This is a genomic window from Amycolatopsis saalfeldensis (assembly GCF_900110575.1).
GTDB lineage: Bacteria > Actinomycetota > Actinomycetes > Mycobacteriales > Pseudonocardiaceae > Amycolatopsis > Amycolatopsis saalfeldensis.
Genome location: NZ_FOEF01000017.1, coordinates 57,413 through 114,331 on the forward strand (window position 1 = coordinate 57,413; position 56,919 = coordinate 114,331).

At 71.8% G+C, this 56,919-nt stretch carries 52 protein-coding genes (2 of these 52 only partly in view); 31 read left to right on the forward strand and 21 right to left on the reverse strand.

Annotated features, from left to right (window positions below; translation table 11 throughout):
• Positions 1–792, forward strand: partial view of a glutamine-hydrolyzing GMP synthase gene (gene guaA / locus BMY97_RS31475; RefSeq protein ID WP_091623906.1) — the 3' portion only. 765 nt of this gene lie to the left of the window's left edge; the window shows 792 of its 1,557 coding nt (coding positions 766–1,557); the start codon falls outside the window, past its left edge; its stop codon occupies positions 790–792.
• Between the two features lie 3 nt (positions 793–795).
• On the forward strand, positions 796–1,581 hold the full coding sequence (locus BMY97_RS31480; RefSeq protein WP_091623909.1) for an E3 ubiquitin ligase family protein: 786 nt from the start codon (positions 796–798) through the stop codon (positions 1,579–1,581).
• Between the two features lie 15 nt (positions 1,582–1,596).
• Here the strand turns inward: BMY97_RS31480 and BMY97_RS31485 are convergent, their stop codons facing one another.
• The 4 genes from BMY97_RS31485 to BMY97_RS31500 all read right to left on the reverse strand — a co-directional run bounded on the left by BMY97_RS31485 (position 1,597) and on the right by BMY97_RS31500 (position 4,152).
• Positions 1,597–1,833, reverse strand: coding sequence for a hypothetical protein (locus BMY97_RS31485; RefSeq protein ID WP_091623912.1), 237 nt, complete (start codon positions 1,831–1,833; stop codon positions 1,597–1,599).
• Positions 1,826–3,130 (reverse strand): PspC domain-containing protein, encoded by a 1,305-nt coding sequence (locus BMY97_RS31490; protein WP_091624301.1) that lies wholly within the window; start codon positions 3,128–3,130, stop codon positions 1,826–1,828. Before BMY97_RS31490 ends, BMY97_RS31485 begins: the two co-directional genes overlap by 8 nt.
• Before the next feature lie 66 nt (positions 3,131–3,196).
• A complete protein-coding gene (locus tag BMY97_RS31495; protein ID WP_091623914.1) occupies positions 3,197–3,745 on the reverse strand; it encodes a DUF3558 family protein in 549 nt (182 codons plus the stop codon).
• Entirely contained in the window at positions 3,742–4,152 is a 411-nt protein-coding gene (locus tag BMY97_RS31500) for a hypothetical protein (protein WP_177231629.1), read from the reverse strand. Before BMY97_RS31500 ends, BMY97_RS31495 begins: the two co-directional genes overlap by 4 nt.
• A gap of 188 nt (positions 4,153–4,340) precedes the next feature.
• Between BMY97_RS31500 and BMY97_RS46305 the strand changes: the two genes are divergently transcribed.
• The 4 genes from BMY97_RS46305 to BMY97_RS31520 all read left to right on the forward strand — a co-directional run bounded on the left by BMY97_RS46305 (position 4,341) and on the right by BMY97_RS31520 (position 8,335).
• Positions 4,341–5,306 (forward strand): glycoside hydrolase family 25 protein, encoded by a 966-nt coding sequence (locus BMY97_RS46305; RefSeq protein ID WP_143086348.1) that lies wholly within the window; start codon positions 4,341–4,343, stop codon positions 5,304–5,306.
• A gap of 80 nt (positions 5,307–5,386) precedes the next feature.
• Positions 5,387–6,157: a M15 family metallopeptidase gene (locus BMY97_RS31510; RefSeq protein ID WP_218156924.1), complete on the forward strand. Its 771-nt coding sequence runs from the start codon at positions 5,387–5,389 to the stop codon at positions 6,155–6,157.
• Positions 6,158–6,219: 62 nt separating this feature from the next.
• The gene (locus BMY97_RS31515) at positions 6,220–7,620 is read left to right on the forward strand and encodes an ATP-binding protein (RefSeq protein ID WP_091624304.1); all 1,401 of its coding nucleotides are present in this window, start codon (positions 6,220–6,222) and stop codon (positions 7,618–7,620) included.
• Positions 7,621–7,627: 7 nt separating this feature from the next.
• A complete protein-coding gene (locus BMY97_RS31520) occupies positions 7,628–8,335 on the forward strand; it encodes a response regulator (protein WP_091623922.1) in 708 nt (235 codons plus the stop codon).
• Here the strand turns inward: BMY97_RS31520 and BMY97_RS31525 are convergent.
• A complete protein-coding gene (locus BMY97_RS31525) occupies positions 8,332–9,255 on the reverse strand; it encodes a DMT family transporter (RefSeq protein WP_091623925.1) in 924 nt (307 codons plus the stop codon). The two genes, BMY97_RS31520 and BMY97_RS31525, sit on opposite strands and share 4 nt — an antisense overlap.
• A 102-nt stretch (positions 9,256–9,357) precedes the next feature.
• Between BMY97_RS31525 and BMY97_RS31530 the strand changes: the two genes are divergently transcribed.
• Positions 9,358–10,260 carry a LysR family transcriptional regulator gene (locus BMY97_RS31530; protein ID WP_091623928.1) on the forward strand — a complete coding sequence of 301 codons (903 nt, stop codon included), beginning with the start codon at positions 9,358–9,360 and terminating at the stop codon, positions 10,258–10,260.
• A 6-nt stretch (positions 10,261–10,266) separates the two neighbouring features.
• Here BMY97_RS31530 and BMY97_RS31535 read toward each other — a convergent pair whose 3' ends face one another.
• The 7 genes from BMY97_RS31535 to BMY97_RS31565 all read right to left on the reverse strand — a co-directional run bounded on the left by BMY97_RS31535 (position 10,267) and on the right by BMY97_RS31565 (position 17,875).
• A complete protein-coding gene (locus tag BMY97_RS31535) occupies positions 10,267–11,460 on the reverse strand; it encodes a serine/threonine-protein kinase (protein WP_091623930.1) in 1,194 nt (397 codons plus the stop codon).
• Positions 11,461–11,473: 13 nt separating this feature from the next.
• Complete coding sequence (locus tag BMY97_RS31540; protein WP_091623933.1) at positions 11,474–13,105, reverse strand: serine/threonine-protein kinase; 1,632 nt, start codon at positions 13,103–13,105, stop codon at positions 11,474–11,476.
• Between the two features lie 209 nt (positions 13,106–13,314).
• The gene (locus BMY97_RS31545; protein WP_245787601.1) at positions 13,315–14,145 is read right to left on the reverse strand and encodes a hypothetical protein; all 831 of its coding nucleotides are present in this window, start codon (positions 14,143–14,145) and stop codon (positions 13,315–13,317) included.
• A 345-nt stretch (positions 14,146–14,490) separates the two neighbouring features.
• Positions 14,491–16,278: a hypothetical protein gene (locus BMY97_RS31550; RefSeq protein WP_245787602.1), complete on the reverse strand. Its 1,788-nt coding sequence runs from the start codon at positions 16,276–16,278 to the stop codon at positions 14,491–14,493.
• 336 nt (positions 16,279–16,614) lie between these two features.
• Positions 16,615–16,920, reverse strand: a complete 306-nt coding sequence (locus BMY97_RS31555) for a hypothetical protein (protein ID WP_177231630.1) — start codon at positions 16,918–16,920, stop codon at positions 16,615–16,617.
• A 64-nt stretch (positions 16,921–16,984) separates the two neighbouring features.
• Positions 16,985–17,281: a chorismate mutase gene (locus BMY97_RS31560; protein ID WP_091623941.1), complete on the reverse strand. Its 297-nt coding sequence runs from the start codon at positions 17,279–17,281 to the stop codon at positions 16,985–16,987.
• A 165-nt stretch (positions 17,282–17,446) separates the two neighbouring features.
• Positions 17,447–17,875, reverse strand: a complete 429-nt coding sequence (locus BMY97_RS31565; protein ID WP_091623944.1) for a DUF1707 SHOCT-like domain-containing protein — start codon at positions 17,873–17,875, stop codon at positions 17,447–17,449.
• Positions 17,876–18,009: 134 nt separating this feature from the next.
• On the opposite strand from BMY97_RS31565, the gene pcrA reads away from it, so the two are divergent.
• Positions 18,010–20,424 carry a DNA helicase PcrA gene (gene pcrA, locus BMY97_RS31570; protein WP_091623946.1) on the forward strand — a complete coding sequence of 805 codons (2,415 nt, stop codon included), beginning with the start codon at positions 18,010–18,012 and terminating at the stop codon, positions 20,422–20,424.
• Positions 20,425–21,285: 861 nt separating this feature from the next.
• On the opposite strand, the gene BMY97_RS31575 is transcribed toward pcrA, so the two are convergent.
• On the reverse strand, positions 21,286–21,969 hold the full coding sequence (locus BMY97_RS31575; protein ID WP_091624309.1) for a M23 family metallopeptidase: 684 nt from the start codon (positions 21,967–21,969) through the stop codon (positions 21,286–21,288).
• Between the two features lie 2,103 nt (positions 21,970–24,072).
• Here BMY97_RS31575 and BMY97_RS31580 point away from each other — a divergent pair.
• From BMY97_RS31580 to purH, 8 genes are all read left to right on the forward strand, one after another.
• Positions 24,073–25,749: a hypothetical protein gene (locus BMY97_RS31580; protein WP_245787603.1), complete on the forward strand. Its 1,677-nt coding sequence runs from the start codon at positions 24,073–24,075 to the stop codon at positions 25,747–25,749.
• Positions 25,746–26,057: a hypothetical protein gene (locus BMY97_RS31585; protein ID WP_091623949.1), complete on the forward strand. Its 312-nt coding sequence runs from the start codon at positions 25,746–25,748 to the stop codon at positions 26,055–26,057. Before BMY97_RS31580 ends, BMY97_RS31585 begins: the two co-directional genes overlap by 4 nt.
• Before the next feature lie 130 nt (positions 26,058–26,187).
• Complete coding sequence (gene sucC / locus BMY97_RS31590) at positions 26,188–27,357, forward strand: ADP-forming succinate--CoA ligase subunit beta (protein ID WP_091623952.1); 1,170 nt, start codon at positions 26,188–26,190, stop codon at positions 27,355–27,357.
• A 1-nt stretch (position 27,358) separates the two neighbouring features.
• On the forward strand, positions 27,359–28,249 hold the full coding sequence (sucD, locus tag BMY97_RS31595) for a succinate--CoA ligase subunit alpha (protein ID WP_091623954.1): 891 nt from the start codon (positions 27,359–27,361) through the stop codon (positions 28,247–28,249).
• Positions 28,250–28,484: 235 nt separating this feature from the next.
• Positions 28,485–29,246, forward strand: a complete 762-nt coding sequence (locus tag BMY97_RS31600; RefSeq protein WP_091623957.1) for a DUF5336 domain-containing protein — start codon at positions 28,485–28,487, stop codon at positions 29,244–29,246.
• 154 nt (positions 29,247–29,400) lie between these two features.
• Positions 29,401–30,927, forward strand: a complete 1,527-nt coding sequence (locus BMY97_RS31605) for a cell division protein PerM (protein ID WP_091623959.1) — start codon at positions 29,401–29,403, stop codon at positions 30,925–30,927.
• A 74-nt stretch (positions 30,928–31,001) separates the two neighbouring features.
• Positions 31,002–31,619, forward strand: coding sequence for a phosphoribosylglycinamide formyltransferase (purN, locus tag BMY97_RS31610; protein WP_091623962.1), 618 nt, complete (start codon positions 31,002–31,004; stop codon positions 31,617–31,619).
• On the forward strand, positions 31,616–33,178 hold the full coding sequence (gene purH / locus BMY97_RS31615) for a bifunctional phosphoribosylaminoimidazolecarboxamide formyltransferase/IMP cyclohydrolase (protein WP_091623965.1): 1,563 nt from the start codon (positions 31,616–31,618) through the stop codon (positions 33,176–33,178). The genes purN and purH overlap by 4 nt, the downstream gene beginning before the upstream one ends.
• A 49-nt stretch (positions 33,179–33,227) precedes the next feature.
• On the opposite strand, the gene BMY97_RS47305 is transcribed toward purH, so the two are convergent.
• Together BMY97_RS47305 and BMY97_RS31625 are read right to left on the reverse strand one after the other, a co-directional pair.
• Complete coding sequence (locus BMY97_RS47305) at positions 33,228–33,737, reverse strand: GNAT family N-acetyltransferase (RefSeq protein WP_177231631.1); 510 nt, start codon at positions 33,735–33,737, stop codon at positions 33,228–33,230.
• Positions 33,734–34,336, reverse strand: coding sequence for a TetR/AcrR family transcriptional regulator (locus BMY97_RS31625; protein WP_091623968.1), 603 nt, complete (start codon positions 34,334–34,336; stop codon positions 33,734–33,736). Before BMY97_RS31625 ends, BMY97_RS47305 begins: the two co-directional genes overlap by 4 nt.
• A gap of 98 nt (positions 34,337–34,434) precedes the next feature.
• Here BMY97_RS31625 and BMY97_RS31630 point away from each other — a divergent pair, with 98 nt between their 5' ends.
• Positions 34,435–35,127 (forward strand): carboxymuconolactone decarboxylase family protein, encoded by a 693-nt coding sequence (locus BMY97_RS31630; RefSeq protein WP_091623970.1) that lies wholly within the window; start codon positions 34,435–34,437, stop codon positions 35,125–35,127.
• Here BMY97_RS31630 and BMY97_RS31635 read toward each other — a convergent pair.
• Positions 35,057–36,337: an FAD-dependent oxidoreductase gene (locus BMY97_RS31635; RefSeq protein ID WP_091624318.1), complete on the reverse strand. Its 1,281-nt coding sequence runs from the start codon at positions 36,335–36,337 to the stop codon at positions 35,057–35,059. The two genes, BMY97_RS31630 and BMY97_RS31635, sit on opposite strands and share 71 nt — an antisense overlap.
• A 91-nt stretch (positions 36,338–36,428) precedes the next feature.
• On the opposite strand from BMY97_RS31635, the gene BMY97_RS31640 reads away from it, so the two are divergent.
• The 5 genes from BMY97_RS31640 (at position 36,429) to BMY97_RS31660 (ending at position 43,639) form a co-directional block, all read left to right on the forward strand.
• The gene (locus BMY97_RS31640; protein ID WP_091624321.1) at positions 36,429–37,010 is read left to right on the forward strand and encodes a TetR/AcrR family transcriptional regulator C-terminal domain-containing protein; all 582 of its coding nucleotides are present in this window, start codon (positions 36,429–36,431) and stop codon (positions 37,008–37,010) included.
• 310 nt (positions 37,011–37,320) lie between these two features.
• The gene (locus tag BMY97_RS31645; RefSeq protein ID WP_245787604.1) at positions 37,321–38,109 is read left to right on the forward strand and encodes a hypothetical protein; all 789 of its coding nucleotides are present in this window, start codon (positions 37,321–37,323) and stop codon (positions 38,107–38,109) included.
• Positions 38,110–38,314: 205 nt separating this feature from the next.
• A complete protein-coding gene (locus BMY97_RS31650) occupies positions 38,315–40,009 on the forward strand; it encodes a DNA polymerase Y family protein (RefSeq protein WP_091623973.1) in 1,695 nt (564 codons plus the stop codon).
• Positions 40,010–40,297 carry a hypothetical protein gene (locus BMY97_RS31655; protein ID WP_091623976.1) on the forward strand — a complete coding sequence of 96 codons (288 nt, stop codon included), beginning with the start codon at positions 40,010–40,012 and terminating at the stop codon, positions 40,295–40,297. It begins immediately after the preceding gene.
• Complete coding sequence (locus BMY97_RS31660) at positions 40,298–43,639, forward strand: error-prone DNA polymerase (protein ID WP_091623978.1); 3,342 nt, start codon at positions 40,298–40,300, stop codon at positions 43,637–43,639.
• A gap of 15 nt (positions 43,640–43,654) precedes the next feature.
• On the opposite strand, the gene BMY97_RS31665 is transcribed toward BMY97_RS31660, so the two are convergent.
• On the reverse strand, positions 43,655–44,239 hold the full coding sequence (locus BMY97_RS31665; protein ID WP_091624324.1) for a TetR/AcrR family transcriptional regulator: 585 nt from the start codon (positions 44,237–44,239) through the stop codon (positions 43,655–43,657).
• A gap of 99 nt (positions 44,240–44,338) precedes the next feature.
• Here BMY97_RS31665 and BMY97_RS31670 point away from each other — a divergent pair, with 99 nt between their 5' ends.
• Positions 44,339–45,388, forward strand: coding sequence for an aldo/keto reductase (locus tag BMY97_RS31670; RefSeq protein ID WP_091623981.1), 1,050 nt, complete (start codon positions 44,339–44,341; stop codon positions 45,386–45,388).
• Between the two features lie 43 nt (positions 45,389–45,431).
• Complete coding sequence (locus BMY97_RS31675; RefSeq protein WP_091623984.1) at positions 45,432–46,019, forward strand: pentapeptide repeat-containing protein; 588 nt, start codon at positions 45,432–45,434, stop codon at positions 46,017–46,019.
• Between the two features lie 55 nt (positions 46,020–46,074).
• On the opposite strand, the gene BMY97_RS49655 is transcribed toward BMY97_RS31675, so the two are convergent.
• Positions 46,075–49,542 carry a TNT domain-containing protein gene (locus BMY97_RS49655; RefSeq protein ID WP_425425350.1) on the reverse strand — a complete coding sequence of 1,156 codons (3,468 nt, stop codon included), beginning with the start codon at positions 49,540–49,542 and terminating at the stop codon, positions 46,075–46,077.
• A gap of 283 nt (positions 49,543–49,825) precedes the next feature.
• Here BMY97_RS49655 and BMY97_RS31690 point away from each other — a divergent pair, with 283 nt between their 5' ends.
• Positions 49,826–50,680, forward strand: coding sequence for a bifunctional methylenetetrahydrofolate dehydrogenase/methenyltetrahydrofolate cyclohydrolase (locus tag BMY97_RS31690; RefSeq protein ID WP_091624329.1), 855 nt, complete (start codon positions 49,826–49,828; stop codon positions 50,678–50,680).
• A complete protein-coding gene (locus tag BMY97_RS31695; protein WP_091623987.1) occupies positions 50,680–50,985 on the forward strand; it encodes a DUF3017 domain-containing protein in 306 nt (101 codons plus the stop codon). The genes BMY97_RS31690 and BMY97_RS31695 overlap by 1 nt, the downstream gene beginning before the upstream one ends.
• 43 nt (positions 50,986–51,028) lie before the next feature.
• On the opposite strand, the gene BMY97_RS31700 is transcribed toward BMY97_RS31695, so the two are convergent.
• On the reverse strand, positions 51,029–52,213 hold the full coding sequence (locus BMY97_RS31700) for an MFS transporter (protein WP_091623989.1): 1,185 nt from the start codon (positions 52,211–52,213) through the stop codon (positions 51,029–51,031).
• Between the two features lie 191 nt (positions 52,214–52,404).
• A complete protein-coding gene (locus BMY97_RS31705; protein ID WP_091623992.1) occupies positions 52,405–52,728 on the reverse strand; it encodes an ArsR/SmtB family transcription factor in 324 nt (107 codons plus the stop codon).
• Positions 52,729–52,839: 111 nt separating this feature from the next.
• On the opposite strand from BMY97_RS31705, the gene BMY97_RS31710 reads away from it, so the two are divergent.
• Genes BMY97_RS31710 through BMY97_RS31725 form a run of 4 tightly spaced genes read left to right on the forward strand, consistent with a single transcriptional unit; the run spans position 52,840 to position 55,854 of the window.
• The gene (locus tag BMY97_RS31710; protein WP_091623995.1) at positions 52,840–54,033 is read left to right on the forward strand and encodes an MFS transporter; all 1,194 of its coding nucleotides are present in this window, start codon (positions 52,840–52,842) and stop codon (positions 54,031–54,033) included.
• Positions 54,034–54,057: 24 nt separating this feature from the next.
• Positions 54,058–54,711: a spermine/spermidine synthase domain-containing protein gene (locus BMY97_RS31715; RefSeq protein WP_091623999.1), complete on the forward strand. Its 654-nt coding sequence runs from the start codon at positions 54,058–54,060 to the stop codon at positions 54,709–54,711.
• Positions 54,693–55,268 carry a hypothetical protein gene (locus tag BMY97_RS31720; RefSeq protein ID WP_091624002.1) on the forward strand — a complete coding sequence of 192 codons (576 nt, stop codon included), beginning with the start codon at positions 54,693–54,695 and terminating at the stop codon, positions 55,266–55,268. The genes BMY97_RS31715 and BMY97_RS31720 overlap by 19 nt, the downstream gene beginning before the upstream one ends.
• Positions 55,269–55,272: 4 nt before the next feature.
• On the forward strand, positions 55,273–55,854 hold the full coding sequence (locus BMY97_RS31725; RefSeq protein ID WP_091624004.1) for an HhH-GPD-type base excision DNA repair protein: 582 nt from the start codon (positions 55,273–55,275) through the stop codon (positions 55,852–55,854).
• Here BMY97_RS31725 and BMY97_RS31730 read toward each other — a convergent pair.
• Positions 55,851–56,618 carry an AraC family transcriptional regulator gene (locus BMY97_RS31730; protein WP_091624007.1) on the reverse strand — a complete coding sequence of 256 codons (768 nt, stop codon included), beginning with the start codon at positions 56,616–56,618 and terminating at the stop codon, positions 55,851–55,853. The two genes, BMY97_RS31725 and BMY97_RS31730, sit on opposite strands and share 4 nt — an antisense overlap.
• Before the next feature lie 50 nt (positions 56,619–56,668).
• Between BMY97_RS31730 and BMY97_RS31735 the strand changes: the two genes are divergently transcribed.
• Positions 56,669–56,919: the 5' portion of a DUF2000 domain-containing protein gene (locus BMY97_RS31735; protein WP_091624010.1), read on the forward strand. 163 nt of this gene lie beyond the right edge of the window; only the first 251 of its 414 coding nucleotides appear in the window; its start codon is at positions 56,669–56,671; the stop codon falls past the right edge of the window.

Genomic DNA, 56,919 nt, shown 5'->3' on the forward strand with positions numbered 1-56,919 from the left:
CTGCGCGCCGGTGAGCGGACGCAGGTGGAGCGCGACTTCGTCAACGCCACGGGCGTCAAGCTCGTCACCGTGGACGCGCGCGACCGGTTCCTCGACGCGCTCGCCGGGGTCACCGACCCCGAGCAGAAGCGCAAGATCATCGGGCGCGAGTTCATCCGCGTGTTCGAGCAGGCGGAGCGCGACCTCAAGGCCCAGGGCGACTTCAAGTTCCTCGTGCAGGGCACGCTGTACCCGGACGTCGTCGAGTCCGGCGGCGGCGAGGGCACGGCGAACATCAAGAGCCACCACAACGTCGGCGGCCTGCCCGACGACCTCCAGTTCGAGCTGGTCGAGCCGCTGCGCCTGCTGTTCAAGGACGAGGTGCGGCGCGTGGGCCTGGAGCTGGGCCTGCCGGAGACGATCGTGCAGCGCCAGCCGTTCCCCGGCCCCGGCCTCGGCATCCGGATCATCGGCGCGGTCGACGCTTCGCGGCTGGAGACGCTGCGGGCGGCCGACGCCATCGCGCGCGAGGAGCTGACTGCCGCGGGCCTCGACCAGGAGATCTGGCAGTGCCCCGTGGTGCTGCTGGCGGACGTGCGCAGCGTCGGCGTGCAGGGCGACGGCCGGACGTACGGGCACCCCATCGTGCTGCGCCCGGTGTCCTCTGAGGACGCGATGACCGCCGACTGGACCCGCCTGCCGTACGAGGTGCTGGAGCGGATCTCGACTCGCATCACCAACGAGGTGGCCGAGGTGAACCGGGTGGTGCTCGACGTGACGAGCAAGCCGCCGGGCACCATCGAGTGGGAGTGACGGATGTGGATTCTGGGGGCGCTGCTGATCATCGCGTCAGTGGCGGGTTTCGTCTGGATGCGGGCGACCAAGAGCGAGCTGTACGCGATGATCGGTACGGAGACGTTGAGCTTCCCGGAGCTGGAGGACCTGCGCCGGGTCTCCGATGAGCTGGGCGGGCGCGGCGGGTTCCGCAAGGTCACCGAGGTGGTCGGCGCCGCCCAACCGCGTCCCGAAGGCCCGCTGACCGCGGAGGTCAGCAAAACGCCGTGCGTCTGGTACCGCTACCAGATCGAGCGCGAGTACGAGCACGTCGTGTACCGCGACGGTCGGCGCCGCCGGTCTAGGCGCACCGAGAAGGTCGCGGACCACACCTCGAACGAGGGTTACGCGCTGATCGACGAGCAGGGCCGCACCATCGGGGTCGCGCCGGACGGGACCCGGCCCGAGGCCGTCGAGCAGACGGTGAACCGGTTCGAGCCCTACCACGGCGGCGACCAGTCGTTCGAGCTGTTCGGCCTCCGGCTGCCCGCGATGTTCGGCGGCAACCAGGACTCGACCATCGGCTATCGCTACCGCGAATGGCTCATCCGGCCGGGCACCCGCCTGTATGTCCTCGGCGAGGCCCACGACGCCGCCGGCCCGCTGGTGATCGGCAAACCCCAGTCAGGCGGGCACTTCCTCATCGCGGCCAAAACCGAGGAGGAGCTGCGGGCCGACCGGACCCGTCGCCACAAGCTCCTCGCGGCCGGGGTGCTGATCGCGTTCGTCGTGGGAATCGCGCTGATCGTGGTCGGGATCATCAAGTAGGGACGTTGTTCGCCGTTACGGCCGTCGTTTGCGGAACGACGCGCCCAGCAGCAGCACCCCGACGAACACCGCGCCGCCCGCGAGGATCCAGCGGAAGTCGAAGGTCGGCAACCAGCTGGCGCCGTCGGAGAGCACGTACGCGGACACGAGCAGGATCGCGATGCCGGCGATCAGGGTGAACACGTCCACCCCGCGTCGCGCCGGGCGGCGCTGCTGGTCGGAATCCGAGTAGGCGTAAGGGTTTTCAGCCACGTCGCACCTCCACGTCGCCCACGCCGTTCGAGACGTGGAGGGTGATCTTCTGGCCACCGGAGCCGTCTTCGCCGAGTTCGGTGCCGGTGATGGGGGCCTGGCCGACGCCGTCGCCGGAGTGGCCGAGGCAGTTCACGCTGCCCGCGGTGTTCTTGCAGTCGAACGTGACGTCGGCGTTCGCGGGGACCGTCACGACGGTGTCGCCGGCGCCGTTGGACACCGTGGTGGTGATCGGGCCGGTGAGCGGCAGCTGGGTCAGGTCGAGCCGGAGGTTGCCCGCCGCGTGCTGGTAGACCGGCTGCAGTTCCGCGGCCGAGCGCGGGGTGGCGGTCAGGTCGCCGACACCGCCCCGCAGGTCGAGGCCGGTGAACGGGCTCGTGGTCAGGATCATCCCGACGATCGCCAGCGGCACCGCCAGCCCGATCAGGCCGCGTGAGCCGCGGACGAACGCGCCCGCCACCATGCCGACGCCCAGCACGCCGAGCACGAGGCCGATGATGTGCTGTACGGAGAACCAGTCGACGCCGTTGAGGTTGAGCACCACGCCGACGCCGGCCACGATCACGGCCGTCCCCAAGGCCATCGAGCCGATCTTCGACTTCGGCCGTCGCGACTGCGGCGGGAGCGGTTCCTCGTAGGAGGGCGGCGGGGGCGACGGTGCCGCCGGGTCGGGCAGGTCCCAGCTCCCGGGCGAGGCCGCGAGCGGGTCCCAGTCCGGTGCGGCCGTGCCGGTCGCGGTGGTGGTGTCGGTCATCGTGAACGCTCCGGTTCCGGTCGCGGTCTGCGCCGTCGCATAGGGAACGGCGGGGGCCGGGCGGTTGTACTGGCCGCGGCTGCGGTGCAGGAAGTAGAGGCCGATGGACAGCAGCGCGAGGCCGATCAGCCCGCCGCCGTCGAACCAGCCGCCGGTGCCGAACCAGCCGCCGCCGAACGTCCAGCCGACGACCGGGATCAGGGCCACGCAGAGCACCACCGTGAACCCCGTGGTCATCGACGAGCGCCCCCGGCCGACCATCGACTCGAAGCCGGACACGTCGTCGCCCTCGCCCGGGAAGAGCAGCCAGCCCAGCAGGTAGAACACCAGCCCGAACCCGCCGAACACGGTCGCCGCCACCAACGCGACCCGGATCACCACGGGATCGATCCCGTACCGATGCCCCAGCCCCGCCGCGACCCCGGCCACCTTCCGCCCCGCCTGCGGCCGCCGGGGCCTGCTGACCCAGAAATCCTTGACGGTCTCCTCGAACCCGTTGAGCGGATTCGTCTTCGGAGCCCGCGCCTCGTTCGCACCACTCATACCGAAAAGCATGCTCGACGAGCGCGCCGCCCACATCGGGGATGGTCCCTGATGTTCGGCTCAGGGTCAGGCGGGTGGGAGGAGGGGCTCGAGTTTCGTGGCCAGGTCCTCGGCGGTTTGACAGGCACCGGTGGTATCAGATCCAGACTCGACGTCGAGTATCGCGCGCGACTGCGGGGCGACGGCCATGGTGATCGAACACTGGCCCGACGTGCCCAGCGGTTCAGGTTGTTCGATGGACGGGCGGTTGTTGACCTTGCCGCCGCGTGCGGTACCGGGGTTGCTGACGTTCTCGTCGTAGGCCCGTCCTTCTTGGAGGAACAGGCCGACATTCATGCCCCGCACGGTTCCGACGCTCGGCTTCTGGGATGTGCACGATCGTTGCGGCTGTGCGACCGAAGGGGTGGCTTTGGGGAAGCCCTTTCCGGCGAGGGTCTTGTCGAGCAGAGTGCATTGGTCTCTGGACGCGAACGGATTCGCAGAGGTGGGGCTGCTGGCCGGCGATGACGGTGTGTTGGGGCTGGCGGTTCCCCCGACTGAACCGTCGCATCCGGCGAGCAGGATCGCTGCGGCTGCGGCTGTCAGCAGGGTCTTCCTGGCTCCCGGAGTGCTCACTGCTCGTTCAGTTCCTTGTTGAGTTCGGCGAAGGAGACGCTGTGTGCGTCCTCGGTCTCGCGGTAGTTCTTCCGGGCAATGGTCAGAGCTTCCAGCGCTTGTTGAACGCCTTTATGCATGAGGTCGAGGTTCGGCAGCAGTGACTGTGGATCCCCGTTTGCGACTTTTACGTTGAAGTCCGCAACTGCCTGGGCGTAGGTGGACGATCCCATCTGTGCGGCACTGGCAAGTGTGTGCAGATCGTGGGTCATCTTGTCATAACCATCAAGGAAGAAGTTGCAGGCCTTGAGATATGCCTGGAACCCGGCCTCGTTCACTGCAAATGAGCCCTTTTCCGCCAGGCTCTTCAGTTCTGCACCGCCAGTGTTCACCTTCTGCGCCGCCGCCGTGTTAGTCGGGCCGGCCAACAGACCCTACTTCGCGCTCGTCGCCGAATTCCTCCGGTCAGGCTACCGAGTGTCTCCGACCGATGACAGCAAGTCGGACCATCCAACGGTGACGAAAAGTAGCCGAACAACTACCCGCACGCCGGATTCCCCCCAGCGTGGTAAGTGGCATGATCGGCGGCCCTCCATGCCTGGGAAGGTGGTCCCCGATGGCTCTCGGCATCGACATCTACCGGTCGTTTCAGACGGTGACGAGCTGGTCCGCCGTGAGGGGGGCCGGGGTCGAGTTCGTTTACGTGAAGTTGTCCGATGGTGGGGGCACGCCGGTCGGCGGCACGGGGGACAACGAGGTGAACGGCGCCAGGTCCGTCGGCATCCCGGTCGGCGGGTATCACTTCGTGCAGGCGAGCCCGGCGCCGGAGACGCAGGCGGACATCCTGCTCGGCGAGGTCGCGCGGCTCGGCGCCACGGGCTGCGTCCCGATGCTGGACCTCGAGGACAACCCGGCGTCCTCCAGTCTGCCGAACATCCCGGACGACCAGAAGGCCGCGTTCGGCACGGCGTTCTGCAATCGCGTCGCGGCGCGGGGGTACCGGCCTGGTGTGTACCTGAACAACGCGCTGGCGAAGCTCATCCGCCCCGACACCTGGGCGGTGCCGGACCTGGTCATCTGGATCGCCCGGTACGGCGCGCGCCCGGACCCGGCGGCCGGGCGCTACGACATCCACCAGTACAGCTCCAGCGGCTCCATCTCCGGCATCAGCGCACAGGGGGTCGACCTCGACTGGAGTTACACCGACGCCTACCTCACCAGCCACCTCACGGAGGAAGACATGCCCGACCGCGAACTGCTGCCCACGGACGGCGCGCGCACCCGTTCCGTCACGCTGATCGTGCCGAAGACCGCGGCCGAGCTGGTGATCACCGTCGGCTGGGTCCGGATGTACGTGTCGAAGGTGGCGCTCTTCGGCCCGACGCCCGACACCGGCACAAACACGCTCCAGGCCCTCGACTTCAGCGCGGACCCGTTCCCCGTCGACGCCGGCCGCCCCTGGCAGATCCCCTTGCAGGACGCCCGCGGCCAAGGCGATCTGGTGTCCGCGGAGATCACGTACTCGATGGCCCCGGCGCCGGACGACAAGCCGGAAGTGGTGGCGACCGCCGGCTTCCGCTGATCCCGCGCGGAAATCGCTCCGCACGAACACGTATCACCGCCACCCTCCGCGGACTCCGTCCGATGAAAGGTGGTGCGGTCATGAGGACTTCCCAGAACGGCTACAGCGCTCCGATCGACCCCGTGAGCCGCCGGCTGCCCGGTGGCACCGTCCCGCTGCGGGCGGGGGTGACCGGTGATCTGCTGGCGTGGGTCGGCGAGCAGTTCCACCACCGCGTCGAGGCCCTGGAGTGGCCGGGGTGCTGGGGCTACGCGTTCCGGGACGTGGTCGGCGGCCAGGACCTGTCCAACCACGCCAGCGGCACCGCGATCGACCTGAACGCGCCCCGGCACCCGCTCGGCACCGCGCCGTCGGCGAACTACAGCGCGGCGCAGATCGCCGAGATCCACGCCTTGCTCGCCGAGGCCGCGGGCTGCGTGCGCTGGGGCGGCGACTACGCCGGCCGCAAGGACGGCATGCACTTCGAGATCGTCGCGACCGAGGCCCGGTGCGCCGCCGCGCTCGGCAGCCTCGGGGCGCGGTTCACCCCACCCGAACAGGAGGACGACATGCCTGGACCACAGGACCACGAGTACCCGCCGAGCGCGGACCGGCAGTTCCACCACCGCACCATCGAGACGCGCAAGACGTCGCAGATCGTCGGCGACGTCTGGTTCGCCCTCAGCTCCGGCTACCAGGACCTGGCCGACCTGCACCTGTACTTCAACCACGAGCAGGCGCCGATCGCGCTGGCGAGCGTCCCCAAGGACACCCGCAAGTGGTGGCCGGTGCCGGACGGCTGCGAGTCGATCAGCTGGGACTACGTCTGCGCCGGCCCGTCGTCGTCGAGCCTGGTCTACGGGCCGCGCTGACCGGCTCGCCGGTAGTGCATCGGGGGCTTCCCCGATGCCACCGGACGGTCCGCCGTGTGACCATGGACGACGTGCAGGACTCCCTCGACAACGACACCGCCGAGCAGGTGACTCAGCCGGACGGGAATGGGCCCGGCGGGAATGGGCCGGACGCGACCGCGCCGTCCGCTTCCGTCACGGCTGTGCCCCCTTCGGGCGTGCCCGAGCCCGCGACGCAGCCGAAGATGTACCGGCGCCGGTCCGGTCGGGCGGTCGCCGGTGTCGCCGGCGGGCTCGCCGATCACCTCGGCGTGCCGGTGGTGTGGGTCCGCACCGTGTTCGCCCTGCTGGCGGCGCTCAACGGCGCCGGGATGCTCGCGTACGGCCTGCTGTGGGTCTTCGTGCGGCAGCGCGCCGAAGAGAGCGAAACGCCGAAGGCCAACGCGAAGGACCGTCAGCAGGCGTACGGCCTGATCGCCCTCGGCATCGGCCTCGCCATCGCGTTCAGCACGCTCACCGGCGCCATCCGCGGCTGGGTCGCCGTGCCGTTGGCCGTGGCCATGCTCGGCGCGGCGGTGGTCTGGCGCGAGGCCGACGAGTCGCAGCGCCGCCGCTGGCGGATCGGCGCGAAGGACGGCGTCACCGGCGCCCTGATGGGCGGGGGCGGCCGGCGCTCGGCGATCATCCGGATCCTGGCGGGCGTCGCGCTGGTGGCCACCGGCATCGGCGTGGTCGTGTTCCAGAGCGGCAGCTTCGACCAGGTCCAGTTCGCGTTGCTCGCGGTGCTGGCGACGCTGTTCGGCGTCGCGGTGTTGACGGTCCCGTTCTGGCTGCGCCTGGTCCGCGACCTCGGCGACGAGCGCCGCGCGCGCATCCGCACCGACGAGCGCGCCGAGATCGCCGCCCACCTGCACGACTCCGTGCTGCAGACGCTCGCGTTGATCCAGAAGCATTCCGACCAGCCGCGTGAGGTCGCGCGGCTGGCGCGCGGCCAGGAACGCGAGCTGCGCGGCTGGCTGTACGGGCCCAACGGCTACGGCAAGCCCAGCGAGAAGAAGCCCGAGGAGCAGGACGAGGGCGGCCGTCAGCTGTCCGAGGCGCTCGCCGCCGCCTGCGGGGAGGTCGAGGACCAGTTCGCGATCTCCGTCGGCCAGGTCGTGGTCGGCGAGGCGGAGCTGAACGAGCCGCTCACGGCGCTGGTCCAGGCCGCGCGCGAGGCGATCGTCAACGCGGCCAAGCACGCCGGCGTCGACGAGGTCAGCGTGTACGCCGAGGTGGAGCCGACGTCGGTCACCGTGTTCGTCCGCGACCGCGGCAAGGGCTTCGACCCGGACGTCGTCCCGGCCGACCGCCACGGGCTCGCCGACTCGATCCGCGGGCGCATGGAGCGCCACGGCGGCACGTGCAAACTGCGCACCGCGCCGGGTGAGGGCACCGAGGTCCAGCTGGCCATGCCGGTCAAAACCGGCAAGGTGCCGGCATGAGCTCGCTATGCTCGCCGCAGTGCAGTCGGAGCGAGGGAGTGGTGTCGTGACGGAGAGTCAGCGGGAGCCGGTCAAGGTCTTCCTCGTGGACGACCACGCGCTCTTCCGCGCCGGGGTCCGCACCGAGCTCGATTCCATCACCGACGAGGTGCGGGTGGTCGGCGAGGCGGGCTCCGTGGCGGACGCCGTCGCCGGCATCGTGCGCACCAAGCCGCAGGTGGTGCTGCTCGACGTCCACATGCCCGACGGCGGCGGCGCCGAAGTGCTGCGCCGCGTGCGTCCGGAGCTGCCGGACGTGGTGTTCCTCGCGCTTTCGGTGTCCGACGCGGCCGAGGACGTGATCGCCGTGATCCGCTCCGGCGCGCGCGGCTACGTCACCAAGACCATCTCCTCGAAGGAGCTGGTGCGCGCGGTGGTCCGGGTGGCGGACGGCGACGCGGTGTTTTCCCCGCGCCTGGCCGGTTTCGTGCTCGACGCGTTCGCCGACCGCCCCGGCTCCGCGCCGATCAACGACCCCGAGCTGGACCTGCTCACCCCGCGTGAGCGAGACGTCCTCCGCCTGCTCGCGCGCGGCTACGCGTACAAGGAGATCGCGTCGGAGCTGTTCATCTCGGTGAAGACGGTGGAGACGCACGTGTCGAGCGTCCTGCGCAAGACGCAGCTGTCGAACCGCTACGAACTGTCCCGCTGGGCCTCGGACCGCCGCCTCGTCTAAACCCGTTCCGGCGCCGCCGTTTCGGTGGTGGTTTCGAGTGTGGGCAGGGCTTTGCGCTTCAACCGCGTCAACGCGACGCCCGCGAGCACCACCACCATGCCCGCGATCACCCGCGGGCCCAGCTGTTCGTGCAGGAACACCGCGCCCAGCAGCACCGAGACGATCGGCAGCAGGTAGCCGACCACGGACGCGGCCACGGCGCCCTCGCTGGCCAGCAGCTGGTAGTTGAGCGCGAACGCGATCCCGGTGGAGCCGACGCCCAGCACGGCGATCGCGATCAGCGGCAGCGGGCTCAGGTGCACCGGCGTCAGCCCGCCGAACGGCAGCACCAGCAGCAGGAAACCCGTCGCCAGCAGCATTTGCCCGGCGGACAGCGCGTACGGCGAGGTACCCGAGCCCGACAGGTAGCGGCCCTCGTAGACGAATGCGAAGCCGTAGCTCGCCGCCGCCGCGAGGCAGCCCAGCGCGCCCCAGCTCAGCAGCCCCGAGGCCTGCCACGGGGCGAAGATCAGCACGATCCCGGCGAGCCCCAGCACCAGCCCGGCCACGCGCGTCCCGGTCATCCGGTTCGGCACCCCCAGCAGCGGCGCCACCACCAGCACCCACAGCGGCGTCGTCGAGTTCAGCACGCCGGTGATGCCGGAGTCCACAGTGGTCTCGCCGATCGCGAAGAGCAGGAACGGCAACGCATTGTGGAAGAACGCGGCCACGAGCAGGTGACCCCAGGTGCGCTTGCCCGAGGGCATCCGGTGCCCGTGAACGCGGCACAGCGCCAGCAGCACCACGGTGCCGAGCACCAGCCGCGCCAGCACGAGCTGCACCGGCGAAAGCGCCTCCAGCCCCAGCTTGATCCAGAAGAAGCTCGAACCCCACATCAACGCCAGCGCCGCGATCCTGAGCAGGGTCTTCGTCTCGCCCACCACTGTCCTCCTTACGACCAAGCGCCAGCTTCGCCGCGCCAAGACATAAGGACAAGCGAAATTAACTGTAGGGACACTTAAGCTCAGCTGTAGAGTCGAGGCATGCTCGACGTGCGGCGGATGCAGGTGCTGCGGGCGGTGATCACCAGCGGGTCGATCACCGCCGCGGCCAGGAACCTCGGGTACACCCCGTCGGCGATCAGCCAGCAGCTCTCGACGCTGGAGCGCGAGGCGGGCACCGAGCTGCTGGAACGCGTCGGCCGCGGCGTCCGGCCCACCCCGGCCGGCACGCTGCTGTGTGAACACGCCGAGACGCTCAGCGCGGAGCTGGCTCGGGCCGAGACCGCGCTCACGGAGCTGAAGGAGGGGCGTACCGGGAAGCTGGCCATCCGGTACTTCGCCACGGCGGGCGCCTCGCTGGTGCCGCACGCCGTGGCCGCCGTCCGCCGTGAGCACCCCGGCGTGTGGATCGACCTCAAGCTGGTGGAGCCCGAAGACCCGCTGCCGGAGGTCGAGACGGGCCGCGCCGACATGGCCATCGTCGTCTTCCCGCGGTCGAACCCGCCCGCCAAGGGGGTCGAGCTGCAGCACCTGCTCGACGACCCGTACCGCGCGGTGCTGCCCCGCGCCCACCCGCTCGCGCGCAAGCGGACGCTGGCGCTGGCGGACCTCGCCGACGAGCCATGGGTGGGCGTCGACCCGATACCCGGCATGTGCCGGGAGATCCTCGACAGTGCCTGCGCGTCGGCGGGCTTCGCCCCGAACATCGTGGTCGAGTCCGAGGACTACCAGACCGCGCAGGGGTTCATCGCCGCCGGGCTGGGCGTCGGACTGGTGCCGGAGCTGGGCCTCGGCACGCCGCACCCGGGTGTCGTCGTGCGCCGGATCCGCAACCCGGAGCCGTGCCGGCTGATCTACGCCGCCGTCACCGCGCGGGCGGCCGGCAGCCCGGCCGTGCGCACGCTCGTGGCGGCCATGCGTGAGGCGGCCGGGAAGGCCCGCTGACCGGCCTCAGACGAACAGCAGCTGCGAGACGCCGATGCCGATCAGCACGGCACACAGGACCGCGGCCACGGTCATGATCAGCTTCCGCCGTGCCGCCGCCTTCTCCGCGGCGGCCTCGGCGGACGCCGCCTGCTGCGCCTGCGAGGGGACGAACCGGGCCGTCGGCGACTGCGGCGGCATGGGCGCCTGCTGCGGCGAAATCTGCTGGGTGGGCTGCTGGGCCATCGGCTGCGGCGGCGCGGGCGCGTAGGGCACCTGCTGGACCGGCACCTGCATCAACGGCACCTGCGGCTGATGCTGCTGGGTCGGCAACTCGGAGAACGGCTGCGGGCCATGCTGCTGAAGACCGGGCTGTTGCTGGAGACCCGGCTGCTGCGACGCGCCGGGCTGGGCCCACGACGCGGGCATCGCGGGCGCCGTCGGCGGCACGAACGCGGTCTGCTCACCGCCCTCGGTGATGGCGCTGAGCGCGCTCACCGAGTCGGCCATCGTCGGCCGGGTCGTCGGGTCCATCCGCAGCATCTTGCGCAGCGCGCCGGTGAGCACGCCCGCGTTCTGCGCCGGCCGCTCGGACGAGTTGCCGTCGTCACCGAACGGCGGCACCCCCTCGACGGCCGTGTACAGCGTGGCGCCCAGCGAGAACACGTCCGCGGCCGGCGACGGCGCACCACCGCGCGTCACCTCGGGCGCGCGGTAGGCGGCGTGCGGCCCGCCGCCGGTGATGCCGATGTCGGTGAGCTTCACCCCGCCGTCGTCGGCGAGCAGCACCGTGCCCGGCTCGAGCGTCCGGTGGATGATGCCGGCCGCGTGCATCGCCGCCATCGCGTCGCCCAGCAGGATGCCCAGCGACGCGGCCTGCTCGGGCGTCAGCCGGCCGTGCTCGGCGAGGAACGTCGACATCCCGCGCGACGGGATGTACTCCATCACCAGCCACACGTCCTGGCCGTCGGGCAGCACGTCGAACACGGTGATCGCGCACGGGTGCTCGATGCGCGCCGCGTCCTTGCCCTCCTGCATCGCCATCGCGCGCGCCTGCTCCGCCCGGTCGGGCGGCAGGCCCACGGGCAGGTACATGCGCTTCATCGCGACCGTGCGGAACAGCCGGGTGTCGAACGCGAGCCACACGATGCCCGCGCGACCGCGGCCGATCGGCTGGTCCAGCCGGTACCGGCCGCCGACGATGCTGCCTTCAGAACTCAAATCTTTTCCCGGATCATGGGTTGTTCGACGTCGGGGTCGTGGGAGCGGTCGACGTCGTCGGCTTGCCCGAAGACGACGGCGCATCGGTGGGGGAGTCCGACGTCTTCGGCGGCTTCGTGGGGCTGTCCTGCGTCGGGGTGTTCCGCGGCTCCGACCGCCGTGAGCTGGCCCGCCCGGAGGACGACGCCCCTGAATCAGACGTCTGGTCGGAGCTGCTGGTTGCCTCGCTCGTCGACGGGAACGCATCCGTGGTCGGCACCACCGCCGGGGAGGACTGCGGCGGGGCCTGCTGTTGGGAGGCGTCCGGCGGGTTGTTGGGGCTCAGCAGCCAGACGCCGAGCGCGACCAGCGCCACCACCACGACACCGCCGATGATGGCCGGCTTCTTCCAGGCGCCGGGGCGTTCCTCGTCCTCGTCGGCCGGGCTCGTGTGGCCCCGCGGGGGCGGGGGCTCGTCGTCGTAGCCGTCGTAGTCGTACGGCTCGTCGTCGTAACCGCCGGGAGCGCCGCCGCCGAGCGGGACGGCGCGGGTGGCGGCCAGTCCGTTACGGCTCGGGTCGCCGTAGAGCGGCGGCTCCTCGTGGTACTGGTCGTACCCGTCGTAGTCGTTCTCCGGGTAGCCGGTGCCTGCGGGGTATTCATCCTCGTCGTAGTACTGCTGCGCCGGGCCGGGCTCGCCGAGCAGGGTGCCGGAGTGCCCGGCGGGCATCTCCTCCTCGCCCAGCATCCGGGTGGCGCCCGCGCCCGCGACCGCCGCGGCGCCCAGCGTGCCCGCCATCGGCGTCATCACGGTCTCGTCCGCGGACCCGCCGAGCGGGGTCTCCCCGCGCGCGACGGCGGACAGCAGCTCCTCGCACTCTTCGGCGGTCGGCCGGTGCTGGACGTCGGGGTGCAGCAGCACCGCGAGCACGCTGGCGAGCGGGCCCGACTGCCGCGGCGGGTTGATCTGCCCGGCCGCGACCGCGTGGAGCAGGCTCAGCGTGTTCTCCGACAGCCCGAACGGCGGCTGTCCCTCGCAGGCGGCGTACAGCGTGGAGCCGAGCGAGAAGACGTCGGACTCGGGGCCGGGGTCGCCGCCGATGGCCACCTCGGGCGCGAGGTACGCGGGGGTGCCGGCGATCATCCCGGTCTTGGTGACCGTGACGTCGTCCTTGGCGCGGGAGATGCCGAAGTCGGTGATCTTCACGGTGCCGTTGTCGCCGAGCAGGATGTTGCCCGGCTTGATGTCCCGGTGCACGATCCCGACCGCGTGCGCCTCGCGCAGCGCCGCCGCGATCTGCGCGCCGATCGCCGCGACCTCCAGCGGCGGCAGCGTGCCCTGCTCCTGCAGCACCTCGGCCAGGCTGGTGGACTTGAGGTACTCCATGATCAGGCAGGGCTGGCCGTTGTCGTCGGTGACGACGTCGAAGACCGAGATCGCGTTGGGGTGGTGCAGGCGGGCCGCGATGCGGCCCTCGCGCATGGTTCGCTGCCGTGCGTCCTCGGCGGCGTGCTCGTCGAGTCCGGGCTGCAGCAGCAGCTGCTTGATGGCGACCGTGCGGCCGAGGACGTCGTCGTGCGCTTGCCAGACCGCCCCCATCGCGCCCGAGCCGATCTTGCCCATGACGCGGTAGCGGCCGGCGACCAGACGACCCTCGTCGCTCACGCGACCTCCCTTTGGGGCTCCGACTTCCCGGGGCGGGACCTGCCCACCCCGAAGGTGCGACCAACCCGCCGCAGCACCGGAGCGTAGGCACCTGTCGTGGGCCGTGTGCCGGTTTTTCCGAGACCGGCCCGTGACAAGGCTAGGCGTTCACTCTGTGCACACACACGCGGCACGTTCTGGTCGTCTTCCCGGCCCGTGTTATGCGCAGGTCACGCGAAGGCGACGGCCGACAGTACCCGGGCCTCGGAAATGACGTCGTGCCCGGTGACGTCGAACTGCTGCGTGACCCGCACCAACGTGCCGTCGGCCTGGTGCAGCACGGCGACCGCGAGCACGGTGCCGTCGTCCTGAACGCGCACGTCCTGGACGTTGATGGCGCTCATCACGCTCCACGCGCGGACCAGGCTGCCCGCCTCGCCGCCGGCGAGCGCAGGGGTGAGCAGCGAGAGCGCCGTGCTCGGGCTCTGTTCGATCGCCGCGTAGAACTTCTTCACGGCCGCGAGCTTGGTGTCGGCCGTGGCCGGGTCGGTGCTCGTGGACTCGCTCGTCGAAGACTGGCTGTCCGTCGAAGCGGGCGAACTGGGCCCGGTGCTCTCCCGGGTGAGGCCGCCGGTGCCCGGCGTGGTGACGGTGGTGTCGCCGCCCGCCGTGGACTGCGCGCTCCCGTGGTGGCCGGTGGTGCCGCCCGAATCGTGGTGCCCCTGCCCCGGCACGGCCGCACCGCCGAGCGCGGCGGCGCCGCTGAACCCGGCCGGGATGGAGTCGTCGGCCGTGACCGGCGCGGTCGGGCGCGGACCACCGCTGAGCAGCGACGCGGTGACCACAGCGCCCGCGACGAGCGCTCCGGCGCCGACGAGGCCGACGAGCTTGGCGCGGCGCGCGAACCGGCTCTCGAGCTCGATGACCGGCTCTTCCTGGCGGTTGACCGAGACCGGGCGCCGTGACCGCGGCGGAAGGTACTTCTGGGGCTCGCGGACGACCTGCTCGAGGTAGTCGCGATCCTCGTCGCCGACGCCGTCGAGCAGGTCGGGAGGGATCACGTCCTCGACGCGTACGGCGTCTGGTTCACGCCGTGTGCGCTGCCGATCAAGCACGAAGTTCCTCGCTCTGGGGTTCCGGGGGACGGCGATGCGGCCGTTCGGCCGTACGCCGTTGGTCCGGACTGCCGATTCATGGTCGGCTACCGGACCCGCTGTCGTCAGGTAACCCTGCGACGGTCGGCACCCGCCAGGCTCTGTCGCCGGAATGCCGTCGCCATACGACGAGCGGCAGCTTATGTCACCCAGCCGGACGATGGATAACCGCTTACCGCACCGCACGTGCATCGGAACGGGAACCTTGCACGTGCCCGAAACGCTGCGCCTGACCTGGGCGATCACGCGATCTCAGGCGCCGTCGTCGGTGATCTTCCCGTCGTCGCCGAAAGTGAGCGTGCGCTGCTCCGTGGTCTTGCTGCCGTCGGTGTGGGTCACCTCTACGGTGTTCACCGTGACCTTGCGGTCCGGGTCGATGGTCACCTTCTTGACCTCGAAGTACGCGACGTCGGAGTACCGCTCGCGCAGGCCCTTGGCGCCCTGGTCGTGCAGCTGGCCAGAAGTGACGGCCGACGCCTGGCTCGGGTCGGTGGTCACGGTGTTGAAGAACTTCTCCGAGTTGTCGCCCATCTTCTTGGTGTCCGCCGCGGTTGTGTAATAGATCTGCGGCTCGGTCTCGCGCGGGGCCGGCGTGACCGGCGGCTTCCGCGGCGGGCGCGAGGACGAGCCGGTGGTGACCGGGCCGGACGAGGAGCCGCCGGTCGCCGGGTCGGAGGAGGTCGCGTCGTCGCTCGTGGCGCTGCCGTAGCCGGCCGACTCCGGGCGGGTGCTCGGGTCGTCGGTGGCGGAGCCCGCGCGGCTGCTGGTGGCGCTGCTGTGCGTCTCACCGGCCTTGCCGCCTTGGTGGCCGGTCGGGGCGTCGGGGATCAACAGCGGGTTGCCGCCGTTCTGCCGTCCGGGCCAGCCACCGCCGAGCGCGTCCGTGGTCGTGGTGGTGGTCGGCCCGCCGACGAGGAACGTCCCGGCGAACAGCAGTCCCACGACCACCGCGCCGGACGCGCCGGTGGCGAACCAGGCCGCCTTGCGCCAGGACTTCGGCGGGGTCACCGACGCCGGCACCGAGCCGAGGTCGAACGTCCCCAGCCCGTCGACGGCCGGGGCGGCGTACACCCGCACCTCGTCGTCTTCTTCTTCGCGCTGGCGTGGCCGCACGGCCGGCGTCCGCAACGTGACGCGCTGCCGTTGCGGGAGATTGGCGGCTTCGCTTTCGAGGGGCCGGAGTTCTTCGTCTTCCTCGGCCCGCTGAGCCTGGGTCGTCGGCTCGTCTTCGGCCTGGCGCTGCAGTGAAGCCGCGGTGGCCGCGACCCGCTCCCGGCGGCTCCGCGGCGCGGGCTCGCCCGGCAGCCGGCCGGACACCGGCGCCGAACCGAAGTCGACCCGCTCCCGCCGCACCGGGGCCACGGCTTCCTCCGGCTCCGCGAGCCGCTGCGGCTGGGGCAGCTCGAACGCCCCGGACCGCTGCGGCGGCCGGAACGCCGCGTCGGCGTCCTCACCGCGTGCCGCCACGGCCGTACCGGCCTGGTGCTGCCCGGGGAAACGCCGCGGCTGTGCACCGGCGGCCGCCCGCCCGGGGGCCGGCGGCCGGAAGGCCCCGTCACCGCGGCCATGCGGGTGCTGCGAAGGGAAAGTGTTGTCAGCGCGCCGGTTCTGCGGCCTGAAGGCATCTTCGCTCGGCGGCAGCACACCGGTACTGCGCGAGACCGGCGGTCGGAAAGCGTCGTCGGACTGGGCCGGCTCACCGGGGGCCACCGGCCGGAAGGCGTCGGCCGAGGTGGTCCGGGCCGGGTTCTGGGGCTGGGGCAGCGGGGCCGCCAGGAAGTCGGGCCGTCCCTGCGGGAGCGTTCCACGCGCGGCGGGGAAGGCCACCGGCTGCTCGCCGCGCGGCGGGGGGAACGCGCCGACGGCCGACGGGTCGATCTTGTCCGGTCCGGGGCGGTGCCGGTGATTCCCGGCGGCCCGGCGCGGCACGACGGGCGTCCAGGCGTCCGGCCCGTGCGGCCGGTGGCGGCCCGGCATGGTGACCTCGGCCGCCGCCATCGTGTCCGGGTGGCTCGACCCGCCCATCGTGTTTCCCGTCATGCCCGTCCGACCCCTCCCCGGTGTGGCCGTGACGGAGTCCGCGCCTCGGTTAAGCCGAACGGAGCAGGCGCGCCGACGGAGTCACTTGCTTCCACACTTGCGGACTCCCGAGCATCTGCACGCGCATCCGGCAGAGGGCGCACGGCGCCGCAGCTGCCGCGCGTCCAGGGGCCGTATCCCGACCCAGACGCAAGGGTCCTCACGAGCCCAACAGTAAGAGACCCCATGGGCGAAAGTCTCGGGGCAAAGTGCAACTTGCACAGGTTTCACCCTGTCGGGCGCGGCCAAATGGGCGTGGCTCACGCTACGCAGTGCTATCGGCGCAGGTAGCGCCCGTCACCCTCCGCTGCGGTACTTCGTCTGGGTCGACTGGAGGGACTTCATGGCCACGCCGCCACTACCCACGGCAATGATGATGGCGAGGATGTCCAGGGTGGGTCCCCCACTCGTGAGCAGCCAGGCCAGCAGTGATGCCGCAGTGGTACCACCGGCGATCGCCCAGCGGCTCCGGACGTACTGCGCGACCGGCGCACCGCCGGCGCGCTTACCCGCCGCATTGTTCAGCAGTGCCAGGTAACCCACGTGGCCCAGCGCTGCCAGCACGCTCGCGATGGCGATGATGATGGCGATGACGTCAATCATGGGGTCCAGTCTGCCCGGTTTCGCGGCCGCGTGAATCGGGGAAGTCCCCGATGCCACCCGAAATTCACCGGCCCAGCCGCCCGCGGCCCAGGTTCAGCAGCGCCATCGCCAGCTGACGGCCTTCCGGGCCGAGCTCGCGGTAGCGGGCCAGCACGTCCATCTCGCGGTTGTAGACGATCCTCGTGCCGCCGGCGGCCATCCGGGCGGCGCCGACCGTCTTCGACACCTCGACCCGGCGTTTGACGAGCCGCAGGATCTCGGCGTCGAGCCAGTCGATCTCCTTGCGGAGCGAGGCGATGTCCTCGCCCGCCGAGGTGTTCTCGGCGGGCTGTCCGTCGGCGTTCTGCGTCTGCGCGTTCATCGGGACCTCTCTGAAGTCCGGACTCCCAGCGGGCCCCTGGGACGGCGAAAGCCCCGGGTCCGTGGACTCCGGGGCTGCGGGTGATGGCGGGTGGGGCACTACGCGATCACGGGAGCCGGAGTCCGGGTCCCGTAGAAAAATCGCTCGCTGTAGTGCCGCACCCGATCAGTATGGCACAGGCGCGCCGCGTCCCCGCCGGGCTGCGCCTCGCAGAGAGCGCACGCGCGCGTGCACGAGAACGCTGATGAAGAGCCAGAACATCGGCATCGCCGGCCAGAAGAACTCGGCGCCGGACACCGCCCAGCGCACGATCAGCAGCACCGCGAGCGCCACCACGATCCCGAGGTGAACGCGCAGCGCCGGGCTTCGCAGCGCCTCGCGGGCGAACGGCCTTCGCTCGGGCTGCGGCCGCGGCAGGTCGGTGGTGAGCTCGCCGAGCTCGTCGGTGAACCGGGTCGCGTAGACCGTGCTCAGCCGGTCTTCGACCTCCTCCAGGGTGAGCCGTCCTTCTGCGCCGGCAGCCTGGATCGTCGCGGCGACGCGCTCTCGGTCGTCGTCGGAAGCCCTGAGGCGGGCGGGAATCTTGTCGTCCATACCGTTCGATGCTCCGCCGCGCGCCGCCGCCGCGCGTCGGTCGCCAGGCGGCACTGCGACGTACGTTCACAAGCGCAGTCCGCGGCTGTGGCTGTTGAATACCTGTCGTACCCCAGGGGTAGCGTGGACAGACGATGGACACCCTCTTCGATCTCCCCGCCGAAAAGCCCTCGACTGCCCGGAACGGGGCGGCCGACCTGCTCGAGGACCTCAATCCCGCGCAGCGTGAGGCCGTGAGTCACGCGGGCGGCCCGCTGCTCGTCGTCGCCGGCGCGGGCTCGGGCAAGACCCGGGTGCTGACCCGCCGGATCGCGTACCTGCTGGGGCAGCGGGGCGTGCACCCCGGCGAGATCATGGCGATCACGTTCACCAACAAGGCCGCGGCCGAGATGCGCGAGCGCGTCTCGGCGCTCGTGGGCCGCCGGGCCAACGCGATGTGGGTGTCCACCTTCCACTCCATGTGCGTGCGGATCCTGCGCCGCGAGGCGAAGACGCTGGACATGTCGTCGAGCTTCTCCATCTACGACTCCGACGACACGAAGCGGCTGATCACGCTCGTCGCGCGGGACCTGGACATCGACCCGAAGAAGTACGCCGCGCGCACGCTCGCGGTGAACATCTCGAACCTGAAGAACGAGCTGGTCGGCCCGGAGGACGCGGCGGCGAACGCGGCGAACGACCTCGAGCGCCGCGTGGCCGAGGTGTACGGCGAGTACCAGCGCCGGCTCGACCAGGCCAACGCGTTCGACTTCGACGACCTGATCATGCGCACGGTGTCGCTGCTGCAGACGTTCCCGGACGTCGCCGAGTACTACCGGCGCCGGTTCCGCCACGTGCTCGTCGACGAGTACCAGGACACGAACCACGCGCAGTACACCCTGGTGCGCGCGCTGGCGGGCACCGAGGCGAACGACTCCGGCATCCCGCAGGCCGAGCTGTGCGTGGTGGGCGACGCGGACCAGTCCATCTACGCCTTCCGCGGCGCCACGATCCGCAACATCGAGGAGTTCGAGCGCGACTTCCCCAACGCGCACACGATCCTGCTGGAGCAGAACTACCGGTCCACGCAGACGATCCTGTCCGCGGCGAACGCGGTGATCGCGCGTAACCCGAACCGGCGCGCGAAGCGGCTGTGGACCGATTCCGGCGACGGCGAGAAGATCGTCGGCTACGTCTCGGACAACGACCACGACGAAGCGGCGTTCGTCGCGGGGGAGATCGACGCGCTGGCGGAGAAGGGCGAGGCGGACTACTCCGACATCGCCGTCTTCTACCGCACCAACAACCAGTCGCGGGTGTTCGAGGAGATCTTCATCCGCCTCGGCCTGCCGTACAAGGTCGTCGGCGGCGTGCGGTTCTACGAGCGGCGCGAGGTCCGGGACATGCTGGCGTACCTGCGGGTGCTGGCGAACCCGGACGACACGGTCAGCCTGCGCCGCATCTTGAACGTCCCGAAGCGCGGCATCGGCGACCGCGCCGAGGCCGTCGTCGCGACCCACGCGGAGCGCGAGCGGATCTCCTTCGCGGCCGCGCTGCGTGATGCCGTCGAGGGCAAGGTGGCGCTGCTGAACCCGCGCTCTGCCAAGGCGATCACCGGGTTCGTGACGCTGCTGGACGATCTCGGCGAGGTCGCCGCCTCCGGCGCGGAGGTGCACGACCTGCTGGAGTCCGTGCTGGAGCGCACGGGCTACCGCGCCGAACTCGAGGAGTCGGACGACCCGCAGGACGCTTCGCGGGTGGAGAACCTCACGGAGCTCGTCACGGTGGCGCGGGAGTTCACCGAGTTCACCGCTGAGGTCACCCAGGACGAGAACGCCGAGCTGGTGCTGGACGACGGCGTCCCCGCGCCCGGTTCGCTGCCGGCCTTCCTGGAGCGGGTGTCGCTGGTCGCGGACGCCGATTCGATCCCGGCCGCGGACGGCGGCGAGGAGGGCGACGGCGGCGCGGGCGTGGTCACGCTGATGACCGTGCACACCGCGAAGGGCCTGGAGTACCCGGTGGTGTTCTGCACCGGCTGGGAGGACGGCGTCTTCCCGCACATGCGCGCGCTCGGCGACCCGACGGAGCTGGCCGAGGAGCGGCGCCTCGCGTACGTCGCGATCACGCGCGCGCGAGAGAGGCTGTATGTCTCGCGCGCCCTCGTGCGGTCGGCGTGGGGGCAGCCGCAGATGAACCCGGCTTCCCGGTTCCTCGACGAGCTGCCGCCGGACCTGGTCGACTGGCGGCGGCTGGAGCCCTCGTCGTCGGGCTTCGGGAATTTCGGCTCGTCCTCCGGCTCGTCGTCCTCGGGCCCACGGGCGGCGACCACGTGGGGCCGCCGGTCCCCGTCCTCGTCCACCTCGTCGACGTCGCCGTTCGGCAAGGCGTGGAAGGACACGGTGGCGCTGAAGCTGGACGTCGGCGACCGCGTGAGCCACGACAAGTACGGCCTCGGCACGGTGGTGTCCTGCGACGGCGTCGGCCCCCGCTCGACGGCGACCATCGACTTCGGCGCGTCCGGCAAGGTCCGGCTGATGCTGATCGGCAGCGTCCCCATGGTGAAGCTCTAGGCGGTTTCGCTCCGCGGTGGTCTGTCCGCGGCGGTTTTGTCGGACCCCTCCGCTAACCTCAAATCAGTCGAACACAAGTTCGACTTGATGGGGTAGGCTGGTGCTCGCGCCGGCACCCCCGGGGAAGGGGAGGACGAGGGGTGTGGACGCGATCTTGTTTGGTGTCCTGGCCGGTGGGGTACAGGAGTACTTGCAGGGAGTCGTGGGGACGACTGAGGACCGGCGTCGGGGTGGCGCCGGTTTGGGGGAAGCACCGAGATTGGCCGCCGCCTGGCGTGCGCTGCTCCGCCAGCACGAGCTGGGTGCGGACGGCCACTGCCAGACCTGCGGCCGGCGCCGATGGGCGACTCTGGGCCGCTCGTCTTTCGCTGGATCATTCTCGGCCCGTTCAGCCTCGGCCCGTTCAGGCTGGCTCGGTTGGCGGCCGCGGAGTGGACTGTGCACCGTCTGGCAGGTGGCTGTCGCGTACTTCATCCGACGGCTGCCGAACGGGGAGCGTTGACGAGGGTCCGAGCCCGGGTGAGTGGCCGGTCGTGGCGCTGCGGCCGTCTGAGCCGGTTTTCGCACGGCCGCGCGGCAGAGGTTCAGACCAAGCGAACCGCGGCGTCGGCCGATGCCTGAGGCAGGCGATTTGGCGTGGGGGCGGGCAAAGCGACCGCGACGGTCGGAGAGTGCTGCCCGTCGGATCTGCCTGGCCTGTCGGATCTGCCCGCACCACTGCCGGGGCCGCGCCTGGTGCCAACGTGGCTCGCTCGGGCGCAGCCGGTTTCAGGCGCGCCGGGCGCTGTCCGGACTCGGCAATTCCGGACTCAGCGACTCAGGCCGTGATGCCGGCTGACTCAGACCGTGATGCCGGCTGACTCAGACCGTGATGCCGCGAGCCGCGAGCCACGGGCGCGGGTCGATCTTCGTGGTGCCGTTCTGCCAGACCTCGAAGTGCAGGTGCGGGCCGGTGCTCTCGCCGCGGTCGCCGATCTTCGCGATCTGCTCGCCGCACTTGACCTTCTGGCCCTCGTGGACCGAGAAGCTGTCCATGTGGCCGTAGACCTGGATGGTGCCGTCGTCGAGCTGGAGGCGGACCCAGAGGCCGAAGCCGCTGGCCGGGCCGGCCTGGATCACGGTGCCGTCGGAGGCGGCGTAGATCGGCGTGCCGATCGAGTTCGCGATGTCGATGCCGAGGTGGCTGGTGCCCCAGCGGGCGCCGAAGCCGGAGGTGAACGTGCCGTTGGCCGGCAGGCAGGTCTTCGGGCGGGACGCCTCTTCGGCGGCCTTGCGCGCGGCGTCGGCCTCGGCCTGCACGCGGGCCTCGGTGACCTTCTGGTTGTCGGCCATCTTGGCGGCCTCGGCGGAGGCGTCCATGCCGTGACCGGCAGGCAGCAGCTCCGGGGCGCCACCGGAGCCGGCGCTGCCGAGGGTGAACGAGGCGCTCGCCTCCTGGGCGTTGGCGAGCGGCGTGACGGCGGCGTCGGACTCCGAGCTCACGGTCTTGAGGGTCTGGCCGGCGGCGGCTGCGGCGAACGCGCCTGCCGCGACAGCGGCGACCACGACCCGCCCACGCAGGGCCGAAGAAGGCGGGGCGATGCGGTGCGAACCCCGCACGCGGATGACCGCACCGTCCAGTGCGTCCTTCAGCGCCGGGGAAGGGGCTTGGCCGCCGGGGGAGCGGTGTGAAGCCAAGACAGGGCCTTCCATCGTCGGGGAGCCGGATCTGCTGCGAAGGACTGCGGGCGGGGGAGCCCGGTGAGCCAACCTCGGGGGTGGTTTGCTCGTCGTCCTGCTTTGTGACCTGACTGTAATGGGGACCGGGGGACAGTAACCAAGCGACACCGCTGTCGGCAAGGCGTCGCCCGCGAGTCGGCCGAACGAGCGGCCCCGATCCCGCGGCTAGCTGTGGAGATTACCCAAAGTTAATCGAGAACTACTCCGAAAGGTGTGACTTCGGTTACAGGCCTTTCGGACGATCGACTCCCCGAGTAGGCCTCCGCCCCCTTCCGAAGCCCCCCACCCCCGAAATAAACGATTGCGGCCCGCTGTTGACGCGCAACCACCCCGCCGCGGAGATTTTATGACCGTTTTGCCCACCTGAAGCCCTTGCGTGCCGCACGTCCGACTACCCCGTTCGACGGCACCTCATTGCGCCGCTCGCGCTATGGCAGCTGCGCCCGTCGCGCGGTAGTTCCGCCGGTGGCGCTTCCGCTGTGCGAACGCCGCACGCGGATGACCACACCGCCCCGTGCGTCCTTCAGCGTTGCCCGCCGCTCTCGCCCCGCCGCTCTTGCTGCGCCGCCCTTGCCCGGCCACCCTCGCCCCGTCGCCCTTGCTGCGTCGCTCTTGCTGCGTCGCTCTTGCTGCGTCGCTCTCGCCCCGTCGCCCTTGCCCGGCCGCTCTTGCCCGGCCGCTCTTGCCTGGTCGCTCTTGCTGCGCCGCTCTTGCTGCGCCGCTCTTGCCCGGTCGCCCTTGCCCGGTCGCTCTCGGCCCGCAGCTCTTGCTGCGCCGGCTTTGCCTGGTCGCCCTCGCCCCTCCGCCCCGGCTTTGCCCAGTCACCTTTGCCCTGCCGCTCCTGCTCCGCTGCCCCTGCCCCGTCACCTCCGCCCGGTGACCTTCGCCCCGCCGGCGTTGCCCGGTCGCCTTCGTCCGGTCACTGCGCTCCGCTGGTCTTGCTTCGCTCCGTGGGTTGTCTTCTTGTCGACTTGTTTCGCCTCCGCGGTGCCCAGTCGTGTGGGTGGTTGCGTGGCTTGCCTGGCGGCGCCGCGCCCCTGCCGAGTTGGCTTGCTAGCGTCGCGTCCGATGACTTCGCCTGCAGGGCCCTCTGACGGGGACCCATCCGCGGACCGGCCTGATTCCGGTCAGGACAACCCCGGGTCGCCCGCCAGCTCGCGGCGGCCCAGCCTTGCCGAGCGCAAGGCCGCCGCCCGTGAGCGCGCCCGGCGTGATTCCGGCCGCAAGCGCGGTGCCCGCCCCGAAGCCCCGGCAACCCCGGGAACCCCGGACACCCCCGAATCCCCCCACCCCTCCGACTCCCACCGCGACCAGCCCCCACCCCACAACCGCCGACCCCCCACCAGCGACTCCCGTCAACCGGACGCGACTCGCGAGCCAGCTCGTCCGGAAACGGCTGGCGAGCCCCCGCAACCGCATGCGGCTGGCGAGTCCCCCTGGCCTGGGCCGGTTGGCGGGCCTCCTCGACCTGGGACGGCTGGCGACTCCGCCCGACCGGACACGGCTCTTGAGTCGGCTCGTTCGAGGACGGCCGGTAAGCCCGCCCAACCGGATGCGGTTGGCGAGTCCCCTCGGCGGCGGGCGGCCGATGAGTCCGCCCAACCGGCTGCGACTGGTAAGTCCGTCCGGCCGGAAACGGTTGGGGAGGCCTCCGGGCCGGACGCAGTTGGCAAGGCCGCTCGGCCGGAAACGGCTGGCGAGTCCCCGCGGCTGGGGACGGTTGGCGAGTCCGCTCGTCCGGAGACGGCCGGCGGAGTGTCGTCGGCCCGCAGCGCAAGCAGCGCCCGCAGCGCCGGCAATGCCGAAAACGCCGACACCTCACCCCCCGCAGCACGCGCCGCCGGCCAAAGCCGCGTCAGCCGGGCAGCTCGAACCCATTCCCAGCCAGAACTCGAGTTCGCGGAGCGGCGGCCCTCCGCGGGCCTCGCCGTGGCCGTGTGGGTCGCCGTGGCTGGGGCGGTCGCGCTGACGGTCGGGGCGGTGCTGCCCGTTTCGCCCGATGCCGGGCCTGGGTATCTCAGCTGGCCGCTCCTCGCGGTGCTCGCGTTGGTGCCCGCCGGGGTGGCCGTGTGGGCCGCCTACTCCGGGCGGCACGGGCTGGCCGCCGGGCTGATCGCGGGGCTCGCCGCGCTCGCGCCGGGGCGGCTGCTGCTCGACGTCCAGTTCTTCGTCAACGGGTCCCTCACCGTCCGCCCCGAGCTGTACCTGCCCGACCGCCTCCTGGACCGCAGTGGGGTGGCCGTCGGGTTCTGGCTGCTGGCCATCGGGCACCTCCTCACGATCGCCGCCGGGTTGCGGGCCGCGCGCGTGGCGCGGGACCTGAACGAGATCGCGGGCAGCGAGAGCGGGCAACGCCGGTGGCGGCTCGTCGTGCCGCTGCTCGCCGTGGTCATGGCCGTCGGGCTGCTGATGTCGCCGGTCGTCTCCACCGATCCGTACCTGCTGGCGCGCTCGGCGTTCGAAGGGCCCGGCGCCGCGCTGGCCGGGTTCGTCCTGCTCGCCGGGGCGCTGCCGATCGCCGCGGTGGTCGGGTTCTCGTCGGCGTCCGACGGGGTGGCGCGCGGGACGCTCGGCGGGGCCGCCGCCGCGGTGTTCGCCGTCGCGCTGCCCGCCGTGGTGGCCGGGCTCGTGGTGCCGGACCTGCACGTCGCCTGGGGGCCGTGCATGGCCGTCGTCGCGACGCTGCTCGTCCTGCTGCTCACCCCGCTCGCCACGCCCCAGCAGACGGCGGCCGAAGGCACCGACCTCGCCGGCGAGGCCCGCGTTCCCGGCCTCACGATCTGGCGCGCGGTCACCGCGCTGCTCGCCGTCCTCACCGCCGTCGCCGCGGTGATCGGCGCGCTCGCCCCGCAACTCGCGGGCCAGACGCACACGGACAGTCCCGCGCGCTGGCTGCTCGTCGTCGCCGCCGTTCTCGTGCTGCTGCCCGCGCCGTTCCTCTTCGCCGCGAAGACGGCACGGGTGGCGCGCGGTTTCCTCGCCGTGCTCTGGGCCGGCGTCGTCCTCGCCGGGACGGCCGTGCTCAGCACCGCCATCACCGCTTCGGAGGCGACCGGGCTGGGCGGGCTCGGCGGCACCGTCAGCTACCACCTCGGCGCCGGCTCCGTTTTCACGGCGATCGCGCTCGGACTGTCGGGCCTGACCGCACTCGCCGCGACGGTCGCCGGTGTCGTCGAGCGTGACGACGAAGGCACGGAAGGCCCACGCCCCAACGTTCTCGTCCCCGTCGTGGCGGCCGCCGTGCTCGCCGTCGCCACGTTCGGGACGCCGGTGTTCACCGCGCCGGACTACCCGTCGCCCGGGCTCTGGTCCGATTTCGACACCCCGTCGTGGGGTCTGCTCACCGCGGTCCTGGTGGTGCTGGGCGTGCTCGCGCTCGCCGTCCGCTCCCGGCCCGGCGCCGCGGCGGCCGCGCTCGGCGGGGCCGCGCTGGTGCTGGCCCTGCACGTCGCCGAACTCCCGCTCGTCGGGTCCGCGATCGACGGATCCCGCCCCGGCCTCGGGTTCTGGCTCGGCCTCGCGGCCGTCGTCGCCACGGTGGCCGCCGCCGTCACCGCCGCCGCGGGAGCGAAAACAGCGGAAGACACCGGGAAGACTCAGCCGTGACCCGGGAGCGGCCGCGCGTGCTGCTCGTCGAACTCGCCGAGGCGCCGACGGCCGCGCGCCTCGGCCGTCTCCTGCGCGACGCCGGCGTCGAGGTGATCCACGCCGGCGTGCTCGGGACCGAGCAGATCCTCCGCACCGCCGAACAGGAGGACCCAGACGCGCTCGTCGTCTTCGGCGACGCTGTCCCGGCGGGTCTGGCCGACGGGCTCGGCGACGTTCACCTCTTCGTGGTGCACCCCGAAAACCCGGCCGAACCGCTCGAAGCACTGGCCGAACGGCTCGCCGGTGGGCGGTCTCACACCCGCTGACCGCGCACGGTGACCGACTTCACCAGGTGCGGAGTGTCTGGCGTCTGCGCAGGTCGCTAACCTCGACTGGTCCGACAGCGCGGTCCGGTAGCGGACCACCACAGTGGCGTGTCGTCAGGAGACTGGAGTAGTGGACCTCTACGAGTACCAGGCGAGGGATCTCTTCGCCGCCCACGGAGTACCGGTTCTGCCGGGCTCGGTGGCAACAACCCCCGAAGAAGCCAAAGCCGCCGCGGAGCAGGTCGGCACCCAGGTCGTCGTCAAGGCGCAGGTGAAGGTCGGCGGCCGCGGCAAGGCCGGTGGCGTCAAGCTGGCCCAGACGCCGGACGAGGCGAAGGAGAAGGCGGAAGCCATCCTCGGCCTCGACATCAAGGGCCACATCACGCACCGCGTGCTGGTGGCCGAAGCCTCGGACATCGCCGAGGAGTACTACTTCTCCTTCCTGCTGGATCGGTCGAACCGCACCTTCCTGGCGATGGCGTCGTCCGAAGGCGGCATGGAGATCGAGCAGCTCGCGGTCGAGCGCCCCGACGCGCTCGCCCGGATCCCGGTCGACGCGATCGCCGGTGTCGACAAGGCGAAGGCCGTCGAGATCCTCACCGCGGGCAAGTTCCCGGAGAAGGTCATCGACGAGGCGGCCGACGTCGTCGTCAAGCTGTGGGAGACCTTCGTCGCGGAGGACGCGACGCTGGTCGAGGTCAACCCGCTGGTGCGCGACCCCCAGGACAAGATCATCGCCCTCGACGGCAAGGTCACCCTGGACGAGAACGCGGACTTCCGTCAGCCGGGCCACGAGGCCCTGGTCGACAAGCAGGCCGAGAACCCCTTGGAAGCCAAGGCGAAGGCCAAGAACCTCAACTACGTCAAGCTCGAGGGCCAGGTCGGCATCATCGGCAACGGCGCGGGCCTGGTCATGTCCACTTTGGACGTGGTGGCGTACGCGGGCGAGAAGCACGGCGGCGTGAAGCCGGCCAACTTCCTCGACATCGGCGGCGGCGCGTCCGCCGAGGTGATGGCGGCCGGTCTGGACGTCATCCTCAACGACACCGACGTGAAGAGCGTGTTCGTCAACGTCTTCGGCGGCATCACCGCCTGCGACGCGGTGGCGAACGGCATCGTCGAGGCGCTGAAGATCCTGGGTGACGAGGCCACCAAGCCGCTCGTCGTCCGGCTCGACGGCAACAACGTCATCGAGGGCCGCCAGATCCTGGCCGACGCGAACCACCCGCTGGTCACCGTGGTGGACACTATGGACAACGCGGCCGACAAGGCCGCCGAGCTCGCCGCGGCAGGTGCGTGAGATGTCGATCTTCATCAACGAGAACAGCAAGGTCATCGTCCAGGGGCTCACCGGCTCCGAGGGCATGAAGCACGCCACCAAGATGCTGAAGTCGGGCACGAACATCGTGGGCGGCGTCAACGCCCGCAAGGCCGGCCAGACCGTCAGCATCGAGGGCAGGGACCTGAAGGTCTTCGGCACGGTCGAAGAGGCCATCAAGGAGACCGGCGCCGACGTGTCGGTCATCTTCGTGCCGCCGAAGTTCGCCAAGGACGCGGTGCTCGAGGCGATCGACGCCGAGATCCCGCTGGCCGTGGTCATCACCGAGGGCATCCCGGTGCACGACTCGGCCTACTTCTGGGCCCACGCGGGCGCCAAGGGCAACAAGACCCGCATCATCGGGCCGAACTGCCCCGGCGTGATCACCCCGGGCAAGTCGAACGCCGGCATCATCCCGGCCGACATCTCCGGCCCCGGCGGGATCGGCCTGGTGTCGAAGTCCGGCACGCTGACCTACCAGATGATGTACGAGCTGCGTGACATCGGCTTCTCCACCGCCGTCGGCATCGGCGGCGACCCGATCATCGGCACCACGCACATCGACGCGCTCGAGGCGTTCCAGAACGACCCCGAGACGAAGGTCATCGTGATGATCGGCGAGATCGGCGGCGACGCCGAGGAGCGGGCGGCCGACTACATCAAGGCCAACGTGACCAAGCCGGTCGTCGGCTACGTCGCGGGCTTCACCGCGCCCGAGGGCAAGACGATGGGCCACGCCGGCGCCATCGTCTCCGGCTCCTCCGGCACGGCGGCCGCGAAGAAGGAGGCCCTCGAGGCCGCCGGCGTCAAGGTCGGCAAGACCCCGAGCGAGACCGCTGTGCTCGCGCGTGAGCTGTACAACAGCTTGGGCTGACCCGCCGGTCGGCTCCGGCTGACCTGCAATGACACCCTCCCGGAAGCCGGGCACCACGTCGGTGCCCGGCTTCCGGCGTTTCCGGCGGCAACCGATCGGGTAGTCCGCACGTCCAACGGCCCGAACCGGTGTGTGCGGTGCATGCGCTAGCGTTCGGGTGGCCCGGCCGTCTCGCCGGACCGGGTCGCCGCACCGCCCCCTCAAGTTGCCGGCCCCGACGACAGGAGAGCTTCCGATGACCTACCCCAGCGGCGGGCCCGGTTACCCCCAGCAAGGTGGCGGCCAGCAGCCCCTTCAGGGCCCGCCCCCGTCCGGCCCGTTCCCCCAGCAGGGCCCGCCCCCGTCGGCCGGCGGCCCGGCGCTGCCGCAGAACCTGCCGATGCTGCTCGCCCTCGTGGTGGTCGTGCTCGGTGTGGTCCAGTACTTCCTCGGCTTCTCCGACGAGGCGGGCGACGTCGGCCAGGAGACGATCTTCCTGCTCGTCGGCGGTCTGCTCTCCGCGCTGCACGTGCTGCCGAAGGCCCCGAAGGTGCTGCCGTTCGCCGCGCTGTTCAGCGTGGTCGGCGCGCTCGGGACGCTGGACACGGTGGTGGCCGAGACGAGCACGCCGGGCATCGTCACCGTGGTGCTGATCCTCGGCATCGTGCAGATGCTGGTCTCCGTCGCCGGGCTGCTGCTCGAGTACGACGTGCTCAAGCTGCCGGCGCCGAAGCCCGCCGCGCCGCAGTACCAGCAGACGCAGTACGGCCAGTCCGGTCCGGCCGGCCCGTTCGGCCAGCCGCAGCAGTACCAGCAGCCCGGCGCGACGCCGCCGGCTCCCGGCCAGCAGCCGGGCTCGACCCCCGGGCAGCAGCCGGGTTCGACGCCGCCGCCGGGTCCGGGGCAGCAGGCGACCACGTACGCGCCGCAGCAGGGCCAGTTCTTCCAGCAGCCGCCGGCCGACCAGCCGAACCCGGGCACGGGCACCCCGCCGGGCGGTTTCGGCCAGCAGGGCTGATTCTCCGTTCGTACAACACCCGCTGTGACTCTCCGTGTCACAGCGGGTGTTTTTGTTGTCCTGGCCAACCCGGTCGGGTGGGTTAGGTTCGCCACGCCCCCCGGCGGCGGCGTGCCTCACCCGGACGGACCAGCGCGGATGTCATGGTCAACTCATGCAGCTGCTCACCAGTTCCGGACGCCCGCCGGGCGACGAACCGGTGGCGGACGCCCCTGAACTCGCCGCGGAAGTGACTCCGGCGACGCGGGTGCGGGTGTTGTTCTCCGCCGCCGTCGGGCCGCTGATCACGGGATACGCCCTGGTCGCGACCTTGATCGCGCTCGTCACGCTGACCGCCGACCGGTTCTCCGCCACGGGTGCGCTGCTCACGGCCGGGCCGGGCTGGCTCGCCGCGTACCAGGTGCAGCTCGGCATCGGCGGCCACCCGCTGGGCGTGCTGCCGTTGCTGCCCACGGCCGGTGCGGTGCTGCTGGTCGCGCGGACGGCGTCCGGCGCCGTCCAGCGGCTGGGGCTCGCGCGGCCGCGGCAGGCCGTCGGGCTGGTCGCGGTGATCGCCGGCGCGCACGCGCTGTTCGGCCTGGTCATCGCGCTGCTCGCGCTTGGCGCGCCGGTGCGCGTGAACCCGGCGCTCGCGTTCGCCGTGCCCGGCCTGCTGGCCGCGCTGGCCGCCACCGCCGGGGTGGTGCGCCGCTGCGGCCTGCCCCACGCCGTCGCCGAGCGTCTCGACCCGCTGGCCGCGCGCGGCGCCCGGGCCGGCGCCCTCGGGCTGGCCGCGCTGGTGCTGGTGGGCGCGCTGGTGTTCACGCTCGCCACGGTCCTGTCGATGTCCACTGTGGACAACCTGTTCGAGCCCTCGGTCGGCAGCAGCTTGGGACTCCTGCTGCTTTCGGTGCTGTACCTGCCCAACGCCGTCGTGGCGGCGATGTCGTTCGTCACCGGGCCCGGGTTCACGATCGGCTCGCTCGACGTCAGCCTGGTCGGCTACCGCGGCGGCGACGTGCCCGCGCTGCCGCTGCTCGGCGGCATCCCCGCGCACTCCGCCGTGTGGTGGCCCGCGCTGCTGGTGCTGCCGGCCGCCGTCGGCGCGCTCGTCGGCTGGTCGGTCCGCCGGGTGGACGACGACCCGGCCGCGCGCATCCGCGTGGTCGCCGTCGCGGGCGCCGTGGTCGGCTTCGGCTGCGTGGTGCTGGGGACCCTCGCGGGCGGACGGCTCGGCGACGGCCCGTTCGACCCGGTCAGCGTGCCGGTCGGGGTCGCCTCGATCGTGGCGTTCTGCTGGATCGTGATCCCGGGCGGGTTCGTGGCGTTCTTCGCCGGGGAGCACGCGCCGGCCGCGCCGCCCACCACGCTGGACGTCGAGCCGGACGAGGACTTCGACGAGGAGCCGGCCGAGGAGCCTGAGGAGTCCGAAGAGTCCGAAGAGGACACGGCCGAGGACGCCGACGCTTCGGACGAGCCCGAAGCCGCCGAGGACCCCGACGGGCCGGAGGCCGAGCCGGAGCCCGGCCCGGACGTCGCCGAGACCGACGAGTTCGACGCCGAAGCCGACGCGGAACTGGGCCTGGAGCAGCCGGAGGACGTGGTCCTCGACGAGCCGGAGCCCCCGGCCGAGCCGCCCGGCGCTGTGACCGGGTCCACCGAGGCCTCCGTCGACGAGAAGTCCCGCGAGGACGACCGTTAGGGTTGGGGTGACCTGCTGAAGCGCCGTGCGCCCGAGGCGTGCCGCCGTGCAAGGAGCCCGTTCTGGCCAGTCGCTTGGACCTGCCCACCCCGGTGAAGATCGTCGTGCTCGCGTCCGGTTCCGGCACGCTGCTGCAGGCGCTGCTCGACGCCGTCGCGCGCCCCGGCTTCCCCGCCGACGTCGCCGCGGTCGGCGCGGACCGCACGGGCATCGAGGCACTGGCCAGGGCCGAGCGCGCGGACGTGCCGTCGTTCACCGTCCGCGTCGCCGACCACCCCGACCGCGCGGCCTGGGACGAGGCGCTGACCCAGGCCGTCGCCGTCTACCAGCCCGATCTGGTGGTGTCGGCGGGCTTCATGAAGATCCTCGGCCCGCGGTTCCTGTCCCGGTTCGAGAACCGGGTGGTCAACACGCATCCGGCGCTGCTGCCGTCGTTCCCGGGCATGCACGCGGTCGCGGACGCGCTGGCGGCCGGGGTCAAAGTCACCGGGTCGACCGTGCACTTCGTCGACGCGGGGGTGGACACCGGCCCCGTCATCGCCCAGGAGGCGGTGGTGGTGGAGACCGAGGACACCGAAGACGTCCTGCACGAGCGGATCAAGGCCGTGGAACGCAGGCTGCTGGTTGAAACGATCGAGCGACTCGGCCGTGGTGGCTGCACCGTGGACGGACGAAAGGTGAGGTTTTCGTGAGCACTGAACAAGGACGACGCCCGGTCCGGCGCGCGCTGATCGGCGTCTCGGACAAGGCCGGCCTGCTCGAGCTCGCGACCGGTCTGCACGCGGCCGGCGTGGAGATCGTGTCGACCGGCGGCACCGCGAAGGTGATCGCGAACGCGGGGGTCCCGGTCACGCCGGTCGAGCAGGTCACCGGGTTCCCGGAGTCGCTCGACGGCCGGGTGAAGACGCTGCACCCGCGCGTGCACGCCGGGCTGCTCGCCGACCAGGGCAACGACGACCACGTGGCGCAGCTCAAGAAGCTCGACATCGCGCCGTTCGACCTGCTCGTGGTGAACCTGTACCCGTTCGCGCAGACCGTCGCTTCGGGTGCGAGCCCCGAGGACTGCGTGGAGAACATCGACATCGGCGGCCCGGCGATGGTGCGCGCGGCCGCGAAGAACCACGGCAGCGTCGCGGTGGTCGTGGACCCGGCGCGTTACGACTGGGTGCTGGAGCGCGTCGGCGAAGGCGGCTTCGAGCTGGCTGACCGCAAGCGGCTCGCGGCACAGGCGTACGCGCACACGGCGGCGTACGACACGGCTGTCGCTTCGTGGTTCGCGAACTCGTACGCGCCCGCGGACGACACCGGCTTCCCGGACTTCACCGGCGCCACCTGGGAGCGCGCGGACGTGCTGCGCTACGGCGAGAACCCGCACCAGAAAGCCGCGCTGTACAAGAGCGCGCAGCCGGGGCTGGCGCACGCCGAGCAGCTGCACGGCAAGGCCATGTCGTACAACAACTACGTGGACACCGACGCCGCCCGGCGCGCCGCGTTCGACTTCGCCGAGCCCGCCGTCGCGATCATCAAGCACGCGAACCCGTGCGGCATCGCGGTGGGCCTGGACGTCGCCGAGGCGCACCGCAAGGCGCACGCGTGCGACCCGGTTTCGGCCTACGGCGGCGTGATCGCCACGAACCGGCCGGTGTCCGTGCCGGCCGCGGAGCAGATCGCCGAGGTGTTCACCGAGGTCGTGCTGGCGCCTGACTTCGAGCCCGAGGCGCTGGAGATCTTGCAGCGCAAGAAGAACGTGCGGCTGCTGAAGCTGCCGGTGATCGAGAACCCGGCACCGGTCGAGTTCCGGCCGATCTCCGGCGGGGTGCTCGTGCAGACCGTCGACGCGATCGACGCCCCCGGCGACGACCCGGCCAACTGGCAGCTCGCGACCGGCGCCCCGGCCGACGAGCGGACGCTGGCGGACCTCGAGTTCGCGTGGCGCTCGCTGCGCGCGGTGAAGTCCAACGCGATCCTGCTGGCGCACGAGGGCGCCACCGTCGGCGTCGGCATGGGCCAGGTCAACCGCGTCGACTCCTCGCGGCTGGCGGTCACGCGCGCGGGCGACCGGGCGAAGGGCTCGGTGGGCGCGTCCGACGCGTTCTTCCCGTTCCCGGACGGGCTCGAGGTGCTGATCGAGGCCGGCGTGCGCGCCGTCGTCCAGCCCGGCGGGTCCATTCGCGACGCCGAGGTGATCGCGGCCGCGGAGGCCGCGGGGATCACGCTGTACCTCACGGGCACGCGCCACTTCGCGCACTGACCGCGGGTTTTCCAGGGCCGGCCGGGGTTTCCCGGCCGGCCCTTGTTCGTCAGCCCTCGCGCAGGAGGCCGTAGACGACCACGTCGCGGTTGGCCCCGTCGCGCCAGACCGCTTGGCACAGCAGGCCTTCGCGATGGAAGCCGGCCTTCTCCAGCACGCGCTGCTCGGCGACGTTGTCGTCGTCGGTGAACGCCTCCAGCCGGTGCGCGCGGGTGAAGCGGAACAGGTGCTCGACGAGCAGCCGGTGCGCCTTCGTCCCGGTGCCGTGGCCGCGGTGGTCGGGCAGCAGGGTCACGCCGATCTCGTGACAGCCGCCGGCCGGCCCGCCGCGGTCGGCGGCTCGCCAGCTGGCCATCCCGGCCAGGGCGCCGTCCACCGTCACGGCGATGAAGCTCGATGCCCCGCCGAGCAGACCGTCCTCGGCGAAGCGGCGGCGGCGGGCCTGCGCATCGGCGAAACCGTTCCACTGGAACGCCCCGAGCACCTCGGGATCGGTGGCGAACCGGTCGAGGACCGTCAGGTCGTCTTCGACGAAGGCGCGGAGCGCGACGTGTTTCACTTCAAGCCCACCAGTTTCGTCAGGAAGCGGTCGATCTGCTCGAGGGCCGGCGGCCAGTCCAGGTCCGGCTCGTTGATGCGCTGGGAAAGCAAACCGTTGACGGCGGTGCGGAAGTCGATCGTCACGATGGCGGCGTCGCCGGGCGTGGCGACACCGGCGTCCATGCAACGCTGGACGGCCGCGCGGGTGCGCCCGATCAGGACCTCCTTGAACGGCATGCCGAGCCGCCGGTGCACCTTGCTCTCGTGGAGCACCTTGTAGAGGCCGGGGTGCGCCTGCGCCCACTCGGCCTGCGCGAGCGTGCGGCTGCGCAGCTGGGCCGCCGGGTCGCCCTCGTGCGCCTGCTCGGCCTCGTCGCCGCCGCGCACCAGCTCCTCGTGACAGCGCTGCATGGCGGCGAGCACCAGCGCGTCGCGATCGGGGAAGTACAGGTACACCGACGTCGCCGCGATCGACACCTCGCGCGCGACGGCCCGCAGCGACAGGGCCTCGTCGTCGCCCAGCTCTTCGAGCATTCGGACGGCGGCCGTCACGATCTCTTCGCGCAGCAACTCACCTTGGCCTCGGGGGTTCGGGCGGCGTCGGGGGGTCTTCTCCATGGCCTCCCCAGTGTAGCTGGACACCTATTGCGCTACAGGTGTAGCTTCATATCACGCTACAGCTGTAGCGCTACAAATGTACTAAGGGGAGTACTGCTATGACAACGATTGCCGAGAGTTCTCTCGATCGGCTGACGGCGTTGGACCCGGCGTTCGCGCGGATGGTCGCGGCGACCACGCGGCACCTGCGGGCGGTGCCGGAGCTGACCGAACGGGAGAAGGTGTTCCTGTGCGTGGTCGCGGACGTCTGCCAGCCGAGCCTCGGCCTGCCGTTCGAGGCGCACGTCCGAGCCGGCCTCGCGGCCGGAGTGTCTGTTGTGGACATTCACACGCTACTGCGGTTCGTCTCCTACGACACGGGCTACCCGGCCGCGGCCGCCGGCTTCGAACGGCTCGTCGAACTGGAGGAGGCGCTGGGTCTGCCCCGGCCGGAGGGGCCCCTTCCGGCCGAGGACCTGCTGGTGCCCGGGCCGAGTCCGATGCCGGCGTCGGCACAGGCGCAGCTGGCCGAGCTGGATCCGCACTTCGCGGAGTACTTCAGCCTGCAGTCGAGGATGCGGGCCGACGCGGGTTTCGCCGGCCTGAGCGAGCGTGAACGCGCATTCGCGACGATGAGCGTCGACGTGCACTACCAGACCTTGGGGGAGACCTTCGCGATCCACGTCGGCAGGGCCCTGCGCGCGGGTGCCTCGCCGGACGACGTGCGAGCCGTGCTGCGCTTCAACGCCCAGTTCGGGGCGACGCGGGCCTGGCAGGGGTGGAAGGCGTTGAACCCGTTGCTGGCCGGGTGACCTGGGAGTAGTCCGGCAGCTGCCAGTCGCCGCCGCGGTCTTCCTTCGCGAACCGCGCGGCCAGCTCGGGCAGTCGCAGGAACGTGGCCACCGCGCCCATCGTGCGGATGCTGCCGATTCCCAGCCGGCCCTTGGGGAATCCGAAGCGCAGCAGCTTCGGGTTGACCTCGCCTTGAAGGTGGTCGACGAACGGCCGCAGCGTCGCGTGGTACCGCGCGAACGCGGCCGGGATGTCGCCCGGGGCCCGGTTGATCTCCCCGGCCAGGACGTAGGCGCCGACCAGGGCCGCGGAGGTGCCCATGCCGCTGTACGGGGAGCCGCAGTAGCCGGCGTCTCCGACGAGCGCGACCCGGCCCTGTGCCCAGGTCCCGGTCCGGATCTGGACGACCTCCTGGGAGTAGAAGAACTCGGTCTCCCGCAGGCCGTCGAGGAACCGTTCGGTCTGCCAGCCGGCGCCGCGGAACCGCTCGGCCCAGAACTGCTTCTGACGGTCGACCGGCTGCCGGTGCACCGCGGTCGCTTCCGCGGAGCTCTCCCACAGCGCGAAGTAGACCTGGGTCCGGGTGGGATTGTGGCTGCGGCGCATGATCATGCGCCGGCCGGGAGCGTTGTAGGTCTCGCGGATGCTGTCGTCGGTCGCGTCGCGGGGGATGAACCAGTACGCCATGTGGATGCCCACCGGCCATTCCGGGGCCGGCGCGTCCGCCGGAAGGAGGTGCCGGCGGACGCGCGAGCCCTGTCCGTCGGCTCCGATCAGCAGGTCGAACTCCTCCGACGTGCCGTCCGAGAAGTTCGCGAGGACGCGGTCGTTGTCTTGCCGGAAGCTCTCCACGTCCACTCCGAACACGAAGCGCGCGTCGTCCTTGACCGCCTCGTGGAGGACGCGCACCAGGTCCCCGCGCATGATCTCGTACTCCGAGGTCATGGTCTGGCGGCCCTTGCCGGAGGTGTTGGCGAGCACGGCGCCCCACCGGCGGCCCCGTCCGTCCACAAAGGCCACGCCCGGTTCGTCGACGCGGATTTCGCGTACCGCGTCGAGCAGTCCCATGCGGTCGATCGCCTCGATGCCCTGCCCGCGCAGGTCGATCTGCGCGCCCGTGGCTCGCAGCGCCGGGTGGCGTTCGACGACCACGACCTGGTGGCCGCCACGCGTCAGCCAGTAGGCGACCGCCTGGCCGGCGATGCCGCCTCCGCATACGAGGACCTTCATGGCCATCCTCCCTTTCAGTGATAGGTGATCTGCGCCCAGGGTTGCCTATCGCCGATAGGCTGTCAACCTCTATCGGTGATAGAGTGCGGTGGTGGCGAAGCTGGACCGCGAGATCATCGTCAGCGAGGCGCTGGCCCTGCTCGACGAACTGGGACTCGATGAAGTGAGCACCCGGCGCCTGGCCAAACGGCTGGGCGTCGAACAGCCCTCGCTGTACTGGCACTTCCCGAGCAAAGCCGTGCTGCTGGAGGCGATGGCGGACGCCGCGATGGCTCTCCACGCGACAGCTCCGTTGCCCACGCCGTCGGACGACTGGCGCGAATGGCTCCTGGAGAACTCGCGCAGCTTCCGCCGCGCGCTGTTGGCGCATCGCGACGGGGCGCGGCTGCATGCCGGCACCCGCCCCCGGGGGGCGGACCTTTCCCGCGCCCTCCACAAGGTCGACTTCCTGATCGCCGCGGGCCTGCCGGAACGGGACGCGCAGATGGCGATGCTCACCACCGGCCATTTCACGGTCGGGAGCGTGCTGGAGGAACAGGCCGGCGGCGCGCCCGGCGCGGAGGCGGCCGAGCACCCCCACCCGGACCCGGCGTCCGCGTTCGATGCCGGGCTTGAGCTGATCGTCGACGGTGTGGCGCAACGCGCCGGTCGGGCCACGTCGAAGCGGCCTTGATCGTGTGACGGATGTCGTGACCCGGCGCGGACCGCTTGACAGGGATTCCGGGTCTGGGGTCTACTGGATGCATCGAACAGGTGTTCGATGCAGGGTGTTGGAGCCGCCTTCCCCGCGGTGAAACGGCGCCCCGTCCGTCCCATGGTCCTTCCGGCGTGGGGACGGGCGGTGTCGCCGGTGCGTGTCATGGCGTTCGGCGTCATGGCGTGCCGCGGCGCGACGCACGTCGTGTCCGTGTCCGGGCTGCTGCTTTCGAGCGGTGTGCTTTTCGAGTGGCGCAGCTTTGAGTGTCACGGGGGAGGTGGATGTGGTGACGGCTGTGGTGGAACCGCCGGTCGCGCGGCTGGCGGCGTTGCCCGGAGTGAGCACGGCGAGCCGGGTGGCGGCCCAGGCCGCGCACGCCAGGACGACGGGAAGGGTGCTCCCGGTGTCCCCGGCGCTGTCCGGTCTGCTGCCCGCCTCGGGGCTCCGGCGCGGGAGCACCGTGGCGGTCCACAGTTCCACCTCGCTGCTCCTCGCCCTGCTCGCCGAGGCCACCGCCGCCGGGTCGTGGGCGGCGGTGGTCGGCGTGCCTTCGCTGGGAGTGGCCGCGGCGGCCGAGCACGGCGTCGCGGTCTCCCGGCTGGCACTGGTCCCGCGTCCGGGTGCCGAGTACCCGGCCGTGATGGCCGCCCTCCTCGACGGCGTCGACCTGGTCGTCACCGAGCCCCGCTCGGTCCAGCCGTCGATCGCCCGTCGCCTCTCGGCGCGCGCCCGCCACCGCGGCGCCGTCCTGATCTCCCTGGGCCCCTGGCCCGCGGCCGACGTCGAACTCCACTGCACCCGAGGCCACTGGTCCGGCCTCTCCCGGGGCGCCGGCCACCTGGAGTCCCGCCCCGTCGTGGTCCACGCCGCGGGCCGCGGCGCCGCCGCCCGCCCCCTCTCCGCCGCACTGACCCTGCCCGACCCGACGGGCCGGATCGCCCCGGCTCTGCCGGAACCGATGGGATTGCCGATGGGGGTGCCGATGGGGGTGCCGCGCCAGCTGACCCGCGCGGAGGTCGCGGAGGAGACCTTGGCCGCCCCACCGCACCTGATCCCCGAGGAGGCAGTGGGATGACCACTTCCCGCTCCGGCTCTCCTGGGTGTGTTCATCCGGCCGCCGCTGCCATTCCTGCTGTCGCAATCACTGCTGCTTCCACTGCCGCTCCGACAGTTGCTGCCGCTGTCGTCGCCTCGCTTCGCGGTACCCGGGTGACTGCTCACGTCGATCCGCGATCCGGTACGGCCGTCCACAATAGACACTCCCGTGGGGTGGTGGCCCCATGAGCGTCCTGCCCACCCGGCTGCTGGTCCTCTGGTGTCCGGACTGGCCGGCTGTCGCGGCGGTGGCCGCGGGTGGGGTGGCGGTCACCAGGCCCGCCGCGGTGTTCCTGGCGAATCGCGTCGTGGCGTGTACGGCCGTGGCGCGGGCGCGCGGGGTCCGCCGGGGGATGCGGCGGCGTGAGGCGGAGTCCCAGTGTCCCGAGCTGGCCGTGTTCGGGGCGGACGACGGGCGGGACGCGCGGCTGTTCGAGACCGTCGCGAGGGCGGTGGAGGAACTGGTCGTCGGGCTGGAAGTGGTGCGGCCCGGGCTGATCGCGGTGCCCGTGTCCGGTGCGGCGGGGTACTTCGGCGGCGAGATCCGGCTCGCCGAGAAGCTGCTGGACCAGGTCGCCGCCGCGGCCGGGGTCGAGTGCCAGGTCGGGATCGCGGAGGGGCTGTTCGCGGCGACCATCGCGGCCCGGCACGGCGAGTTCGTCGAGCACGGGGAGGCGGCCGCGTTCCTCGCGCCGCTGCCGGTCGCCGAACTCGACCAGCCGGGCAGCGACCGCGCGGAACTCGTCGGCCTGCTCACCCGGCTCGGCCTGCACACGCTCGGTGCCTTCGCCGCGCTCACCGAACGCGACGTGCTGGCCCGCTTCGCGTTCGAAGGCGTCCTCGCGCACCGGCTCGCCCGCGGCCTGTCGGAGCGGCCGCCGCTGCGTCGCCGTCCTCCGCCAGAGTTGTCGCTGACCGAATCGTTCGACCCGGTGCTGGAACGGATCGACGTCGCCGCGTTCGTGGCCCAGAGCACCGGCGCCCGGTTCCACGCGGGCCTCACCGAGCGGGGGCTGGCCTGTACCCGGCTCGGCATCTACGCCACCACCGAGTCCGGCGAACAGCTCGGCCGCGTCTGGAGGTGTGCGGAACCCCTGACGCCGCAAGGGGTTTCCGACCGCGTGCGCTGGCAGTTCGAAGGCTGGCTGCGGGCCGCGCCCGGTGCCCGGCCCACCTCGGGAGTCGCCCGGCTGACCCTGGAGCCGCAGGAGACCGTCGAGGGACGGTCGCTGCAACTCGGCCTTTGGCGTGGCGGCAACCCGGCCGCGGGCCCCGACGAGGACGAGGAACTCACGGCGGAACGCGCCGGCCGCGCCTTCGTCCGGGTCCAGGGCCTGCTCGGGCCGGAGGGAGTCGTCACGCCGCTCCTCGACGGCGGGCGAGACCCCGCAGGCCGCGTCCGCCTCGTCCCCTGGGGCGACGCCCGCGACCCGATTTCGCCCCCGGACGCGCCGGTGCTCGGCCCACCGGCGCCGTCCGGCGAAGGCTGGAGCCACGACAACGGCCCCACTGCCTGGGGCGAAGCGCTCGGCGCGACCTGGCCGGGCCGGCTGCCGGCGCCCTCACCGGCGACGGTGCTCGTCCGGCCGCTGCCCGCCGAGGTCGTCGACGCCGAAGGACGGCTCGTGGGCCTCACCGCCCACCGTCGCCTGACCTCGGCCCCGAGCCGCCTCAGCATCCTCGGCGAGCCGTCGAGGCAGGTGCTCGACTGGTCCCGGGTCTGGCCGATGACCAGGGTGGCCAACCGCGCGCCGGGGCCCCCGCGCGCCCGGGTCCAGATGCTGATCGCCGGTGCGCCGGACGAGCCGCCCGAGGCGGTCCTGCTCCTGTGCGCGGGCCTGGATAATCCACTGTGGACAGTAGAGGGAGTGTACGACTAGGTGAATGACGACTACGTGCGCCAGGTACTGGCCTGGCTGCGCTCCGCACTCCCACTCCGGCCGGAGACCCTGGACTCGGCCTGGTCCGGCCGCGCCCGGCTGCCCGCGATCCCGCGCCAAGGCGAGGATCCGGGCGGCGCCGCTGCGTGCTTGCCTGCGATCCCGCCGCCGGGGGCGGGCCGGGGCGACGCCGGTGTGCGCCTGCCCGCGATCCCGCCGCCGCGAGTGGAGGTCGGGGCCGGTGTCGGAGTCCTCATCCCGGCTCCCCGGCTCTCGTCGGAGAGCTAGATGGGCTGGAACAATCCGCCGGTTCCGTGGAAGGACCTCGCCCGGGCGCTGTCCGGTGCGCTGCCGCCCGGGGATCACGGGGACAGTCCGGCCTGGGGGAGACGTCGCGAGGGGTATCAGCGGCCCGAGCGGGTGGCGCCGCCGCGGAGTGACCTCGAGGCGGCCAGACCGCGGGTGCCGTATGCCGAGTTGCACTGCCACTCCAACTTCAGCTTCCTCGACGGGGCCAACCATCCCGAGGAGCTCGTCGAGGAGGCCTCGCGGCTCGGGCTCGACGCGATCGCGCTGACCGACCACGACGGGATGTACGGCGTCGTCCGGTTTGCCGAGGCGGCGAAGGAACTGGGCGTCGCGACGGTGTTCGGGACCGAGCTGAGCTTCGGGCTTTCCGGGCCGCAGAACGGTGACGCCGACCCCGAGGGCGCGCACCTCCTGCTGCTGGCCCGCGGCGACCAGGGGTACCGCAGCCTGTGCCGCGCCATCACGGCCGGCCAGATGCGCGGGCACGACGGCCGCGCGGAGCCCGGGCTGCACGCCGAGAAGGGACGGCCGATCTACCGGCTGCGCGAGGTCGCCGAGGAGGTCGCCGGGCAGTGCGCCGTGCTCACCGGGTGTCGCAAGGGCGCGGTCCGCACGGCGCTCGTCACCCGCGGGCCCGCCGCGGCGGCCGAGCGGCTGCGGGAGCTCGTGGAGCTTTTCGGCCGTGACAACGTGTACGTTGAGCTGACCGACCTCGGCCTGCCGCTCGACGACACGCACAACAACCTGCTCGCCAAGATGGCCGCCGACTTCGGCCTGCCCACCGTGGCGACCACCGCCGCCCACTACGCCTGGCCGGAACGGGGCGCGCTCGCCGACGCGCTGGCGGCCATCCGCGCCCGGCGCGGCATCGAGGAGCTGGAGCCGTGGCTGCCGCCGGATTCCATGGCCTTCCTGCGTTCCGGCGCGGAAATGGCCGAGATCTTCGAGCGCCACCCCGGCGCCGTCCAACGGGCCGCGCTGCTCGGCCGCGAGTGCGCCTTCGAGCTGCACCACCTCGAGCCGAAGCTGCCCCCGTTCGACCTGCCGAACGGGCGCACCGAGGCGGAACACCTGCGCGTGCTCACCATGGCGGGCGCGAAGGAGCATTTCGACGGCAAGGACCATGAAAAACGCGCGTACGCACAGCTCGAGCACGAGCTGAAGATCATCGAGAAGCGGGAGTTCCCCGGCTACTTCCTGATCGTGCACGACATCGTCGAGTTCTGTCGCGAGGCGAATATCCTTTGCCAGGGAAGGGGATCCGCGGCGAACTCGGCCGTCTGCTACGCGCTCGGCATCACCAAGATCGACCCGGTGCTGTACAAGCTGCTCTTCGAACGGTTCCTCGCCCCGGACCGCGACGGCTACCCGGACATCGACCTCGACATCGAGTCCGACCGCCGCGAGGAGGCCATCCAGCACGTCTACACGAAGTACGGCCGGCTCAACACCGCGCAGGTCGCCAACGTGATCACCTACCGCGCCCGCTCGGCGATCCGCGACGCCGCCCGCGCGCTCGGCTACTCACCCGGCCAGCAGGACGCGTGGGGAAAGCAGATCGACCGCTGGGGTTCCTTGCGCAGCACCGAAAAGGACCACGACCACGACATCCCCGAAGACGTCGTCCAGCTCGCGTTCGCGCTCGAGGACTTCCCGCGGCACCTGGGCATCCACTCCGGCGGCATGGTGATCTGCCAGGAGCCGGTGAGCCAGATCTGCCCCGTCGAGTGGGCGCGGATGCCCGGGCGCAGCGTGGTGCAGTGGGAGAAGGAGGACTGCGCGTCAGCCGGGCTGGTCAAGTTCGACCTGCTGGGCCTGGGCATGCTCTCGGCGCTGCACTACATGCTCGACCTGGTCCGTGACCACAAGGGCGAAAAGGTCGACCTCGCCGACCTGGACCTGAAGGACGAGAAGATCTACGACATGCTCTGCCGCGCCGACGCGATCGGCGTGTTCCAGGTGGAGAGCCGCGCGCAGCTGGCCACGCTGCCCCGGCTGCAGCCGCGGGAGTTCTACGACCTCGCGGTGGAGGTCGCGCTCATCCGCCCCGGCCCGATCCAGGGCGGCTCGGTGCACCCGTACATCCGCCGTAAGCAAGGCCGCGAAAAGTGGGATTACGACCACCCGCTGCTGGAAAACGCGTTGAGCAAGACCAAGGGCGTCCCGCTGTTCCAGGAGCAGATGATGCAGATCGCGCTGGACGTCGGGGGTTTCACCGCCGCGGAGGCCGACCAGCTGCGTCACGCGATGGGCTCCAAGCGGTCGGTGCGGAAGATGGAACGGCTGCGCCAGCGGTTCCTCGACGGCGCCGTGGCCAAGGGTGTCGGACTGGAGCTGGCGGAGCAGATCTTCTTGAAGCTCAAGGCGTTCGCGAACTTCGGCTTCCCGGAGAGCCACGCGCTGAGCTTCGCGCACATCGTGTTCTCCAGCGCGTACTTCAAGTACTACCACCCGGACGCCTTCTGCGCGGGACTGCTGCGCGCGCAGCCGATGGGCTTCTACTCGCCGCAATCGCTGGTGGCCGACGCGCGCCGGCACGGCGTCACCGTGCTCGGCCCGGACATCAACCTCAGCCTGCCGCACGCCACGCTGGAACCCTTGCCGGACAACGGGGAGCTGCGGGCCGTGCGCAACGGGATAGGCACCGTCCGCGCGGTCGGCGCCACGGTCGCCGAGCAGATCGTGGCCGAACGCGAGGAGCACGGGCCGTACGCGAGCATGTCCGACCTCGCCCGCCGGGTGCGGCTCACCACGCCGCAGCTGGAGGCGCTCGCCACGGCGGGCGCGTTCGCCTGCTTCGGCCCCGACCGCCGCCAGGCGCTGTGGTCGGCGGGCGCGGCGGCCCAGGACCGGCCGGAGAAGCTGCCCGGCACGGGCACCGGGGTCGACGCGCCGACGCTGCCGGGCATGGACGCGCTGGACGTCGCCGCCGCGGACGTCTGGGCCACCGGCCTCTCCCCGGACAGCTTCCCGACGCAGTTCATCCGCGAACGCCTCGACGCGCTCGGCGTGGTCACCGCGGACCGGCTGCTGGGGCTGGAGGACGGCGACCGGGTGCTCGTCGGCGGCGCCGTCACGCACCGCCAGCGCCCGGCCACCGCCGGCGGCGTCACCTTCATCAACCTCGAGGACGAGACGGGCATGGTCAACGTCATCTGCACCCTCGGCCTGTGGCAGCGCTTCCACCGCGTCGCGCGCTCCAGCGCGGCGCTGCTGGTCCACGGCGTGCTCGAAAAGGCGGACGGCGTGGCGAGCGTTCGGGCCCTCAAGCTCGAGCCCCTGCCCCTGCGCATCACGGCGAAGTCCCGTGACTTCCGCTGAGCACAGGCAAGGCGCTCAGATCGGCTGGGGTGGTGCCTGAAGGCCGGAGAACACGGCGGCGATCAGGCGCCGTCCCTGGGCCAGGCCGTCGTCGTTGTCCGCCACCCGCCACAGGAAGCTCATGAGCATGATGATGTCGGCGGGCTCGTGCCCGGCGGCGATCGTGCCCTCGGCCACGCAGGCGTCCACCAGCTTGGCCACCGCCGCGCTGGTCGGCCCCCAGGAAGCGCTGATTACGTCTTGGGCCGCGGCGCTGTGCAACGCGTCGCCGAGGCCGTGCTTGATGCGGATGTAGGCCGAAAGGGTCTCGAACCATTCGACGAACGCGGCCTTGGCCGACGAGTGGTTCGCCAGCACCTGGTCGGCGGTGGTGGTCAGGCGTTCGATGTCGTGCTGGTAGGCCGCGAGGATCAGGTCCTCCCGGGTGGGGAAGTGGCGGTACAGCGTCCCGGCGCCGACGCCCGCCCGCTTGGCGACCTCGCTCAGCGGCACCAGCGGGTCGTCCGCGAACAGCTCGTGGGCGGCCTCGATGATCGCGACACGGTTGCGCGCGGCGGCCTTGCGCTGGGTGCCGTACGTGCTCGGCGTCTGGTCGGTCATCACCCGATGATGCCCTGCCCGTTGACTCGCGGACAATCCTCCGCTAGTTTCGAACTTGCGGAGAATCCTCCGCAAGTTCCCTTCGGCAGGAGCCACCCCATGCGTTACGTGAAACTCGGCCGCACCGGTCTGGATGTCTCGCCCATCGCGATCGGCGCGATGACCTACGGCGAGCCCGGCCGCGGCCACCCCGTCTGGTCCCTCGGCGAGGAGGACGCCCGCCCGCTGGTCAAGCATGCCCTGGACGCGGGCATCAACTTCTTCGACACCGCCAACATGTATTCGAACGGGTCCAGCGAGGAGATCCTCGGCCGTGCGCTGCGTGACTTCGCGGACCGCGACGACGTGGTGATCGCGACCAAGCTGCGTCATCCCATGCGCCCCGGACCGAACGGGAAAGGCTTGTCGCGCAAGGCGATCATGACCGAGGCCGACCACTCGCTGCGGCGCCTGGGCACGGACTACATCGACCTCTACCAGGTGCACCGCAACGACCACGCGACCCCGCTGGAGGAGACCCTCGAGGCACTGCACGACCTGGTCAAGGCCGGCAAGGTCCGCTACCTCGGCGCGTCGTCGATGCCCGCCTGGGAGTTCGCCAAGGCCCTGCACCTGCAGCAGCGGAACGGCTGGGCCCGGTTCGTGTCCATGCAGGACCACTACAACCTGCTCGCCCGCGAAGAAGAACGCGAGATGATCCCGCTCTGCCTGGACGAGGGCGTCGGCACGATCATCTGGAGCCCGCTCGCCCGCGGCCGCCTGGCCCGAGGCTGGGACGACGCGAAGTCCACCGCCCGCTCCGGCACCGACGGCGCGTACGCCGACGCGCTCTACTCGCCCGAGCAGGAGGCGTCCAACCACGCCATCGTCGACGCGGTCGGCGAGGTCGCGACCGCGCACGGGGTGAGCCGCGCGTCCGTCGCATTGGCCTGGCTGCGTCGTCAACCGGTGGTCACCGCCCCGCTGGTCGGCGCCGGGTCCACCGCGCAGATCGACGACGCGATCGCTTCGCTGGACGTCGAGCTCACCGACGAGGACGTCCGAGCTCTCACCGCGCCCTACACGCCGCGGTACGACTGGCAGGGCGTCTCCGACGAGGAGACCATGAACGCGATCCGCGCCCGTATCCCGGGGATGGCGTTGAAGTGAAGGTTCTGGTCGCCCGCCGACGCGGTTGTGACATCCTGTCCGGGTGATCGAGACGGGGGAGAACTACCAGGAAGCCGTGCTTTCCGGGCAGTGGTGGGAAAAACGCCAGTTCGTCGGCTGTGACTTCGCCGAGGCGGACCTGCGGGACCTGCGCACCCGGGGCTGCACGTTCGACGACTGCGACTTCACGAGGGCCGACCTCGCGGGCTCGCGGCACGACGCGTCGGCGTTCCGGTCGTGCAAGTTCGACCGGACGGTGCTGGCCGAGAGCCGGTGGTCCTCGTGCTCGTTGCTCGGATCGTCCTTTATGGACTGTCGATTCCAGGGCATCGCGCTGACGGAGTGCGACCTTTCGCTCGCGTCGCTGGCGCGGGGACGGCTGCGCAAGCTCGACCTGTCCGGGCTGCGGCTGCGCGAGGCCAACCTGACCGAGGCCGACCTCACCGACACGGACCTGCGCGGCAGCGACCTGAGCGGCGCCCGGCTGCTCGCGGCCAAGCTGCCCGGCGCCGACCTCCGCGGCGCGGTGCTCGACGCGAACGCGCTGGTGCAGGCCGACTTGCGCGGCGCGTACATCGACACGGAGACGGCCATCGCCTTCGCCGCCGCCCACGGGCTCGTCGTCAAGTAACCCGCAGAACAGTGAAGGCCCCCGGCGGAAACCGGGGGCCTTCACTGTTCACGCCTCAGTCGATGGGCGGTTCGCCCGGGTCCAGCTCGATCAGGTCACCCTCGGCGACCAGCTCCTCGATCGAGGCCGGCAGCAGGTACGCCGACCCGCCGCCCGGCTGGTTGAACCACGGGATCGCGACCCCGGCGAGCGTCTCCAGCGGACGCTGCACCCGGTACACGTGGTACGGCCGGTGCACCCACTCCGGCACCAGCGAGCGCTCCTCGAACGGCGTCCCGGCGGCGTAGGTCAGGTTGCCGTTCGGGCCGCCGAAACGGTCCAGCTCGCTGCCCGCGGGCAGCTCGCGCAGCTCCTTGCCGCGGAACAGCGTCAGCGGCGGCTCGCCCGAAAGCGGCGAGATCGGCCACTGCTGTCCCGAGCCACCGCCACCGTTGACGCCGCGGCCGCCCGCACCGTTGGCGGCGCGGACCGGCTCCTCCCGGCGCTGCGGCGGGGACATCGGCGGCAGCGGCGCCCCCATCGGCGGTTCCCGGCGCGGGGGAGCGACGGGCGGCGCGACCTGCGTCGGTGCCGCCACGGACTGCTGCGCCGGGACCGGCGGACGGGCCGGTGGCTCGTCGTCGCCGAGCAGTTCCTCCGCCGAGGTGAACGCGGTCTGCTCCTGCGGCGGCACGTCCTCGCGCGGCCGCACCGGGAACGAGCCCGTGGCGACGGCCGGCGACAGCGTCGCCATCACCGGCGGCTTCGGGGCGTCGGCCACCGGGTCCTCGACGGGCGCCGGTGGCGGCTCCTGTTCGACCGGCGCGTGGCCGTCCGGGTGCATCAGCACCTTGCCGAGCATGAAGGCCGCCGCGTCCTCGGCGTCGCCGAACACCGCCGGGTTGACCAGTTCGCCGTCGTACCAGGCGACGCGCCAGCCCTCCTCGACCTGTTCGACGCTCCAGCCGCGGTCGGTCGCCTCGCCGAGCCGGTACGCCTCCTCGGGCACGTCGAGCTGGTCGAGCTTGTCCTGCAAGCCGGCCAACGCGGGCTCGGCGGGCCGGGCGCGGCGAGACCGTCGCGGCTGCGGCTGGACCGGCTGGCTCTGGACCGGCTGGGGTTCGGCCGGTGGCGCCTCGGGCTCGTCCGGCTCCTCCGACCGCATCGCGTGGCCGCCACGCACCGGCACCTCGGGCACCGGCAGCACTCCGGGCACCGGCGGCACCCCGGGCACGGACGTGTCGGCGTTCATCAGCGAGGTCGGCGGGCCCGAGTCGAAGTCCGGCTCCTCCTCGCGCAGCTGATGGCCGCCCTCGTCCTCGCGCAGCTGGTGCCCGCTGTCGTCGCCGTACGGGTCGGCGTCGCTTTCTTCGCCGTACGAGTCGGAATGCTGGCCGACCTCGTTGCCGTACGGGTCGGTGTGCTGCTCGTCCTCGTAGTCCTCGTCGTGGCCCGCCTCGGGATCCGGACCCGTGTACAGGCCGTGCTGCTCGCTGAGCTGCTCTTCGTCCTGCGGTCCGGTGTACAGGCCGTTCTGGTCCGCGTGCTGCTCTTCCGGCTCCACGGGCGCGTACAGCTGCGTGTGCTGCTCTTCGTGCTGCGGCGCGGTGTCCACGGGTGCGTACAGTGCGGTCGCTTCGGCAGCGGGCGGCGCCGCGTGCGGGTCGACGGGTGCGTAGAGCTGCGTGTGCTGCTCTTCGTGCTGCGGGGCGGTGTCCACCGGCGCGTACAGCGCGGTCTCCTCCGCCGGATGCGGTTGCTGCCCCGGCGGGGCGGCGTTCGGGTCGACCGGGCTGTACAGCGCGGTCCGCTCGGCCGGCGGCGGGCCGTTCGGGTCCTGGCCGGGCTCGAACTCGGCGTGCTGCTCGTCGGCGAAGCGGTCGTCGAACTCGTTCTCGTAGCCCTCGGCCTCGTGGTACTGCTCGTCGCCGTACGCCTGGGCGTCTTCGTGATGCGCGTCCGGGTAATCGTCGAAGGCCTGCTCGAACGGCGGTTCGTCGCGCTGCTCCGGCTCCGCGGGCGGCGTGTGCACCGCGAGCGGGACGTCCACCGGCGCGGGCGCCTCCGGCTGCGACGGCGCGGACCCACCGGAACCCGCCAACGCGGCCGCACCGACTCCCACAGTCCCGAGGGCCGCGGCCCCGAGCGCCGCGGCGCCGAGACCGGGTCCGCCAGGACCGGCCTGACCGGGACCACCCGGCGCGCCGGGACCGGCCTGGCCACCAGGACCACCCTGCGGCCCACCGGGACCGGCTTGACCAGGGCCGCCAGGCCCACCAGGACCGGCTTGGCCCGGCCCGGCTTGACCGGGGCCGCCAGCGCCGGGTCCGCCTGGCCCGGCTTGGCCCGGCCCACCAGGACCAGCCTGGCCAGGACCAGCTCCAGCCGGTCCGCCTTGACCCAGCCCGCCGGGACCAGCTCCAGCCGGTCCGCCTTGACCCAGCCCGCCGGGACCAGCTCCAGCCGGTCCGCCTTGACCCAGCCCACCGGGACCAGCCCCAGCCGGACCACCGGGACCCTGCCCGCCGGGACCAGCCCCAGCCGGTCCGCCTTGACCAGGCCCACCGGGCCCGCCTTGGCCGGCACCGCCAGAGCCGCTTTGGCCGGGCCCACCAGGCCCGTTCGGTCCACCCTGACCAGGCCCACCCTGACCGGGACCGCCGGGCCCACCAGGCGCCTGCCCCTGCGGCGGCGGCCCGGGCCGTTGCTGCGGCGGCTGCTGGTTACCGCGGGTCAGGTACGCCGCAGCGCCCTGCAGGGCGAGGTCGTCGACCGGCGGGAGCTGGAAGCCGTTCGAGCGGATGTGCTCGACCAGGTCGTTCTCCGGTGAGACGCCGTAGCGCTGCAGGTAGAAGTTCACTGCCGCCGGCCAGATCCACTGCCCGTCGCTGTGGAACGCGACGGGCACGGTGGCCTCGGGCGCCGGCGCGAGCCGGTCGATGTCGTACCCGCGCTCCTGGACGACCAGGGGCGCGTGGTCGAGGTAGTCGAGCAGCCGGTCCTGCTCCGCCACCTCCAGGTCGGGACGGTTGATCACGGGGCGGCCGGCCGGCCCGATGGTGTCGAAGATCCGCGCGATGCGGAAGTGCGGTCCGGGCTGCTCGGGGCCGAGGCCGGACATGCGCCGGATCAGCCACTCGGGCACGTTCTCCTCGGTGCGGGGGAACATGCGCAGCTCGTCCTGGTACGCCTGCGGCGGCGGGGCGAGGTTCCACGGCGGCTCGTCGCGGTTGTACTCGAGGTTGTAGCTGGAGGGGTGGTCGAGCTGGTAGCGCGCGTTGAACCAGGTGCCGCGGCCGTCGCGGTACATGCCACCGCGCAGCCGTCCGAAGAGGGTCGCGATGTCGTGGGTGGCGACCCACTCCTGACTGGCGCCGTCCTCGGTGAGGATCTGGCCGGTCAGCTCGTGGTACCTCCCGACAGCCCGGTACTCCGCGGTGACTTTGCGCCAGTCGCGCGGTGCGGCGCGCAGCAGGGCCAGTCCGATCTGCTTGACCAGTGTGTCCTGCTCCGTCGCGTTCAGCTGCGTCGTCGGTTGTGCCACGGTGACATTTTGACTGTTCGCGCGCACGAACGCACCCCGCATGCGGGTTTTGCCACTCGCGGGCAAGCCGGCATGCGGTCTGACCTCGGCCGACGCCTTATGCGGAAGATCACACGCACGTGCGAGCCGAGCCGCGGAGCCGGTGGTGGGGGTGACGGGGAGTCTACGGGCAGTGGCAATGCGCGCCCGGCCACGACGCGCGGGGTGATCGTGATCCGCTCCGGGCGGCTCACCCGGCCGGGTTGCCGACGCTCCCCGGCGCCGCTTTGCGAGAATGGGCGTCGTGACGGCGAAGATTCTGGACGGCAAGGCCACGAAGGACGCCATTTTCGCGGAGCTGCGCCCGCGGGTGGCCGCGCTCGCCGAGCGGGGGGTGGTCCCCGGCCTGGGCACGGTGCTGGTCGGCGACGATCCCGGCTCGCACTCGTACGTGAAGATGAAGCACGCGGACAGCGCGAAGATCGGCGTCAACTCGATCCGCCGCGACCTGCCCGCCGACATCTCGCAGGAGAAGCTCGAGGCCGTCATCGACGAGCTGAACGCCGACCCGGCCTGCCACGGCTACATCGTCCAGCTGCCGTTGCCGAAGCACCTCGACGCGAACCCGGTGCTCGAGCGCATCGACCCGGACAAGGACGCGGACGGCCTCGCGCCGGTCAGCCTCGGCCGGCTGGTGCTCGGCGAGAAGGGCGCCCTGCCCTGCACGCCGTACGGGATCATCGAGCTGCTCAAGCGCCACGGCGTGGAGCTGAACGGCGCGCGGGTCACCGTGGTCGGCCGCGGCATCACCGTCGGGCGCACGCTCGGCCTGCTGCTCACGCGCCGCAGCGAGAACTCCACCGTGACGCTCTGCCACACCGGCACCCGAGACCTCGCCGCCGAGGTCCGCCGCGCCGACATCGTGGTCGCGGCCGCAGGCGTGCCCGGGATCATCACGCCGGACATGGTGCGGCCGGGCGCGGCGGTGCTGGACGTCGGCGTCTCGCACGTGGACGGCAAGCTCACCGGTGACGTCGACCCGGCCGTCGCCGAGGTCGCCGGCTGGCTGTCGCCGAACCCCGGCGGCGTCGGCCCGATGACCAGGGCGATGCTGGTCAGCAACGTCGTCGAGGCGGCGGAACGCACGGTCGCGGGCTGATGGCGATGGCGGGCGACCGGCGCCGGAACGGGCGGGCCTGGGCGGTCCACGTGCCGTTCACGGTGGTGCTGCTGCTGCTCGCGGCGGCGGCGCTGCGCACCTTCCAGTACCACTGGCGCGAGGGCGCCATCCTGGTCGGCGTCGCGTTGTTCGTGGCCGGGCTCCTGCGCGCGGTGCTGCCCGCCGAGAACGTGGGCCTGCTGGCGATCCGCGGCAAGAAGGTCGACGTCGTCACCTGCGGCCTGCTCTGCGCCGCGGTCCTCTACATCGCGCTGACGATCACCGGCGGCCCCTTCGACTCGTGAGTGTTCACGACGGTTCTGACCGTCAGGAACACTCACGAGCCGGTCAGGAGGCCAGCGCCAGTTCCCGCTGCTCGGCCGCGCGGGCTTCGCGCCGGTCGAGCGTGCCGGAGAACAGGGCGATCGAGAGGCCGAGCACCGCGAGCGAAGCGCCGACCCAGTTCGGCGCGACCAGGCCGAGGCCGCCCGCGATCACCAGACCGCCCAGCGACGCGCCGATCGAGTTGGCGATGTTGAACGCCGACTGCACGGCCGCCGAGACGAGCGACGGGGTGCCGCCCGCCTTCTCCATGATCCGCGCCTGCATCATCGGGCCGATCATGAAGCCGGCCACGCCCACGAAGAAGATCGTGATCGCGGCGCCGACCTTGCCCTGCGCGGTGATCGTGAAGATGCCGAGCACCGCGGCCAGCGCGAGCAGCGCGGCGTACAGGCCGGGCATCAGCGCCCGGTCCGCGAGCCGGCCGCCGAGGTAGTTGCCCAGCGTCATGCCCACGCCGGCGAGCGAGAGCAGCAGGGTGACGTTCGCGGGCGAGTAGCCGGCGACGTCGGTGAGCATCGGCGTGATGTAGGACAGGCAGGCGAACACCCCGCCGAGGCCGAACGTGACGATGGCCAGCGCCAGCCACACCTGCGGGCGGCGGAACGCGCCCAGCTCGCCGCGCAGCGAAGTCTCGGCCGGACGGCCCTGGTGCGGCACCAGTTTCGCGATGGCGGCCGCGGCCACCAGCCCGATCACGGCGACCACGCCGAACGTCGCGCGCCAGCCGACCTGTTGGCCCAGCAGCGTGCCCAGCGGCACGCCGATGACGTTCGCCAGCGTCAGGCCCATGAACATCATGGACACGGCCTTGGCCCGCTGGCCCGGTTTGGCCATGCTCGACGCGACCACCGCGCCGGCGCCGAAGAACGCGCCGTGCGGCAGGCCGGCGAGGAAGCGGAACGCCACGCCGAACCCCTGGTTCGGCGACAGCGCGAACAAGCCGTTGCCCAGCGTGAACAGGCCCATCATCGCGAGCAGCATGGTTTTGCGCGGCAGCCGGACGGCCAGCGCGGTGAGCAGGGGGGCGCCGATCACGACGCCGAGCGCATAGGCGGAGATGAAGTAACCGGCCGTGGGGATGTCGATGTGGAAGTCCGCGGCGGTCTGGGGCAGCACACCCATCATCACGAACTCGGTGGTACCGATGCCGAAGGCACCGATGGCGAGTGCGAGCAACGCGACGGGCACGGCTCTCCTTCCTTGGGAAATCGATTACTCAGCCCGGGCTCTACCCGTTCTGAAGCGCTTTAGTACGAGGGCAAAAAACAAGACAGCTGTGCGGCCCCGACGCCGTCGAGCTGTCTCGTCCCAGTTGAACCGACGCGGGGCCGGTTTGTCATCCCGGTATTCGGGTGAGCCTCTTCACGCCCGGAATCGACCTAGCGCCGGGCGGCCAGCACGCCGTCCAGCAGGCCGGGGAAGAGCGCGTCAAGATCCTTGCGGCGCAAGGAGTTGTACCGCGTGGTGCCCTCCTGCCGCCCGGCGACCACACCCGCCTGGCGCAGGATCCCGAGGTGGTGCGTGACTGTGGACTTGGTCACCGGCACCTCGAGCACGCCGCACGCGACCTCGGTGCCCGCCGCGGCGAGCTGGCGGACGATCCCCAGCCGGACGGGGTCGGCGAGGGCGCGCAGCACCGCCTCGACGGTCATCTCGTCGCGGGCGGGATGGACGAGCGGGGTCAGGTGCGCGGTGTCGGCCACGGTCCCATTGTACGACGTCTGTCGAAATTGTCGGTGGGGCGTAGTACGGTCAGGATCGAACTACGACGTTCATCGAACCAATCACCCTTGTTCGCCTTTGGGGGCACGTCCATGTCCACCGTCCCGTCCTCGGGCACGTCACGGAACGCGGTGCTGGCGTTCGGCGCCTTCGGCGTCGGCACCAGCGGTTACATCGTCGCCGGGCTGCTGCCGTCGCTGACCGCCGAGCTCCAGATCTCCGCGACGGCCGCCGCCCAGCTCGTCACGTCCTTCGCCATCGCGTACGCCATCGGGTCGCCGCTGTTCGCCGCGGCCACCGGCCGCTGGGAGCGCCGGTCGCTGCTGGTCGCCGCGATGGTCGTCACGGGTCTCGGCAACCTGTTCGCCGCTGTCGCGCCGGGGTACACCACGCTGATGATCGCGCGGGTGGTCACCGCCGTGGGCGCCGCCGTCTTCACGCCTGGCGCCACCGCGGTCGCCGCGGAGCTGTCCACGCCGGAACGCCGTGGTCGCGCGGTCGCGACGGTGTTCGGCGGGCTGACCGTCGCGCTCATCTTCGGGGTGCCGCTCGGCAGCCTGATCTCGCAGCAGCTCGACTACGAGGCCGCGTTCCTGCTCGTCGGCGTGCTGTCGCTGGCCGGCGCGGTCGCCATCCGGCTCGTGCTGCCGAAGGTCGCGGCGCCGCCGGCGGTGCGGCTGGCCGAGCGGTTCGCGGTCGCGCGGGACAAGCGCGTGGTCGCGCTGCTGGTGACCACCGTGCTCGCGTGCCTCGCCGCGTTCATGGTCTACACGCTGGTTTCGCAGCTGCTCGCCGCGACGGCCGGGGTCACCGGCGCGACCGTCACGATCCTGTTGTTCTGCTACGGCATCGGCGGCGCGGTCGGCAACTACGTCGGCGGCCGGGTGGCCGACCGGTGGGGGGCGCGCGTGCCGATCCTCGTGGTGCTGGCCGGGATCACCCTGGTGCTGGTGCTGCTGCCGCTGACCACCGCGACGGTGGTGGGCGCGGCCGTCACGCTGTTCTTCTGGGGCATGGGCACGTGGGCGTTCAGCCCGCCGGTGCAGCACCGGCTGATCGAGCTTTCGCCGGGCCACGCGGGTCTGGCGCTGTCGCTCAACGCGTCGGCCATTTACCTCGGCGTCGGGCTGTCCGGCGTCGTCGGCGGCGCGGTGCTGACCTCCGCGGGCCCGAAGGCGCTGCCGGAGATCGCCGCGGTGCTGACCGCCGTGGCATTCGCCGTGATGCTGTTCTTCTGGGGCGCGCGGGCCCGTGCGGCGGCCCGTGAGGAGGTAGCCGTCGGCTGAGGCGCTTGTGAGAAGCTGCCCGGCGTGGCTGAGGTGCTGGATGTGGTGACCGGCCGCGGCGGTGAGCTGGTGCTGCGGCGTGACGGGTCGGCGTTCGAGGTGATCGCCAACGGGGTTTTCCTGATGGACACGCGAAACGGGGAGTCGGAGCGGCTGCTCGTCACCGGCGCGGCCGACCGGCTGACGCCCGGCGCGACGATCCTGATCGGCGGTCTCGGCGTCGGCTTCTCGCTGCGGGCCGCGCTGGATCACCCGAATGTCGGCTCGGTGGTCGTGGTGGAGCGCGAGGCCGCGGTGATCGAGTGGAACCGCGACGGCCCGTTGCGCTCGGTGCACGGGGATGCGCTGGCGGACCCGCGCGTGCGCGTCGTCGAGGCTGATCTGGTGGCCTGGCTGCGTTCCACGCTGTCCGCGGGGGAGCGGTTCGACGCGCTGTGCCTGGACATCGACAACGGTCCGGAGTGGACGGTCACCGAAGGCAACGCCGAGCTGTACGGGGAGTCCGGAGTGGACGGTCTGGCGCGGCTGCTCCATCCCGGCGGAGTGCTGGCCGTGTGGAGCGCGGGCGCGGCGCCTTCGTTCACGGAACGGCTGCGCGCCCGGTTCGCCGACGTGCGGACCGTCGACGTCCCGGTGCCGCGGGGAGAGCCGGACGTGCTGTGGTTCGCGCGCTCCTGACCGCGGCCGTCGAGGAAAACGCCACCTGGTGCGACGTGTACTGCCGGGTCTACGGCGTGCAGGGCGTCTTCGGCCCGCGTGCGTGGACGTCGCCCTCGCGCACCCCGGAGCTCTACCCGGACGCTGTGACGCTGACCCCGTCCGCCACGGCGGCGGACGTGCTGCCGCTGGTGGACGCGTCGGCGGGCTGCTCGGTGAAAGACAGCTTCGCGAGCCTGAGCCTGCCGGGCTTCACACTGCTGTTCGAGGCTTCGTGGCTGCATTTCCCGGTGCCTGCCGCGGCTTCGGGGTGGACGGCCGCTCCCTCACCGGACCCGTCGTTCGTGTTCCTGACCGGGCCGGGCTCGTCCGCCGTCGCCCATCGCGGCCCCTCGGCGGCCGGCCTTTCGAACTTCAGCGGCGACGACTGGCGCGGTGCCGTCGCCGCGGTCTCCGCCGCCTTCCCGGGTCTGCCGGTGGTGGGCTACGAGCACGGCGCCGCCCTGTCCGCCGCGCTCGCTTACGGTGCGGAGCCGCTCGGCGTCTTGCGCGTCTGGCTCCGCGACCTGCAAAAATGACCCCATGACGCGTGAAGTGCACCTGAGCGGCGAGGCCGAGGCCGACAAGCTGCTGAGCGAGGACCCGGTGGCGCTGCTCGTCGGGATGCTGCTGGACCAGCAGATCTCCATGGAGGTCGCGTTCATCGGGCCGCGCAAGATCGCGGATCGGATGGATGGGTTCGACGTGCGGAAGATCGCCGAGGCGGACCCCGAGCGGTTCGTCGAGCTGTGTGTCACGCCGCCCGCGATCCACCGTTACGGCGGCTCGATGGGGCGCCGCGTGCAGGCCCTGTGCCAGTTCGTCATGGAGCACTACGACGGCGACGCCGAGGCGATCTGGACCTCCGGCCGGCCCAAGCCGGACGGTCCGGAGGTGCTCAAGCGGCTCAAGGCCCTGCCCGGTTACGGCGAGCAGAAGGCCAAGATCTTCCTTGCCCTGCTTGGCAAGCAGTACGGCGTGCAGCCGAAGGGCTGGCGCGCCGCCGCCGGCGCGTACGGCGACCGAGGCTCGCGTCGTTCGATCGCGGACGTGGTCAGCCCCAAGACGCTGGCGGAGGTCCGCGCGTTCAAGAAGGCCGCGAAGGCCGCCGCCAAGGAAGGCTAGCGTCGGCTGAACCGGCCGGGCGTGGTGCCCAGGTAGCGCTTGAAGTGCCGCGTCAGGTGGGCCTGGTCGGTGAAGCCGGCGGCGGCCGCGACGTCCGCGGGCGGGGTGCCGTCGAGCAGCAGCCGCCGGGCGTGGTCGACGCGGCGGCCGGTGACGTACCGGTGCGGCGGCAGCCCGAACCGGCGCCCGAAGGACCGCACGAGGTGCACCGGGTGCGCGCCGAGTGAGTCGGCGGCCTCGGCGAGGGTCAGGGTGCCGGGCAGGCGTTCGTCGAGCAGGTCGCGCAGGTCTTCGGCCAGGCCCTTGGTGGCGCCGGTCGGTGCCGGGGCGCCGAGGTGCGCGCGCAGGCGTTCGGAGACCAGCACCAGCCGGCTCTCCGCCTCGAGTGGCTCGGGGTTCGCGAGCGTCTGGTGAAGCTGGTGGACGCGGGTGCGCAGCAACCCGTCCGCGAGGCTCGGCCGGTCGACGGCGGCGCCGATCAGGTCTTCGCCGAGCACGTCGGCGTCGAGGTAGAGCACGCGCTTGCGGAAGCCGTGGCTGGTGGCCGCGCGCCCGTCGTGGGCGACGTTCGGGGGCAGCAGCGTGACGGCGGTGCCGAGCGCGCCGTGGTGGTGGCGGTCGAGGTCGTAGCGGATGGCGCCGTCGTCGACGATCAGCAGCGTCCAGGTGTCGTGCGTGTGCACGGGGTAGGCGTGGCCGACGAAGCGGGCGTGGAACACCTCGGCGATGCCGGGCACCTGCGGGCGCCACGCCGAGACGGTCATGTTCAGAACGTACAAGACCCGCGCGTCCCCACCGGGCGACGCTGAGCGCCATGACCCGATTCGACACGAAGATCGCCGTGCTGCTGCGGGACGACCTCGCCTCGTGGCAGCGGCTCAACGTCACCGCGTTCCTGGTCAGCGGCATCGCCCACGCGACACCCGAGCTCATCGGCAAGCCCTACGCCGACGCCGACGGCACCGAGTACTTGCCGATGTTCGGCCAGCCGGTGCTCGTCTTCTCCGGCACCGCCGAAACCCTCACGACGGCCCACCGCCGGGCCCTCGACCGAGGCCTGCGCAT

What these genes read in the sequence shown, in the direction of transcription:
- BMY97_RS46305 (WP_143086348.1), top strand. Translation starts at nt 4,341, where the DNA reads ATGGCTCTCGGCATCGACATCTACCGGTCGTTTCAGACGGTGACGAGC.
- BMY97_RS31530 (WP_091623928.1), top strand. Translation starts at nt 9,358, where the DNA reads ATGCTCGACGTGCGGCGGATGCAGGTGCTGCGGGCGGTGATCACCAGC.
- pcrA (WP_091623946.1), top strand. Translation starts at nt 18,010, where the DNA reads ATGGACACCCTCTTCGATCTCCCCGCCGAAAAGCCCTCGACTGCCCGG.
- BMY97_RS31520 (WP_091623922.1), top strand. Translation starts at nt 7,628, where the DNA reads ATGCTCGCCGCAGTGCAGTCGGAGCGAGGGAGTGGTGTCGTGACGGAG.
- BMY97_RS31625 (WP_091623968.1), bottom strand. Translation starts at nt 34,336, where the DNA reads ATGGAGAAGACCCCCCGACGCCGCCCGAACCCCCGAGGCCAAGGTGAG.
- BMY97_RS31605 (WP_091623959.1), top strand. Translation starts at nt 29,401, where the DNA reads ATGCAGCTGCTCACCAGTTCCGGACGCCCGCCGGGCGACGAACCGGTG.
- BMY97_RS31730 (WP_091624007.1), bottom strand. Translation starts at nt 56,618, where the DNA reads ATGACCGTCTCGGCGTGGCGCCCGCAGGTGCCCGGCATCGCCGAGGTG.
- BMY97_RS31710 (WP_091623995.1), top strand. Translation starts at nt 52,840, where the DNA reads ATGTCCACCGTCCCGTCCTCGGGCACGTCACGGAACGCGGTGCTGGCG.
- BMY97_RS31560 (WP_091623941.1), bottom strand. Translation starts at nt 17,281, where the DNA reads ATGAACGCGCAGACGCAGAACGCCGACGGACAGCCCGCCGAGAACACC.
- BMY97_RS31515 (WP_091624304.1), top strand. Translation starts at nt 6,220, where the DNA reads ATGGACGACGTGCAGGACTCCCTCGACAACGACACCGCCGAGCAGGTG.
- BMY97_RS31650 (WP_091623973.1), top strand. Translation starts at nt 38,315, where the DNA reads ATGAGCGTCCTGCCCACCCGGCTGCTGGTCCTCTGGTGTCCGGACTGG.
- BMY97_RS31550 (WP_245787602.1), bottom strand. Translation starts at nt 16,278, where the DNA reads ATGACGGGAAACACGATGGGCGGGTCGAGCCACCCGGACACGATGGCG.
- BMY97_RS31490 (WP_091624301.1), bottom strand. Translation starts at nt 3,130, where the DNA reads ATGAGTGGTGCGAACGAGGCGCGGGCTCCGAAGACGAATCCGCTCAAC.
- BMY97_RS31480 (WP_091623909.1), top strand. Translation starts at nt 796, where the DNA reads ATGTGGATTCTGGGGGCGCTGCTGATCATCGCGTCAGTGGCGGGTTTC.
- BMY97_RS31630 (WP_091623970.1), top strand. Translation starts at nt 34,435, where the DNA reads ATGACAACGATTGCCGAGAGTTCTCTCGATCGGCTGACGGCGTTGGAC.
- BMY97_RS31725 (WP_091624004.1), top strand. Translation starts at nt 55,273, where the DNA reads ATGACGCGTGAAGTGCACCTGAGCGGCGAGGCCGAGGCCGACAAGCTG.
- sucD (WP_091623954.1), top strand. Translation starts at nt 27,359, where the DNA reads ATGTCGATCTTCATCAACGAGAACAGCAAGGTCATCGTCCAGGGGCTC.
- BMY97_RS31600 (WP_091623957.1), top strand. Translation starts at nt 28,485, where the DNA reads ATGACCTACCCCAGCGGCGGGCCCGGTTACCCCCAGCAAGGTGGCGGC.
- BMY97_RS31660 (WP_091623978.1), top strand. Translation starts at nt 40,298, where the DNA reads ATGGGCTGGAACAATCCGCCGGTTCCGTGGAAGGACCTCGCCCGGGCG.
- BMY97_RS31670 (WP_091623981.1), top strand. Translation starts at nt 44,339, where the DNA reads ATGCGTTACGTGAAACTCGGCCGCACCGGTCTGGATGTCTCGCCCATC.
- BMY97_RS31565 (WP_091623944.1), bottom strand. Translation starts at nt 17,875, where the DNA reads ATGGACGACAAGATTCCCGCCCGCCTCAGGGCTTCCGACGACGACCGA.
- BMY97_RS31555 (WP_177231630.1), bottom strand. Translation starts at nt 16,920, where the DNA reads ATGATTGACGTCATCGCCATCATCATCGCCATCGCGAGCGTGCTGGCA.
- BMY97_RS31510 (WP_218156924.1), top strand. Translation starts at nt 5,387, where the DNA reads ATGAGGACTTCCCAGAACGGCTACAGCGCTCCGATCGACCCCGTGAGC.
- BMY97_RS31665 (WP_091624324.1), bottom strand. Translation starts at nt 44,239, where the DNA reads ATGACCGACCAGACGCCGAGCACGTACGGCACCCAGCGCAAGGCCGCC.
- BMY97_RS31695 (WP_091623987.1), top strand. Translation starts at nt 50,680, where the DNA reads ATGGCGATGGCGGGCGACCGGCGCCGGAACGGGCGGGCCTGGGCGGTC.
- BMY97_RS31635 (WP_091624318.1), bottom strand. Translation starts at nt 36,337, where the DNA reads ATGAAGGTCCTCGTATGCGGAGGCGGCATCGCCGGCCAGGCGGTCGCC.